This is a genomic window from Rhodococcus wratislaviensis (assembly GCF_041228765.1).
Lineage (GTDB): Bacteria > Actinomycetota > Actinomycetes > Mycobacteriales > Mycobacteriaceae > Rhodococcus_F > Rhodococcus_F wratislaviensis.
The window spans coordinates 6,445,310-6,502,980 of the sequence record NZ_CP150488.1 but is presented as its reverse complement, the minus strand read 5'-3'; the positions used below and the strand labels follow the sequence as shown (position 1 = coordinate 6,502,980).

General features: G+C 68.3%; 44 protein-coding genes (2 of these 44 running past the window's edge). 36 read left to right on the top strand and 8 right to left on the bottom strand.

The window, feature by feature from the left end:
* The 4 genes from WKC72_RS30140 to WKC72_RS30125 all read left to right on the top strand — a co-directional run.
* Positions 1-404: the final stretch of a histidine kinase gene (locus WKC72_RS30140; RefSeq protein WP_370180621.1), read on the top strand. 937 nt of this gene lie to the left of the window's left edge; the window shows 404 of its 1,341 coding nt (coding positions 938-1,341); the start codon falls outside the window, past its left edge; it ends in the stop codon at positions 402-404.
* On the top strand, positions 401-1,087 hold the full coding sequence (locus WKC72_RS30135) for a response regulator transcription factor (RefSeq protein WP_037244527.1): 687 nt from the start codon (positions 401-403) through the stop codon (positions 1,085-1,087). The genes WKC72_RS30140 and WKC72_RS30135 overlap by 4 nt, the downstream gene beginning before the upstream one ends.
* A 70-nt stretch (positions 1,088-1,157) precedes the next feature.
* Complete coding sequence (locus tag WKC72_RS30130) at positions 1,158-2,093, top strand: ATP-binding cassette domain-containing protein (protein ID WP_370180620.1); 936 nt, start codon at positions 1,158-1,160, stop codon at positions 2,091-2,093.
* Positions 2,090-3,754 carry an ABC transporter permease gene (locus tag WKC72_RS30125; protein WP_370180619.1) on the top strand — a complete coding sequence of 555 codons (1,665 nt, stop codon included), beginning with the start codon at positions 2,090-2,092 and terminating at the stop codon, positions 3,752-3,754. Before WKC72_RS30130 ends, WKC72_RS30125 begins: the two co-directional genes overlap by 4 nt.
* 25 nt (positions 3,755-3,779) lie before the next feature.
* Here WKC72_RS30125 and WKC72_RS30120 read toward each other — a convergent pair whose 3' ends face one another.
* Together WKC72_RS30120 and WKC72_RS30115 are read right to left on the bottom strand one after the other, a co-directional pair.
* On the bottom strand, positions 3,780-4,313 hold the full coding sequence (locus tag WKC72_RS30120; RefSeq protein WP_370180618.1) for a putative immunity protein: 534 nt from the start codon (positions 4,311-4,313) through the stop codon (positions 3,780-3,782).
* 42 nt (positions 4,314-4,355) lie between these two features.
* Complete coding sequence (locus tag WKC72_RS30115; protein ID WP_370180617.1) at positions 4,356-4,658, bottom strand: putative quinol monooxygenase; 303 nt, start codon at positions 4,656-4,658, stop codon at positions 4,356-4,358.
* Positions 4,659-4,753: 95 nt separating this feature from the next.
* On the opposite strand from WKC72_RS30115, the gene WKC72_RS30110 reads away from it, so the two are divergent.
* On the top strand, positions 4,754-5,248 hold the full coding sequence (locus tag WKC72_RS30110) for a DinB family protein (RefSeq protein ID WP_218027726.1): 495 nt from the start codon (positions 4,754-4,756) through the stop codon (positions 5,246-5,248).
* A gap of 19 nt (positions 5,249-5,267) precedes the next feature.
* Here WKC72_RS30110 and WKC72_RS30105 read toward each other — a convergent pair whose 3' ends face one another.
* Positions 5,268-5,723, bottom strand: a complete 456-nt coding sequence (locus WKC72_RS30105; protein WP_112302178.1) for a hypothetical protein — start codon at positions 5,721-5,723, stop codon at positions 5,268-5,270.
* A gap of 142 nt (positions 5,724-5,865) precedes the next feature.
* Between WKC72_RS30105 and WKC72_RS30100 the strand changes: the two genes are divergently transcribed.
* Entirely contained in the window at positions 5,866-6,018 is a 153-nt protein-coding gene (locus WKC72_RS30100) for a DUF6226 family protein (protein ID WP_370180616.1), read from the top strand.
* Between the two features lie 136 nt (positions 6,019-6,154).
* Complete coding sequence (locus tag WKC72_RS30095; RefSeq protein ID WP_370180615.1) at positions 6,155-7,444, top strand: DUF222 domain-containing protein; 1,290 nt, start codon at positions 6,155-6,157, stop codon at positions 7,442-7,444.
* Positions 7,445-7,449: 5 nt separating this feature from the next.
* On the opposite strand, the gene mftM is transcribed toward WKC72_RS30095, so the two are convergent.
* The gene (mftM, locus tag WKC72_RS30090) at positions 7,450-8,274 is read right to left on the bottom strand and encodes a mycofactocin oligosaccharide methyltransferase MftM (protein ID WP_112302181.1); all 825 of its coding nucleotides are present in this window, start codon (positions 8,272-8,274) and stop codon (positions 7,450-7,452) included.
* Between the two features lie 38 nt (positions 8,275-8,312).
* On the bottom strand, positions 8,313-8,936 hold the full coding sequence (gene mftR / locus WKC72_RS30085; protein WP_005239471.1) for a mycofactocin system transcriptional regulator: 624 nt from the start codon (positions 8,934-8,936) through the stop codon (positions 8,313-8,315).
* 132 nt (positions 8,937-9,068) lie between these two features.
* Between mftR and mftA the strand changes: the two genes are divergently transcribed.
* From mftA to WKC72_RS29990, 19 genes are all read left to right on the top strand, one after another.
* The gene (gene mftA / locus WKC72_RS30080; protein WP_005573048.1) at positions 9,069-9,164 is read left to right on the top strand and encodes a mycofactocin precursor MftA; all 96 of its coding nucleotides are present in this window, start codon (positions 9,069-9,071) and stop codon (positions 9,162-9,164) included.
* A gap of 2 nt (positions 9,165-9,166) precedes the next feature.
* Positions 9,167-9,469 (top strand): mycofactocin biosynthesis chaperone MftB, encoded by a 303-nt coding sequence (gene mftB / locus WKC72_RS30075; protein ID WP_112302182.1) that lies wholly within the window; start codon positions 9,167-9,169, stop codon positions 9,467-9,469.
* A gap of 35 nt (positions 9,470-9,504) precedes the next feature.
* The gene (gene mftC, locus WKC72_RS30070; RefSeq protein WP_370180614.1) at positions 9,505-10,722 is read left to right on the top strand and encodes a mycofactocin radical SAM maturase; all 1,218 of its coding nucleotides are present in this window, start codon (positions 9,505-9,507) and stop codon (positions 10,720-10,722) included.
* Between the two features lie 29 nt (positions 10,723-10,751).
* Entirely contained in the window at positions 10,752-11,933 is a 1,182-nt protein-coding gene (gene mftD, locus WKC72_RS30065) for a pre-mycofactocin synthase MftD (protein ID WP_370180613.1), read from the top strand.
* 17 nt (positions 11,934-11,950) lie between these two features.
* Positions 11,951-13,915 (top strand): mycofactocin system FadH/OYE family oxidoreductase 1, encoded by a 1,965-nt coding sequence (locus WKC72_RS30060; RefSeq protein WP_370180612.1) that lies wholly within the window; start codon positions 11,951-11,953, stop codon positions 13,913-13,915.
* A gap of 8 nt (positions 13,916-13,923) precedes the next feature.
* Positions 13,924-14,736, top strand: coding sequence for a mycofactocin-coupled SDR family oxidoreductase (locus WKC72_RS30055; RefSeq protein WP_037244558.1), 813 nt, complete (start codon positions 13,924-13,926; stop codon positions 14,734-14,736).
* Positions 14,733-16,694, top strand: coding sequence for a mycofactocin system FadH/OYE family oxidoreductase 2 (locus WKC72_RS30050; RefSeq protein WP_370180611.1), 1,962 nt, complete (start codon positions 14,733-14,735; stop codon positions 16,692-16,694). Before WKC72_RS30055 ends, WKC72_RS30050 begins: the two co-directional genes overlap by 4 nt.
* 40 nt (positions 16,695-16,734) lie before the next feature.
* Entirely contained in the window at positions 16,735-17,457 is a 723-nt protein-coding gene (gene mftE, locus WKC72_RS30045) for a mycofactocin biosynthesis peptidyl-dipeptidase MftE (protein WP_112302185.1), read from the top strand.
* 106 nt (positions 17,458-17,563) lie between these two features.
* Positions 17,564-18,964 carry a mycofactocin biosynthesis glycosyltransferase MftF gene (mftF, locus tag WKC72_RS30040; RefSeq protein ID WP_037244565.1) on the top strand — a complete coding sequence of 467 codons (1,401 nt, stop codon included), beginning with the start codon at positions 17,564-17,566 and terminating at the stop codon, positions 18,962-18,964.
* Positions 18,964-20,436 carry a mycofactocin system GMC family oxidoreductase MftG gene (gene mftG, locus WKC72_RS30035; RefSeq protein WP_370180610.1) on the top strand — a complete coding sequence of 491 codons (1,473 nt, stop codon included), beginning with the start codon at positions 18,964-18,966 and terminating at the stop codon, positions 20,434-20,436. The genes mftF and mftG overlap by 1 nt, the downstream gene beginning before the upstream one ends.
* A 66-nt stretch (positions 20,437-20,502) precedes the next feature.
* A complete protein-coding gene (locus tag WKC72_RS30030) occupies positions 20,503-21,819 on the top strand; it encodes a helix-turn-helix domain-containing protein (protein WP_112302188.1) in 1,317 nt (438 codons plus the stop codon).
* Between the two features lie 77 nt (positions 21,820-21,896).
* Positions 21,897-23,420, top strand: a complete 1,524-nt coding sequence (gene adh, locus WKC72_RS30025) for an aldehyde dehydrogenase (RefSeq protein ID WP_037244571.1) — start codon at positions 21,897-21,899, stop codon at positions 23,418-23,420.
* Complete coding sequence (locus WKC72_RS30020; RefSeq protein ID WP_370180609.1) at positions 23,420-23,962, top strand: DUF779 domain-containing protein; 543 nt, start codon at positions 23,420-23,422, stop codon at positions 23,960-23,962. The genes adh and WKC72_RS30020 overlap by 1 nt, the downstream gene beginning before the upstream one ends.
* 154 nt (positions 23,963-24,116) lie before the next feature.
* A complete protein-coding gene (eat, locus tag WKC72_RS30015) occupies positions 24,117-25,571 on the top strand; it encodes an ethanolamine permease (RefSeq protein WP_370180608.1) in 1,455 nt (484 codons plus the stop codon).
* Positions 25,568-26,980: an ethanolamine ammonia-lyase subunit EutB gene (locus WKC72_RS30010; RefSeq protein ID WP_112302191.1), complete on the top strand. Its 1,413-nt coding sequence runs from the start codon at positions 25,568-25,570 to the stop codon at positions 26,978-26,980. The genes eat and WKC72_RS30010 overlap by 4 nt, the downstream gene beginning before the upstream one ends.
* Positions 26,977-27,744, top strand: a complete 768-nt coding sequence (gene eutC / locus WKC72_RS30005) for an ethanolamine ammonia-lyase subunit EutC (RefSeq protein ID WP_037244583.1) — start codon at positions 26,977-26,979, stop codon at positions 27,742-27,744. Before WKC72_RS30010 ends, eutC begins: the two co-directional genes overlap by 4 nt.
* 78 nt (positions 27,745-27,822) lie before the next feature.
* A complete protein-coding gene (locus tag WKC72_RS30000; RefSeq protein WP_112302193.1) occupies positions 27,823-28,368 on the top strand; it encodes a hypothetical protein in 546 nt (181 codons plus the stop codon).
* Positions 28,369-28,488: 120 nt separating this feature from the next.
* Positions 28,489-29,829, top strand: coding sequence for an MFS transporter (locus WKC72_RS29995; protein WP_370180607.1), 1,341 nt, complete (start codon positions 28,489-28,491; stop codon positions 29,827-29,829).
* Between the two features lie 161 nt (positions 29,830-29,990).
* Positions 29,991-31,628: an AMP-binding protein gene (locus WKC72_RS29990; protein WP_037244592.1), complete on the top strand. Its 1,638-nt coding sequence runs from the start codon at positions 29,991-29,993 to the stop codon at positions 31,626-31,628.
* 9 nt (positions 31,629-31,637) lie between these two features.
* On the opposite strand, the gene WKC72_RS29985 is transcribed toward WKC72_RS29990, so the two are convergent.
* Both WKC72_RS29985 and WKC72_RS29980 read right to left on the bottom strand, forming a co-directional pair.
* Entirely contained in the window at positions 31,638-32,135 is a 498-nt protein-coding gene (locus WKC72_RS29985) for an ankyrin repeat domain-containing protein (protein WP_370180606.1), read from the bottom strand.
* A gap of 12 nt (positions 32,136-32,147) precedes the next feature.
* Complete coding sequence (locus WKC72_RS29980; RefSeq protein WP_037244599.1) at positions 32,148-32,732, bottom strand: heme-binding protein; 585 nt, start codon at positions 32,730-32,732, stop codon at positions 32,148-32,150.
* A 163-nt stretch (positions 32,733-32,895) separates the two neighbouring features.
* Here WKC72_RS29980 and WKC72_RS29975 point away from each other — a divergent pair, with 163 nt between their 5' ends.
* The 3 genes from WKC72_RS29975 to WKC72_RS29965 all read left to right on the top strand — a co-directional run bounded on the left by WKC72_RS29975 (position 32,896) and on the right by WKC72_RS29965 (position 35,138).
* Positions 32,896-34,098: a sensor histidine kinase gene (locus WKC72_RS29975; protein ID WP_370180605.1), complete on the top strand. Its 1,203-nt coding sequence runs from the start codon at positions 32,896-32,898 to the stop codon at positions 34,096-34,098.
* Entirely contained in the window at positions 34,095-34,721 is a 627-nt protein-coding gene (locus WKC72_RS29970) for a response regulator transcription factor (RefSeq protein WP_128639128.1), read from the top strand. The genes WKC72_RS29975 and WKC72_RS29970 overlap by 4 nt, the downstream gene beginning before the upstream one ends.
* Before the next feature lie 147 nt (positions 34,722-34,868).
* Complete coding sequence (locus tag WKC72_RS29965; RefSeq protein WP_005239513.1) at positions 34,869-35,138, top strand: GlsB/YeaQ/YmgE family stress response membrane protein; 270 nt, start codon at positions 34,869-34,871, stop codon at positions 35,136-35,138.
* A 110-nt stretch (positions 35,139-35,248) separates the two neighbouring features.
* Here the strand turns inward: WKC72_RS29965 and WKC72_RS29960 are convergent, their stop codons facing one another.
* On the bottom strand, positions 35,249-35,854 hold the full coding sequence (locus tag WKC72_RS29960) for a TetR/AcrR family transcriptional regulator (protein ID WP_128639127.1): 606 nt from the start codon (positions 35,852-35,854) through the stop codon (positions 35,249-35,251).
* A gap of 115 nt (positions 35,855-35,969) precedes the next feature.
* Between WKC72_RS29960 and WKC72_RS29955 the strand changes: the two genes are divergently transcribed.
* From WKC72_RS29955 to WKC72_RS29925, 7 genes are all read left to right on the top strand, one after another.
* Positions 35,970-37,559 carry a carboxyl transferase domain-containing protein gene (locus WKC72_RS29955; protein WP_037244611.1) on the top strand — a complete coding sequence of 530 codons (1,590 nt, stop codon included), beginning with the start codon at positions 35,970-35,972 and terminating at the stop codon, positions 37,557-37,559.
* A gap of 14 nt (positions 37,560-37,573) precedes the next feature.
* The gene (locus WKC72_RS29950; protein WP_370184588.1) at positions 37,574-39,583 is read left to right on the top strand and encodes an acetyl-CoA carboxylase biotin carboxylase subunit; all 2,010 of its coding nucleotides are present in this window, start codon (positions 37,574-37,576) and stop codon (positions 39,581-39,583) included.
* Positions 39,580-40,740 (top strand): acyl-CoA dehydrogenase family protein, encoded by a 1,161-nt coding sequence (locus tag WKC72_RS29945; RefSeq protein ID WP_005253824.1) that lies wholly within the window; start codon positions 39,580-39,582, stop codon positions 40,738-40,740. The genes WKC72_RS29950 and WKC72_RS29945 overlap by 4 nt, the downstream gene beginning before the upstream one ends.
* Entirely contained in the window at positions 40,737-41,222 is a 486-nt protein-coding gene (locus WKC72_RS29940; RefSeq protein WP_370180604.1) for a MaoC family dehydratase, read from the top strand. Before WKC72_RS29945 ends, WKC72_RS29940 begins: the two co-directional genes overlap by 4 nt.
* Positions 41,219-42,064, top strand: coding sequence for a CoA ester lyase (locus WKC72_RS29935; protein WP_370180603.1), 846 nt, complete (start codon positions 41,219-41,221; stop codon positions 42,062-42,064). The genes WKC72_RS29940 and WKC72_RS29935 overlap by 4 nt, the downstream gene beginning before the upstream one ends.
* Before the next feature lie 48 nt (positions 42,065-42,112).
* The gene (locus WKC72_RS29930) at positions 42,113-44,056 is read left to right on the top strand and encodes an acetoacetate--CoA ligase (protein WP_370180602.1); all 1,944 of its coding nucleotides are present in this window, start codon (positions 42,113-42,115) and stop codon (positions 44,054-44,056) included.
* A 1,325-nt stretch (positions 44,057-45,381) separates the two neighbouring features.
* Positions 45,382-57,671, top strand: the beginning of a protein-coding gene (locus WKC72_RS29925; RefSeq protein WP_370180601.1) for a non-ribosomal peptide synthase/polyketide synthase. It continues 21,436 nt past the right edge of the window; only the first 12,290 of its 33,726 coding nucleotides appear in the window; the start codon lies at positions 45,382-45,384; its stop codon lies off the right edge, out of view.

Below are 57,671 nucleotides of genomic sequence, written 5' to 3'. Positions count from 1 at the left end.
TCGTGCACATGCCCGACGAGCTCGCGGTCACGGTCCGCGTCGGCGGCACACCCGCTGAGCTGTCCAGTGACCGGGAACACGCGCTGCTGCGGATCGCGGGGGAGGCACTGTTCAACGCGGCTGTCCACGCCAACGCGACGCGCGCCGTCCTGAGGCTCACGTACTCGGCCGATTCCGTGTTGCTCTCCGTCGCCGACGACGGAGACGGAGATCCCAAGCGGATGCGCCTGCTGCTGCGGATGGCGGCGAACAACGACCTCGACGGGCACCACCGTGGGTTGGCGAACATGCAGGCCCGGGCAGCCGAGTTGGGCGGGACTCTCGAAGTGGCGCGGGCCAGGATCGGCGGAGTCCGGGTGGCTGCCCGGATTCCGTTACATTCCGACAGTGAGGTGGATCGATGACCATACGAACCTCGGTGCGTGACCAGACCGGGTCCGCTCGCCCCACGTCGGTGGTGAAGCTCGTGCTCGTCGACGACCACGCGATTCTCCGTCAGGGTCTGCGTTCAGTCCTCGAGCGGGAGCCGGATCTCGAGGTGGTCGGGGAGGCGTCGTCCTTGCAGGAGGCGCTGGCCGTCGTCGGTGACGTCGCGCCGGATGTCGTGCTGATGGACTTGAAGTTGTCGGCTGCCTCCGATTACGAGGGACTGGCACTGTGTGCGCAGCTGTCCGCCGCGGACGGCAAGATGGGTTTGCTCGTGCTCACGACGTTTCTCGACGAGCAACTCGTCGTCCGCGCCATCCACGCCGGCGCCCGCGGATATGTGGTCAAGGACGTCGACACCACCGAACTGGTGCGCGCCATCCGCGCCGTGTCCCGCGGCGAGAGCGCGTTCGATTCACGCAGCGCGTCGGCGGTGATCCGGTCGCTCAACGGTCAGACGACGCCGCGGGACGGGCTCACCGAGCGTGAACTCGAGGTCCTGCAACTCCTGGCCAAGGGGCTTTCGAATGCGAAAATTGGTGAGCGGCTGTTCATCTCGGCTACGACGGTGAAATTTCACGTCAGCAACATCATGCGTAAACTCGACGTCAGCCGCCGGGCGGAGGCCGTGTACGAGGCGGGCAAACTCGGTTTGATCTGACCCGGGCCCGTCGCGGCGGGGGCCGCGGAACCCGTCGTGACCACCCGTGAACCGGCGTAGCGTCCCCATCATGGCTGCGATCTCGGTGGAGAATCTCGTCAAGACGTTCGGGCCGACCCGCGCACTCGACGGCCTCGACCTCGAGGTGGGGACCGGGGAGGTGCACGGATTCCTCGGCCCCAACGGGTCCGGCAAGTCGACAACCATCCGGGTACTCCTCGGCCTGCTGCGCGCGGACTCGGGCAGTGCCACGCTGTTGGGCCGCGACCCGTGGCGCGACTCCGTGTCGCTGCACCGGCGGCTCGCCTACGTTCCGGGTGACGTGAACCTGTGGCCCAATCTCACCGGCGGCGAGGCGATCGACCTCCTCGCGGGATTGCGCGGTGGGCTCGACGAACCCCGGCGCGCGGAACTCCTCGAGCGCTTCGAACTCGATCCGACGAAGAAGGCGCGCACGTACTCGAAGGGCAACCGGCAGAAGGTTGCGTTGGTGGCCGCGTTCGCGTCGGACGTCGAACTGTATGTGCTCGACGAACCCACGTCCGGGCTGGATCCGTTGATGGAGTCGGTGTTCCAGGACTGCGTCGAGGAGATGTCCGACGCGGGGAAGACGGTCCTGCTGTCGAGTCACATCCTCGCGGAGGTCGAGGCGCTGTGCGATCGGGTGAGCATCATCCGGGAGGGCCGCACCGTGGAGACCGGCACCCTCGCGGAACTGCGTCACCTCACGCGCACGTCGATCACCGCCGATACGCAGCGGCCGGTGACCGGACTCGATGCCGTCGAGGGGGTGTACGACGTGCGAGTCGACGGCCAGCACACTCGGTGCGAGGTGGATACCAGCGCGATCGACGGGGTGCTGCGCCATCTGCTGACATTCGGGATCATGTCGCTGACATCGACGCCACCGACGCTGGAAGAGTTGTTCCTCCGGCACTACGGGGACGAACTGGCCCGAGAGGGCGAGAACCACCGGCGGGCCGAGTCCGGGACGCGGACGCGATGAGTACGGTGACGGCGCCGGCGATGGCCGGCCGCGGCCAGTACGCGGGCACCGTCCGGCTCGTGCGGCTCGCCCTGCGCCGCGACCGAATTCAACTGCCGGTGTGGCTGCTCGCTCTCGCAGCGCTGCAGGCATTCTCGGCGTCGAGCGTGCTCGGCCTGTATCCCACGGAGCCCGACCTGCGCAGTTTCGCGATGGCCACCGCGGCGTCGCCGGTCGCGCTGGCCACCAACGGTCTGGTGTCGGGGTACAGCGCCGGCGCCGTGCTCGCCTGTCAGATCGTCATGCCTCTGTCGCTGGCCGCCTGCCTGATGACCACCCTGCTGGTCGTGCGGCACACCCGCCAGAACGAGGAGACCGGCCGCGCCGAACTCGTCGAGGCCGCCGTGGTGGGCCGGAAGGCACTGCTCACCGCGGCCCTGGCGGTCGCGGTCGGTGCCAACCTCGCTCTCGGACTGCTCAACGTCGTGGTGCTGATGGCGGCGGGTCTGCCACTGGACGGGTCGGTGGCGCTCGGCGCGGCCGTCGCCGGTGCCGGTATCGCGTTCGCGGCGATCGCCGCGGTGACGGCACAGGTGACGGACAGTGCCCGCACCGCCAACGGGCTGGCCGGGGCTGCCCTGGGCGTGGCATTCCTGTTGCGTGCGGTGGGGGACATGACGGGGACGGTGACGGAGAACGGCACGCGGGTGGTGAGTGGCTGGCCGACGTGGGTATCGCCGATCGGCTGGGCCGAGCAGGTCCGACCCTACGACGACAACGCCTGGTGGGTGCTGGCGTTGCCCGCCGTGTTCGCACTCGTCGTCGGCTCGGTCGGCTTCGCCCTCACCGAGCACCGGGACGTCGGCTCGGGGCTCGTGCCGACCCGCCCGGGCCCCGCCCGCGCGTCCCGTTCGCTGCCGACGGCCGTCGGATCGGCGTGGCGGATGCAACGGACGATCCTGTTCTGGTGGGCATTCGGAATCGCCGTCCTCGCCGTGGTGTACGGCGCGATCGCAGACCAGATCGACGACTTCCTCGGCGAGGGCGAGCAGGTGGCCGACATGATGGAACAACTCGGTGGCGGCACGACGAACATGGTCGACGCCTACTTCGCCGCAATTTTCGGCATGATGGCGATCGCGGTCGCGGGCTACGCCGTGCAGGCTTTGCTGCGGATGCGCGGAGAGGAGTCGGCGGGGCGACTCGAACCCGTTCTCGCGACAGCGGTCTCGCGTCCGCGGTGGATTCTGGCGCACGTCGGCCTGGTCACGGTCGGCATCGTCGTCCTCCAGGCGCTGACCGGGGCGGCGACCGGTCTCGCATACGGTCTGGTGACCGAGGACGTGCCGGGGAAGGTCGTGAACCTCACGGGGGCCGCCCTCGTCTTCGTACCGGCGATCGGGGTGGTCGCCGCAGTGGTGGTGTTGGCGTTCGGCGGCGTCCCGGCCTGGTCGGCCGGGCTCTCCTGGGGCGCGCTCGCGGTCTGCCTGATCTTCGGATTCCTCGGATCGCTGCTCGGGCTACCACAGGCGGTCCGCGATCTGTCGCCGTTCACGCACGTCCCGCCCGTTCCCGCCGCGGAGGTGACGGCCACTCCGCTGCTCTGGCTCGCGGTGGTCGCCGTCGTCGTCGGTGCCGTCGGAGTGGTGCTGTTCCGTCGGCGAGACCTCACGAACTCGTAGCGGCACAGGGAGGCTGGGTCGACGGTCAGCGACGGAGGTCGGCGTCCAGCATGCGGATCAACTCACCGACCCGTCCACCGCCTCCCGGCGCCGCCGGAAAGCGTCCGAGCACCTCGACGACGACTGGTGTCGCACGATGTACCGCTTGCTCGACGTGTCCGGCACCGACGGTCCGATCGTCACCGGCGACGAGCTCGGCCGCCCTGGCCGCGTGAGCGCCCGCGCCCAGAATGTGTTTGACCTGGGTGGCCTTGGCCAACGGATGCAGATAGGCGGCGCCTGCCGCAGACATCGCTGCCCACGCTGCCTCGCGCGCAGCCGCAGTGTCCGTGCCCTTGGCTGCCGCGAGCGCGGCCCACGCTGTGTCGCGCAGAGATTTCCCACGCTCACCACCCCGCGCGAATTCCCACGCAGCCGTGATCGCGTCTCGGGGCCGCGAGTCGTGCGGCTGATCGGCCTCGAATATCTCGAGGACCACCTCGGCACACTCCACGGCGAATGCGGTGACCTCACGAAGTTCCTGCGTGCTCAGAACGATCTCGCTCGCTTCCCCTGCCATCGTTCCATTTTCGACCATCGAGGCGGGTGGCGTACCGCAGATTCACGCTGTGCTCTCCCCGAACAGGGTCCGCACGTCGGCGACGTCGTACTCGGCTACCGACGCCGACAGCATGTCCGCGCCCTGCTCATCGCTCGGGCCGTTGCCGCGGAAGGTTTCGACCGCCGCATGCGACTCCCAGCGCTCGAAGACGTTGATGCGGCCGGGGTCGATCAGGTCGGCGGTGATGGCGAAGTCGAGGCAGCCGACTGCACCGCGTGCCTGTTCGACGACGCCCACGCAGCCTGCGAGATAGGACTCGCGCTGCTGCGGTTCGACGGTGATGTGTCCTGCGACGATGACCATGGGTTCGCTCCTCTTCCTGGCGTAGTCGTGTCGAGCGGCTCATCCGATACAGACAGCGTGCGCGCCCGAAACTCATCGCGATTATCATGCCCACCATGGGGGCATCGGAGCCGGAGTGCGGCGGGTGGACTGTCGATCTCCGTGGCCGGTTGGACGAACTGGTCGACGGGTACCGGGCTGCTCTGCGCGGCAGTCTGGACGGTCTGGACGAGGAGCAGGCGCGTCGGCGTCTGGTGCGCTCGAAGACGACGCTGCTCGGATTGGTCAAACACGTCACCTACGTCGAGGGCGTGTGGTTCGACCAGGCGGTGACTGGTCGCTCGTACCGGGAGATCGGCATCGCGAGCACCCCGGACCGGTCGTTCACCCTCACTCGGGCCGACACCATCGCATCCGTGCTCGACGCCCACGCCGAACGCTGTGACGCATCCCGGCGGACCATGGCCGCTCTGGCGCTCGACGACACAGTCGACGGCCGGGGCGAGCGCACCGTGTGGGCGCTGTACCTGCAGGTACTGCGTGAACTCGCCCAGCACGCCGGTCACGCCGACATACTCCGCGAGCAGGTCCTCGCCGACCGCATCCCGTGATCGCTGGCGGTCGTGTGCCCTACTGGGGGCGGATCGGATTGCAGCCGACGCTGACGTAGGTGACGATCCCCTCCTGCAGTCCGCACGTGGTGAAGGCGCCCGTCGAGACGCCGACCTCCCACCACGGGGCACCGATCCCGCCGACGCACGATCCGGTCGACGGTGTGCCCGTCGGCACCCACAGGCCATCGCGGCGATAGCCCTGAATCCACGGAATGTGCGAGACACCCCCGGGTCCCGGAATCGCTCGTGGCGTCAGGCCGAAGCACTCGACGGTCCCGATGTGGACCGCAGCCATACCATCAGGCACGCCCTGCGCCGTGCAGTGCGAGGTGCCCGATGTGGGCGTGGTGCCGGTGTGACAGTCGGCCGACGGTTCGGCCTGGGCGGGTGCAGCGGCAACCGCGACCACCGCGGCGGCGAGGGCCGACGATGCGGCCGCTCCGGCGAGGAACCTGCGGATCCTGTGGGTCATCGGATACTCCTTCGGGTCCGGCGGCCCCGCTCCTGACGATCGGGCCCGTACGGTGCTTCTGTCGCTGCGGCATCGGATTTCGTTAGCTGCACTTTCGTGGCGCCGACCGTGAGCGCCGACCCAGGCGAAAGAGATCGAGGGTGTGGCGGACCCACCGGAGGACGCGTATAGGCGGGTGACGAATCCGGAGCGGTTCGCCTCGCTGATCCCGGCCGCCGAGGTCCTGATCGCCGATCTGGGACGTCGGTTCGACGTCGCCGTTGACGTCCTTCCCAGGACCGGCGCTGCCGCGTGACCCGCGCGCGGTGCGGTACCGGCAGGTGGTCGAACGCGCATCTGTTCGACGAACCTGTCGGAGCCTTCTATTGCTGTGGTCGTGTTCGATTGCTAGAATCGAACAAAGTTTCGAATGACCTTGGGGGAGGTTGGTTGTGGGGGAAGGGTTTGCAGCGGATCTGGACGAGTTGCGTGCGTTCACGGCGCGGCTGCGATGCGTCGAGGCGGGTGGGGACGCCGGGTTGGGGATCGAGTGGCTCGATGCGATCGAGGCGTTGAAGTCGGTCGGGTGTGCGGTGCAGGCGGTGATCACCGACGGCGTCGCGACGAATATTCGTGCCGATCGGAGGGCTCGAGGGTTGCCGCGGGCGGACTGGGGCCGCGGGATTGCGTCGCAGATTGCGTTGGCGCGCAGAGAGTCCCCGAATCGTGGCGATCGGCATCTCGATTTCGCGCAGGCTCTGGTGCACGAGATGCCCCACACCCTGGCCCTGTTGCGGTCGGGCCGGTTGAACGAAAGGCGCGCCACGTTGCTGGTGCGGGAGACGGCGTGCCTGTCGGCGCAGGATCGGGGAAACGTGGACCGCCGGTTGTGCTCGGACCCGGCCACTCTCGACGGGGTCGGCGACCGCGGGCTGATCGCGCAGGCGAAAGCGTTGGCGGTCGAACTCGACGCCGCGGCGGTCGTGCGCCGGCACCGCAAGGCGGTGTCGGAGCGTCGGGTCACGACGCGCCCGGCGCCGGATTCGATGGCGTATCTGAGCGTGCTGATGCCGGTCGAGCAGGCGGTGTGCCTGCAGGCCACGCTCGGCCGGGATGCGGACAGCCTGATCGCCACCGGGAACAGTGGAGGTCGCACCCGCAGTCAGCTGATGGTGGACCTGTTGTTCGAGCGCGGCACCGGAGCGTCAGTGGCGTCGGGTGTGCCGGTGGCGGTGAACCTCGTGCTCTCGGACGAGACCTTGCTGGCCGGCGGGCACGAGGCCGCGCAGTTGCAGGGGTTCGGGCCGGTGCCGGCAGGAATCGCCCGGCGACTGTTGGCGGACGCCGTCGATAGTGATATCGAGACGTCGGTGCGGCGGGTGTATTCGTGCCCGCAGTCGGGGGCGTTGACGGCGATGGAATCGCAGTCGCGCACCTTCCCGAAGAGCCTGAGGACGCTGATCGACCTGCGGGACCGGACGTGCCGCACCCCGTGGTGTGATGCGCCGATCCGGCATCACGACCACATTCGCTCACGCCGAGAATCCGGTCCCACGACGGCAGACAACGGGTCCGGGCTGTGCGAGGCCTGCAACTACGCGAAGGAAGGCGACGGATGGACCGCCCGCCCGGTACACAACCCCGGCGGCACCCATCTGCTCGACGTCGGCACCCCGACCGGGCACCACTACCGATCGGCGGCGCCGCCGCTCCCGGACCCGGCGCATCTGCGGGCATCGTGAGGTGGTCAGCAGTCGATGACGAGCCAGCCGCCGTGGTGCTCGAACACCTCGAACGGGCGTCCCGTCGATTCACCGACCTTCGTGAGCGACGGGGTGTCGAAGGTGCGGATGTGGCCGTGGCAGGCCGTTGCCTCGTCCTCGTAGGGGACGGCGACGACGACCCTGTCGCGGGCAACCCGGATGGCCTCGGATATCACTGCGGCCCCGATGTTTTCGTCGACATGTTCGAGGAGGTGGATGGCGGTGACGGTGTCGGCGCTGTCGTCGGGAACCGGCACGTGCGCGGCGTCGCACACGAGCGTGCGCAGATCGAGTCCGAGTTCCGGGGCCACGGCGTCGAGGAGGCTCATGGTGCCGGGCAGGATGTCGGTCGCCGTGACGGACCGCCCGGCGCCGGCGAGTCGGAGCGGAAGGAATCCGAAGCACGACCCGAGGTCGAGGACGGAACCGCGAACCAGTTGTTCCGCCTTCTCGTGGATCGGTGCGAAGTCGGCGGTGCCGTCCAGCAGTTCGTTCAGGGAGTTGCGGTAGTAGACGGTCCACGCCTCGAGCGCACCGTCGACGGTGGAGCGGACCAGTCCGACCATGGTCGATTCGAATTCGTCCTGACCGAAGTCGGCGTCCTCGATGGACGCGGTGACCGAGGCGACGAGTCGTTCACTCAGATCTTCGGGTGTCAGAGCGTGTGTCACCCGCAGCTGGTCGCCGTCACGGGTGAGTGTGAGCGGCCCGGCTGCGACCCGCTCGACTGTGACGTGACCATGTGACCACAGCCCCGATTCGCACGGTGCGAGAGAGTCGAACGCGGGTGTGTCGAGAGTGGAAGTCATTCGAGGCAACCTTGCCGAGAGGTGATGGCGGGAGTGGGTCAGGTTCGGGTGTCGGGCTCGCCGAGGGAACTCAGCCCATCGTAGAGCGATTGCATTCCGCTGGCGAGTAGTTCGTTCAGTTCGAGCGAATCGTCGTCGAGCCACTGCTCGTACGCCGACATCGCAACGCCGAGTAGAAGATAGCCGACTGTCCGTGGAACGTGGTCGGTCGGTGAGGTTCCGAGTCGGCTCGCGACGTACTCGGCGATGACGTTGCGCCACCCTTCGTACATCACCACCGAATATGCCTGCAGGGCGGGGACCCGGAGGATCAGCCCCATGCGTTTGCGGTGGTTGATTTCCTCGCTCGCGGGAAACGCGTTGAACTGCAGGAGTGCTGCGGTGAGTCCGTCGACGATCGGGATGTCGTCGGGTTGCGCTGCGAGTTGGGCGCGCATTTCGGCGAGGTGGGCGTCGAAGTCTCCCCACGGGATCGCGTTCTTGGACGGGAAGTAGCGGAAGAGGGTGCGCCGCGCGATGCCGGACGCCTCGGCGACTTCGTCGACGCTGGTGGCGTCGAACCCCTGTTCCGTGAACAGTTCGATCCCGACGGTACTGATCCGATCCTGCGTCGTGGACGGGCGCCGCCCTATCCGACTGGATGGTTTTCGACGACTTCTCAATTTCGTCCCCTCCCGATCTGTCATTCTGCACTCGATGCCATTACAGTGGTGAGGCGAGTCACAGGGACGGTCTCCTATGACGGGGAACATCCCTCCGGCTCGCGCCGTATCACCGAACAGTAGGAGGAAATCATGTCGGATCGCGACAACAACGTGCTGGAAAACGACTTGGTCGAGGAATCCCTGGTGGAAGAGGTCTCGATCGACGGCATGTGCGGCGTGTACTGATCATGTCCGCTCCAGCTTCTGCTTCAGTGGCCGGCGACGCCGGTATCGATCTCGATGTGGGCTGGAAGCTTCATCCGCAGGTGGCGCTGCGTCCCGAACCTTTCGGGGCGCTGCTCTACCACTTCGGGACGCGCAAGCTGTCGTTCCTGAAGAACCGCACGATCGTCGCGGTGGTCGAAGCCCTTCCCTCACACGCCGACGCCCGGTCCGCACTGCGGGCGCAGGGTATCGGGGACGACACTGCCGCGCAGTATGCGCGAGCGCTCGGCACCTTGGCCGAGTCGCACATGATCGTCCCCGCCTGACCAGCTCTCTCCACCCGTACCAGAGGACACAGCCCATGACCTCCATGCTCGAAAGGCCTTCCGCCCCGGTCGGCCGCCTCGTCGACCAGTTCGAACTCGGTCTCGACGCCCCGATCTGCCTCACCTGGGAGTTGACCTACGCGTGCAACCTGTCGTGCGTGCACTGTCTGTCCTCCTCCGGCCGGCGTGACCCGCGGGAGTTGAGCACCGAGCAGTGCAAGTCGATCATCGACGAACTGCAGCGTATGCAGGTTTTCTACGTGAACATCGGTGGCGGTGAGCCGACGGTTCGCTCGGACTTCTGGGAGCTGGTCGACTACGCGACCGCCCACCAGGTGGGGGTGAAGTTCTCCACGAACGGGGTGAAGATCGACAAGAAGGTCGCCGCCCGGCTCGCGGCCAGCGACTACGTCGACGTGCAGATTTCCCTCGACGGTGCAACGGCCGAGGTCAACGACGCCGTCCGTGGTCCGGGTTCGTTCGCGATGGCGGTGCGGGCACTCGAGAATCTCTCCGAGGCGGGTTTCAAGGACGCCAAGATCTCCGTGGTGGTCACCCGGCACAACGTGTCGCAGCTCGACGACTTCAAGGCCCTCGCCGACAAGTACGGCGCCACCCTGCGCATCACCCGGCTCCGACCGTCGGGGCGCGGCGCGGACGTGTGGGACGAACTGCATCCCACGCAGGCGCAGCAGCGTGAGCTCTACAACTGGCTGGTCGCCAACGGCGAGGGTGTGCTCACCGGCGACTCCTTCTTTCACCTGTCCGCCTACGGCGACGCGTTGCCCGGTCTGAACCTGTGCGGCGCCGGACGGGTGGTGTGCCTGATCGACCCGATCGGCGACGTCTATGCCTGCCCGTTCGCGATCCACGAACAGTTCCTCGCGGGAAACATTCTGGCGGACGGCGGTTTCCAGCAGGTGTGGCAGACGTCGGAGCTGTTCCAGGAGCTGCGGTCCCCGCAGACCGGCGGTGCGTGCAGCAAGTGCAACCACTACGACTCCTGCCGCGGCGGATGCATGGCCGCGAAGTTCTTCACCGGACTGCCGATGGACGGCCCGGACCCCGAATGCGTGATCGGCAACGGCGAACTGGCGTTGGCTGCCGCGGGGGAGATCCCGAAATCCAGTGTCGACCACTCCCGCACCGGCGAGCGCCGGACTCCGCGGGCGCCGGTTCCGTTGACGCTGATGGTGCGTCCGCCGGCCAAGATTTGTGACGAGAACCCGCTTGCGGGCATGGACCAGACGTAAGTCGTCTGCCAGGTACGAGAGGTATTGCCATGGGTAAGAATCCGTTCTTCGAGACGGTGGCGGAGGCTCAGCGTCGCGCGAAGAAGCGCCTGCCGAAGTCGGTGTATGCGGCGCTGATCGCCGGTTCCGAGCGGGGCGTGACGGTCGACGACAACATCGCGGCGTTCGCCGAGCTGGGGTTCGCGCCCCACGTCGTCGGTTTGTCCGACAAGCGTGAGCTGTCCACGACCGTGATGGGACAGCCGATTTCGCTGCCCGTCGTGATTTCCCCGACCGGTGTGCAGGCGGTGCACCCCGACGGCGAGGTCGCGGTCGCACGAGCGGCGGCGGCACGGGGAACGGCGATCGGGCTGAGCTCGTTCGCGAGCAAGTCGATCGAGGAGGTCACGGCGGCCAATCCTCAGACGTTCTTCCAGATGTACTGGGTCGGTAGCCGGGACGTGTTGATCCAGCGGATGGAACGCGCCCGTGCCGCCGGGGCGACCGGCCTGATCATCACCACCGACTGGTCGTTCTCGTACGGACGCGACTGGGGTAGCCCGGCCATCCCCGAGAAGATGGACCTCAAGGCGATGCTCCAGTTCGCCCCCGAGGGCATCACCCGTCCGAAGTGGTTGTACGAGTTCGCGAAGACCCGCAAGATCCCGGATCTGACCACCCCGAACCTGGCGCAGCCCGGTCAGGAACCGCCCACGTTCTTCGGCGCCTACGGCGAGTGGATGCAGACGCCGCTGCCGACGTGGGACGACATCGCGTGGCTGCGTGAGCAGTGGGGCGGGCCGTTCATGCTCAAGGGTGTCATGCGGGTCGACGACGCCAAGCGTGCCGTCGACGCCGGCGTCACCGCGATCTCCGTGTCGAATCACGGCGGCAACAACCTCGACGGCACCCCGGCGCCGATCCGCGCGCTGCCCGCCATCGCGGAGGCCGTCGGCGACCAGGTCGAGGTGCTTCTCGACGGTGGTATCCGCCGTGGCAGCGACGTCGTGAAGGCCGTCGCGCTCGGTGCGAGGGCGGTCATGATCGGCCGCGCGTACCTGTGGGGCCTCTCGGCGAACGGTCAGGCCGGCGTCGAGAATGTGCTCGACGTCCTCCGCGGAGGTATCGATTCGGCGCTGCTCGGGCTGGGTCACTCGTCCATCCACGACCTCACGCCGTCCGACGTCGTGATCCCGCCCGGATTCGCCCGCGTGCTCGGCGCCGACTCCTGAACCCACGAACGGCGTAGATGTCTGCGCAACTGACAGACCCGATCACCCTGGCCGGACGCTACGCCCCGTCCAGGGTGCTTCTGGGTCCGCACCCCACCAACCTCGGTGCGGGAAGAACGCTTTCACCGCGGCACGTCGCGTACTACGAGCGTCGGGCACGTGGTGGCGCGGGGGTCGTCGTCACCGAGGTGGCGTCGGTCCATGCCTCCGACTGGCCGTACGAGCGCGCTCCGCTGGCGTGCGACTGTGTCGGCGGCTGGCGGGACGTCGTCGCCGCCTGCCGTCCGCACGGCGCGCTGGTGCTGGCCGGGCTGGGGCACACCGGACTGCAGGGGTCGAGCGCGTACTCGCAGGCGGTGCTGTGGGGGCCGTCGGGAATTCCCGACGTGATCTCCCGTGAGATGCCGATGCAGATGGAGCAGGCGGAGATCGACAGTCTCGTCGAGGGCTTCCGGGCTGCGGCCGCCGCGGCCGTGTCGGCGGACGTGGACGGGGTCGAGCTCGACGCCGGACCGAGAGGGCTGCTGCGACAGTTTCATTCGGACCTCACCAATGTGCGCGACGACGAGTACGGCGCCGACCCGCTGCGCCTCACCCGGGAGGTCCTCGCTGTCGTCCGCGAAGAGTTGGGCCCCGGCCGGGTCCTGTCCCTGCGGCTGAGCTGCGACGAGGCGACGTCCTGGGCGGGGATCACGCCGTCGATCGCCGCCGGACAGGCACGGGAACTTGCCGAGGCTCTCGACCTGCTGGTGGTGGTCCAGGGCGGACCGTTGTCAGCGAACGCCTACCGCCCAGACTTCCACCGGCCACCCGCGTTCAACATCGAACTCTGCCGGAACATCCGCACGGCCGTCGCAGGCGCGGTCCCGGTCGTCCTCCAGGGCAGCGTCGTCGATCCGGCCGACGCCCGGCGGGCGCTCGACGAGGGGGTCGCCGACGTCGTCGAGATGACGCGTGCCCAGATCGCCGACCCAGACCTCGTCGTCAAGATCCGGTGCGGTGCCGTGCCGCGGCCGTGCGTCCTGTGCAATCAGACGTGCCAGGTGCTCGACCCCCGCAATCCGGTCGTCACTTGTGTCGGTAATCCGACGGCCGGGCACGAGACCGTCGATCCCGCCGAGGACATCGCCGATGTGGCCGCCGGCGCGGTGCTGGTGGTCGGCGGTGGTCCGGCCGGTCTCGAGGCGGCCCGAGTGCTGGCCCTGCGCGGTCACCGCGTCACCGTGGCGGACGCGTCGGCCCGGCCCGGCGGGATGGTGCGGGATGCCGCGGGTACACCACACCTCCAGGCACTCACCGACTGGCTCGAGGGCGAATGCCGCAGGCTCGGAGTCGAATTCCTTCTCGGTACGGCTGTGTCGGACGCCGAACTCGACGTTGCGGAACGCGCGGGGGCGACGGTGATCCTCGCGACCGGCAGCAGGCCTCGGCCGCTGCCGTTCCCGGTCGAGGGGCACGTCCGGTGCGTTGGCGCCGCAGACTTGCCGGGCGGAGGCACGCCGACGGAAGGGCCGCACGTCGTCTTCGACCCGGTCGGGGGGCCGGTCGGCGTGGCAGTCGCCGAACGGCTCGCGGCGCAGGGACGGGACGTGAGCATCGTGACCCAGGATTCCGTGGCCGGCTCGCGACTCGGAATGACCGGAGACCTCGCCGACGCCAACACCCGTCTGCAACGAGCCGGGGTGACGCGCCACCTCGACAGCCGCATCGTGTCGATCGGCGACGAAGGTATGCGGATCCGCAACCGGTACACCGCCGAAGAGTCGGTGGTGCCGTGCGCCGTGCTGATCGACTGCTCGCATCGCCTCCCCGACGACACACTCGGCTCGTCCCACAGGGATGCGGTGCGGGTCGGCGACTGCGTGGCCCCCCGCACACTGCTCGAGGCGGTCCGGGAGGGTCGCATCGAGGCGCTGGCCGTGACCGCATCCCGGCGGAACGAGTTCGACCACCATCCGTTCACCCTCGTCAACGAGAGATAGGACATTTCATGGGACAGTTCGACGACAAGGTCGCGTTCATCACCGGGGCTGCCCGTGGGCAGGGTCGGACGCACGCGGTGCGGTTGGCGCGGGAAGGTGCGGCGATCATCGCCGTGGACATCTGCGGGCCGGTGTCGGAGTACAACAGTTACGAACCGGCGACGCCGGACGACCTGGCCGAGACGGTGCGGCTCGTGGAGTCCGAGGGCGGCAAGATTCTCGCCGAGCAGGCGGACGTGCGTGACAGTGCGCAACTGAAGGCTGTCGTGGACCGGGGAGTCGAACAGTTCGGCCGGCTCGACATCGTGATCGCGAACGCCGGGATCTGCAACTGGAACCGCTTCTGGGAGATGCCCGACGAGCAGTGGGAGACGCTGATCGACGTGAACCTCACCGGCGCGTGGAAGACGCTGAAGGCTGCGATCCCGGCGCTGATCGAGGGAGGTCGCGGGGGTTCGATCATCGTGATCAGCTCCGTCGCGGGTATCAAGCCACTTCCGGGGCAGGCGAATTACGCCGCCTCCAAGTTCGGGCTCGTCGGCCTCACCCAGACCGCGGCAAAGGAGCTGGGCGAATACGACATCCGGGTCAATTCCGTTCACCCGTACGGGGTGAAGACTCCGATGGGCACCGATCCCGGCAGCCTCGTGATACTCGAGAAGCACCCGCACTATCTGTCGAGTTTCGGCACCATCCTCACCGACCACCCGCTGGCCGACACCGACGACATCACCGATGCGGTGTTGTGGCTGGCCGGTGACGGTTCGCGGAGGGTCACGGGCAGTCAGGTCGCCGTCGACATGGGTAACACCAAGGTGTGAGCGTTTCCGCGTACCGCCACCTGTTCACCCCATTGCGCCTGGGTCCGCTGACCCTGCGCAATCGGGTGGTCTTCTCTGCGCACCTCACGGGATACGCCGTCGACGGCCTGCCCACCGCGCAGCACGCCGCCTACTATGCGGCGCGCGCGAAGGGTGGTGCGGGCCTGATCATCTCCGAGGAGCACGCCACGCATCCGGGTGACTGGCCGTACGAGAAGGTGATCGCCGGCTACCGGCCGGAGGTCGTCCCGGGCTACCGGCGGATCACCGACGCGGTCCACGAGCACGGTGTCCCGATCCTGGCTCAGGTCAACCACAACGGCGGCCAGGGATCGAGCATGTACTCGCGGCGGCCGCTGTGGGCGCCGAGTGCCGTCCCCGATCCGCTGTTCCGTGAAGTCCCCAAGGCGGTCGATCAGCGGGAGATCCGGACCCTCGTCGACGGGTACGCGCGTGTGGCCGAGCATTGTGTCCGAGGCGGATTCGACGGGATCGAACTGCAGTGCTCCCATTCGTCGCTGGTGCGCAGCTTCCTCGCTCCCGCCACGAACCAGCGCACGGACCGTTACGGCGGATCGCTGGAGAACCGTGCCCGGTTCCTCCTCGAGGTCGTCGAGAAGGTGCGGGCCGCGATCGGTCCGGACCGTGTACTCGGGGTGAGGCTCGCGGGGGAGGACCTGTTCGACGGTGGAGTCCACCTCGACGAGGCCGTGGAGGTGGCCGCTCTGGTGGAGGCGGACGGCCGGGTCGACTACATCAACACGTCCATCGGGATGGCCACCGAGACGCTCCACATGATCGAGGCGTCCATGGCCGTCCCTCGCGGCTACGCGCTGTTCGTCCCGAACGCCATCCGGCGACGGGTAGGTCTTCCCGTGGTCGGTGTCGGCCGATTCTCGGATCCGCACCAGGCCGACCAGGCTCTGGACGAGGGGCACTGCGACCTGATCGGAGTGGTCCGCGGCCAGATCGCGGACCCGGACTTCGCAGCGAAGGCCCTGGCCGGCGAGGAGGCAAATATCCGAACGTGCCTGGCGTGCAATCAGGAATGCATCGGACGCATGGGGCTCGGCCGATGGCTCGGGTGCGTCGTCAACCCCCGCGCGGGCAGGGAAGCGGTCCTGCTGCCCGGACCGACCGTCCGCGGCAGGCGGGTCTTCGTGGTCGGCGGAGGGCCGGCCGGGTTGAAGGCCGCGGCGACGGCGGCGCAGCGGGGTCACGACGTGACGTTGTTCGAACGCGCGACTGTTCTCGGCGGCCAGGTGCGGACGGCCGCCGCCGTGCCGGGGCGCCGTGAGTTCCTCGACCTCGTCGTCGATCTGGAATCGGAATGCGCTCGGCGCGGTGTGGACGTGCGGACCGGCACCGACGCGACTACCGAGACGGTGGTGCAGGGACGTCCCGGCGTGGTGGTGCTCGCGACCGGGGCGCGTCCGCGCCGACCGCGCTGGGCGGGCGCGTCGGACCGGGTGGTGGACGTGCGCGACGTGTTGGAGGGTCGCACGCGTCCGGCCGGGACGGTGCTGGTAGTCGACGAACTGGGATTCCATCAGGGCACGTCCGTCGCGGAGTTCGTCGCCGACGCCGGATGTGCCGTCACGATCTGCACACCGGGGATGATCGTCGGCCAGGACCTCGGTATCACGCTGGACCTCGAGGGATGGAACCGGCGGGCGCACGGCAAGGGCATCATGCAGGTGACGGACGTGGTGCCGACCGGGTGCGAGGTCGTCGACGGCGGTCGGCTCGCGGTCACGCTCCTGCACCACCCGACCGGTGCGCCGCGGCAGCTCACCGTCGACTGGGTGGTGTCCTCGGCGCATCAGCAGCCGGAGGACGGGCTCTGGAAAGATCTGGCCGACAGCGGTATCGAGGTTCATCGCATCGGCGACGCCCTGGCTCCGCGCCGCGCGCATTCCGCCGTCATCGAGGGGGAGCGGGTCGCGCTCGCGCTCTAGTGCGAGCAGCAGCCGGTTCCGCGTCGCCTAGCATCGGAGGATGCCCCATTCCGGACACCTCGACGACGCGGTGTGGCCCGAACTCGTGTCCCGTGTGTCGACGGTCGTTGTCCCGGTCGGTTCCCTCGAGCAGCACGGACCGCACCTGCCACTCGACACCGACACCGCCATCGCGGACGCGGTATCCCGCGCGCTGCCGCACGTACTGGTGGCGCCCCCGATCGCCTATGGCGCCAGCGGCGAGCACGAGGGGTTTCCCGGGACCGTCTCGCTCGGGGCTGAGGCACTCGAGGCCGTGCTGGTCGAGTACGGCAGGTCCGCGTGCCGGTGGGCCGACCGCGTGCTTTTCGTCAACGGGCACGGCGGAAACGGGCCCGCGCTTGTCAAGGCTGTCGCCTTGCTTCGGTGCGAGGCTCGCGATGTGGCTTGGGTGCCGTGTGCGGTACCCGGGGCGGACGCCCATGCCGGGCGTACGGAAACGTCCTTGTTGCTACACCTTTCACCCGGTCGGGTGAGGTTGTCCAGGGCTGAAGCCGGTAATACGGAACCTATTGCGAGGTTGATGCCAAGACTGCGTGAAGGCGGTATGGTCGCCGTGTCGGCCAACGGCGTGCTCGGTGACCCGACGGGCGCTACGGCCGCGGAGGGGGCGCAGATCTTCGGCGTGCTCGTTCACACAGTCACCAAGGCACTGGCCCGGTGGGAACCGGGCCCCGATGGAAGGCTCCGGTGGGAACCGGGCGCCGATGGGAGGCTCCAATGACCCGCACGGGCGTCCTCGAGTTGCCGAGGGCGGATTTCCGGCATGCCGACGCGACTAATTTCCGGCATGCCCTGCCAGCGCTCTCCGATCCGCATACGATCGACTGATGCGCCAAGCTCGACTTCCCGATGGATTCGGGATCCGAATCGACCCCAAGGTACGCGCATATTCCGGAGGTCGAGTGCTGATCGGCGGTTCGCCGACTCGGATGCTGAAGCTGGCGCCCACCGCGGCGGCCATGATCGGAGACGGCTACCTCGAGGTCGTCGATCCGCAGTCCGCGGTCGTCGCACGCCGCCTCCTCGATTCGGGGGTCGCCAACCCGCGCCCCATGAGTACCCCGTCGCCCCGGGATGTCACCGTTGTCATTCCGGTGAAGAACAACGCGTCGGGGCTGCACCGGGTGCTGGCCTCGCTCCGCGGACTCGAGGTCGTCGTCGTCGACGACGGCTCCGACGTCCCGATCGTCGCCCCCGTGCTGCAGAACGGGTGCGGAGGCCACGTCACCGTGCTGCGTCACGAGACGGCCAAGGGGCCGGCCGCGGCACGGAACACCGGTCTGCGTTACGCCGCAACTCCGTTCGTGGCGTTCCTCGACTCCGACGTCCTGCCGCGCACCGGCTGGATCGAGGTCATGCTCGGCCACTTCAGCGATCCCGCGGTCGCACTCGTCGCCCCGAGGATCGTGGCGCTCGAACCCGAGGCGAGCACACTCGCGCGGTACGAGCACGCCCGCTCCTCCCTCGACCTCGGGCGCAAGGAGTCCGCGGTCCAGTCAGGCGGCCCGGTGTCGTACGTGCCGAGCGCCGCGATGATCGCCCGTCGCGAGGTGCTCGACGAGTTCGGCGGCTTCGACGAGTCCATGCACGTGGCGGAGGACGTCGACCTGTGCTGGCGACTCCAGGAGTCCGGCTGGCGACTGCGGTACGAGCCCGTGGCCCACGTCGCGCACGATCACCGTGTGACGTTCGGAAAGTGGTTCGGCCGCAAGCTGTTCTACGGCACCGGTGCGGCGCCGCTGGCGGCGAGGCATTCGGGCATGGTTCCACCGCTGTCGATGTCGCCGTGGACGTTCTTCGCGTGCATCGCCGCCGCCACGTGCACCCGACTGGGCCTGCTCGGCGCCGTCGCCACACTCGCGATGATGCTGCTGCGCCTGCGCCGCATGTTCACGGGCCTCGACCAGCCGACCCGCATCGCCGCGATCCTCGCGGCCCAGGGCTTCGCCGGCGGTGCCTGGCAGCTGGCGTCCGCACTGTGTCGCCACTACTGGCCGATCACTCTGCTGGCGGTGCTGCTCTCGAAACGGATCCGCCGTATCGCGCTTGCGATCGCCGTCGCCGAGGGCGTCGCCGACTGGGTGACCCACCGGGAGCCCGGAGGGCTGGGGCCCGTGCGGCACACGGTGTTCAAGCGGATGGACGACGTCGCGTACGGCGCCGGGCTCTGGAAGGGCGCCATCACCGCCCGTGACCTCGACGCATTGAAGCCCCGGTTGAAGTCGTAGTGGCCGATCCGATTCGCGCCGCCGACGTCGTGGTCGTCGGCGGCGGTTCGAGTGGATGCGTGGTGGCCGCCCGGCTCAGCGAGAATCCTGCGCGATCGGTCCTCCTCCTCGAGTCCGGACCCGGCTACCGGTCGGTCTCCGACTGTCCCGTGCTCGACTACCGGACGCTGCCGGTCGGTCCGGGCAGCGTGTTCGCGGAGACGTACGGCGTGGAGTTGGCGCCGAGCGTTCCCTCGGCGATGGTGCGGGGACACGTCCTCGGTGGTTCGGGCGCCGTCAACGGCGCCTACTTCGTCCGTGGGACGGAAGCGGATTTCCGGCACTGGCCCGCCTCGTGGTCGTACGAGAACGTGCTGCCCGCCTTCCGGGCACTCGAGCGTGACGCAGACTTCGACGACTCCCGGCACGGCACGACCGGGCCGATGCCCGTTCGCAGGCAGCCCGCGGAACGGCTGAGCGAGATCAGCGCGGCATTCCGCGCCGCGGCGCTCGGTGCAGGACATCCAGAGGAACCCGACAAGAACGGCGACGGCGCCGGCGGTGTCGGTCCGGTGCCTCTCAATGTCGACGGCGACCGCCGTGTCAGCACGGCAGTGGCGTACCTGCTGCCGGCGTGGGAACGGCCCAATCTGACCGTCGAAGCGAATTCCGATGTCGTCCGAATCCTGTTCTCCGGTAACGAGACCGTCGGGGTGGAGGTGGAGTCGGACGGCGTGCGGCGCACGGTCCGCACCGGTCGGGTCGTGCTGGCGGCGGGTCCCGTCGAAACCCCGGTGCTGCTGATGCTTTCGGGAATCGGTCCGGCGGAACACCTGATGGACAACGGCATTCCCGTCGTCCTCGACGCGCCCGGTGTCGGCAGCGAGTTCAGTGACCACCCCGAAGTGGCTCTGCCCTACCGTATCCGGGACTCGCTCCGCCGCGACGACACGAGTCCGGTCGTCGAAACGGTGCTGAATGTCGGCGACCTCGAGATCCGTCCGTACACGGCGCCGTTCGACGTGCTCGTCCCCGGATCCGGGCAGCCCGACCCGATCCTCGGGATCGGGCTCATGGTGACGGACAGCCGGGGCGACATCCGGCTCACGTCGGGGCACCGCCGGGACCGTCCCCGAATCGAATACCGCTACGCGCAATCCGCCGCCGACCGCCGGGCGCTGCGCGAGGGGCAGGCCATCGGATCGGAACTGCTCCGTTCACCAGAACTGGGACCGCTGCTCGAACCGCTGACCCGGGAGGTGTCCGACCGTGCGGTGCTCGCCCACCTGGGGACGTCGCTGCACATGTGCGGCAGTTGCCGGATGGGCGGACGCGACGACGCGGGCGCGGTGGTGGACGAGTGGTGCAACGTCCGCGGAATGGAAGGGCTGACCATCGCCGACACCTCGGTGTTCCCGGTGGTCCCGAGCCGTGGGCCGCACGCCACGGCGGTCATGGTCGCCGAGCGCGTCAGTACCTTCCTGCGGGAGTGACCGAGGGGACGACACAGGCCCGTGTGATGCGGGTTACAGTAGGCAGAGACGCCGTGGAGGAGTTCGATGCAAAGTCAACCGCCCACAGGGGGCAATCCGTGGGTCGCCGTGCGCCCGGGAGACGACGTCGCGATGCTGGCACGCAGGGTGTCGTCGGCGCATCAGTTGTTCGTCGAGCGTCGTGCACCCGCCGGCCGTGCCCCGGACGGTGAGGGGAATTCCGTCCGTTCCGTCATCCTCGACTCGTGGGTGCGCAGCACCAGCAAGGGAGTGAACCCGGACGGGTCGGCCCGCGCCGTCGATCTGGCGGCTGCCGATCTCGCCGCCTACCGGGCGTCGCACCCGATGTCGATCATCCGCCCGGTGGTCCGCAAACTCCTCGTCGAGGACGCCGCCGACACCGGACTGCTCGTTGCCATCACGGACGAGAAGGGCCAGCTGCTGTGGGTCGAGGGCGATTCGTCCGCCAAGGACCGCGCACTGGAGATGAACTTCGTCGAGGGCGCCGACTGGAGTGAGGACACCGTCGGCACCAACGCCCCGGGTACCGCCCTGGCGCTCGACCATTGCGTGCAGATCTTCGGTGCCGAGCATTTCAGCCGCTCGGTGCACGATTGGAGTTGTTCTGCCGCGCCCGTCCACGACCCCGCTACCGGACTGATCGTCGGGGCCATCGACATCACCGGCGGTCCGCGGGTGGCGGTGCCCGAGGTGCTCTCGTTGATCCGGGCCACCGTCGCGGCAGCCGAGGCGGAGTTGCGACTGCACCAGCTGCGTTCACCGCACCCGCTCGTCGAGACGGTACTGCGGTTGGAGGTGCTGGGATCGGGACGGCCGACTCTGATCCGTGGGGGCGAACGCATCCCGCTGTCGCAGCGGCACGCGGAGATCCTCCTGCTCCTCGCGGAGCACCCTGAAGGCCTGAGTTCCGACCGTCTCGCGGTGCTGCTCGACGAGAACGAACTCGACGCCGTCACGATTCGTGCCGAGATGTCGCGCCTGCGTAAGGTTTTCGGTCCCGTCAACCTCGGTTCGCGGCCGTATCGGCTGCTCGCCGAACTGACGTCGGACGTCCGGCAGGTCCGCGGAGCCCTGGACCGTGGCGAGCTCGCCGCCGCCCTCGACGTCTACTCGGGCCCGGTCCTTCCCGGGTCCGAGGCGCCCGGGGTCGAGGATCTTCGCGACGAGTTGCGGGCACGCGTCCAGGCGGCGCTGCTGCGGGAAGGTGATCAACGGTTGCTCGCCAAGTGGACCACATCCGTCCACGGCCGCGAGGACGTCGCCGCATGGGAGGCGTATCTGGCGGGCCTCGACCCGCGTTCGCCCCTGTATTCCCAGGTCAAGTCCAGGATCGATCTGTTCGATCAGCAGTACGCAACGTAGTTGCAACGGTACGGTCCCTAGTGTTGTGAGTCACACCCAGAAGTTCCACCGAGTTTCACGACACCAGGGAGTTATCGATGACCGTGTATGCCCGCCCGGGTTCGCCGGACGCCGTCATGTCCTTCCAATCGCGTTACGACAACTGGATCGGCGGCCAGTGGGTTGCGCCCGTCAAGGGCCAGTACTTCGAGAATCCGACACCCGTCACCGGGCAGCCGTTCTGCGAGGTCGCGCGTTCGACGTCCGAGGACATCGAACTGGCGCTCGACGCCGCACACGCTGCGGCTCCGGCCTGGGGTAAGACGTCGGTGGCCGAGCGCGCCATCATCCTGAACAAGATCGCGGACCGCATCGAGGAGAACCTCGAGTCCATCGCGCTCGCCGAGTCCTGGGACAACGGCAAGCCGATTCGCGAAACCCTGAATGCCGACATTCCGTTGGCCATCGACCACTTCCGCTACTTCGCCGGTGCGATCCGGGCGCAGGAAGGCGCACTGTCGGAGATCGACTCCGACACCGTCGCCTACCACTTCCACGAGCCGCTCGGCGTCGTCGGCCAGATCATTCCCTGGAACTTCCCGATCCTCATGGCCGTGTGGAAGCTCGCTCCCGCACTCGCCGCGGGCAACGCGGTCGTTCTCAAGCCCGCCGAGCAGACCCCGGCGTCGATCCTGCATCTCATCTCGATCATCGGCGACCTGCTGCCCGCCGGTGTGATCAACATTGTCAACGGCTTCGGCGTGGAAGCAGGCAAGCCGCTCGCCTCGAGCCCGCGGATCCGCAAGATCGCGTTCACCGGTGAGACCACCACGGGTCGGCTCATCATGCAGTACGCGTCGCAGAACCTGATCCCGGTCACCCTCGAACTCGGTGGCAAGAGCCCCAACATCTTCTTCTCCGACGTGCTCTCCTCGAACGATGACTACCAGGACAAGGCGCTCGAGGGCTTCACGATGTTCGCCCTCAACCAGGGTGAGGTGTGCACCTGCCCGTCGCGTTCTCTGATCCAGGAGGACATCTTCGACGAGTTCCTCGCGATGGCAGCCATCCGCACCAAGGCCGTCCGCCAGGGCGACCCGCTCGACACCGACACGATGATCGGCGCGCAGGCCTCGAACGATCAGCTCGAGAAGATCCTGTCGTACATCGAGATCGGTAAGGGCGAAGGCGCCAAGGTCGTCACCGGCGGTGAGCGGGCCGAACTCGGCGGCGACCTGTCCGGCGGCTACTACGTGCAGCCGACGATCTTCACCGGTCAGAACAAGATGCGGATCTTCCAGGAGGAGATCTTCGGTCCCGTCGTTTCCGTCACGTCGTTCAAGGACTACGACCAGGCCATCGAGATCGCCAACGACACGCTGTACGGCCTCGGCGCCGGCGTGTGGTCGCGGGACGGTGGCGTCGCCTACCGTGCCGGACGTGACATCCAGGCCGGCCGCGTGTGGACCAACACGTACCACCAGTACCCCGCGCACGCCGCATTCGGTGGCTACAAGCAGTCCGGCATCGGCCGCGAGAACCACCTGATGATGCTCGAGCACTACCAGCAGACGAAGAACCTGCTGGTCAGCTACGCCCAGAAGGCTCAGGGCTTCTTCTGATGGACGCAGCCCGGGCGCCTCAGCGCCTGAAGGCAACCGCCGGGGCGGTGGAGCTTCTCCGCCGCCTCGGCGGTACCCACGGGGCGCTGATGATGCATCAGTCCGGCGGGTGCTGCGACGGCTCCGCGCCGATGTGTTATCCCGACGGTGAATTCATCGTCGGCGACCGCGACGTGCTGCTCGGCGTCCTCGACCTGCGTCTCGATGTCGGGGAGACCCTGTCCACCCGGCCCGAGGGTGCCGATGCGGTACCCGTGTGGATCTCCGGTTCGCAGTTCGAGGCGTGGAAGCACACTCAGCTGGTGCTCGACGTGGTGCCCGGTCGCGGATCGGGATTCAGCCTGGAAAGTCCCGAAGGTATGCGCTTTCTCAGTCGTGCGCGTGCCTTCACCCCGGAGGAGAACACCAGCCTCGCCGCGGAGGAGGTCATCGTGGGCCAGCGGTGGGAGCAGGGCTGGAGGCCCGTGCCGTCCCCCGAACCGCAAGTGGTCGCCGAAGCCGTCGACGCATGTCCCGTGCCCGCCCGCCGCCCGGTCCCATAGCACCCAAAGCGCGGTACGCCTCGGTTTTTACGTCGTGGTCACGTTCTGCTGACACGACGAGTACACAACTCGTTCACCATTGGCCTCGGCCGTCCGATCCCGCTCCTCGAGCGGGGCGGGGCGAGGCACCATTCGGATCGACGTAGGGGACGGAATGTCACTCGTAGAACCATCCAAGAATTCCGGAACCGGTCAACATCACGATGCTGCCGATTTCCACTCGGAAGACAGCAGCTATCTGGAAAAACGCACGCTCCGTAAGGGTTCGGCGGGCTGGGTGCTGCTTGCCGGCCTCGGTGTCAGTTACGTGATCTCCGGCGACTACGCCGGATGGAACAACGGGCTGGCCGAGGGCGGATTCGGCGGTCTGCTGATCGCCGGTGTCGTCATCGCGGGCATGTACCTGGCCATGGTGCTGGGCATGGCCGAGATGTCGTCCGCACTGCCCGCCGCCGGCGGTGGCTACACGTTCGCCCGGCGTGCACTCGGACCGTGGGGCGGATTCGCCACCGGCACGGCCATTCTCATCGAATACGCGATTGCGCCTGCCGCCATCGCGACCTTCATCGGCAGCTACGTCGAGTCGCTGAACCTGTTCGGGATCACCGACGGGTGGTGGGTGTACCTGGCGGTCTACGCCATCTTCATCGGAATCCATCTGACCGGGGCCGGCGAGGCACTCAAGGCCATGTTCGTCATCACGGCGATCGCACTGGTCGGTCTCGTGATCTTCGCGGTGTCCGCGATCGGTCTGTTCGACGCGGGCAACCTCACCGACATTGCCGCGACCGACGCGGTGGGGGCCTCGAGTTTCCTGCCCTTCGGTGCATTCGGCATCTGGGCGGCCGTCCCGTTCGCCATCTGGTTCTTCCTCGCCGTCGAAGGCGTGCCGCTGGCCGCGGAGGAAGCCCGCGAGCCGGAGAAGAACGTGCCGCGCGGAATCATCATCAGCATGCTCATCCTCATCGTCACGGGGGCGGCGGTCCTGTTCCTCGCCACCGGAGCGCTCGGTGCCGAGAGCCTGTCGACGTCCGGCAATCCGCTGGTCGAGGCGCTCGGTGACGGGACCGCGGCGAAGGTCGTCAACTACATCGGACTGGCCGGCCTCGTCGCCAGCTTCTTCTCGATCATGTACGCCTACTCGCGGCAGACGTTCGCGCTGTCCCGCGCCGGTTACCTTCCCAAGAACCTGTCGATCACGAACTCGCGGAAGGCGCCCACGCTCGCCCTCATCGTGCCGGGCGTCATCGGGTTCGTGCTGTCGCTCACCGGTGAAGGCGCGATGCTGCTGAACATGGCGGTGTTCGGCGCGGCCGTCAGCTACGTGCTGATGATGGTCAGCCACATCGTCCTCCGCAGGCGCGAGCCGGAGATGAAGCGGCCGTACCGGACACCGGGCGGAATCGTCACCACGTCGTTCGCGCTCGTCATCGCGGCCGCCGCGGTGATCGCCACCTTCCTCGTCGATCCGGTCGCCGCGCTGTGGACGTTGATCGCGTTCGCGGCCTTCATGGCCTACTTCGGCCTGTACAGCCGGCATCACCTCGTTGCCAATTCGCCCGACGAGGAGTTTGCTGTTCTTGCGAAGGCAGAGGAAGAACTCGAATGACCACCTACAGTCACGGCGTCGCGGGAACCGGGTACACGTTCGACGGTCTCGTCGACCTCATGGCCAAGGCGACACCGCTCCGCAGCGGAGACGAGCTGGCCGGGTGCGCGGCGTCCTCCGACGCCGAACGCGCCGCCGCGCAGTGGGCGCTGGCCGACGTCCCGCTCGGCACGTTTCTGAACGAACTCGTCGTTCCCTACGAGGACGACGAGGTCACAAGGCTCATCATCGACTCGCACGACCGTGTCGCGTTCGGTGAGATCTCCCACCTGACGGTCGGCGGCCTGCGTGACTGGCTGCTGGACGTCGCTGCGCGGGACGGCGCGGCCGAGACATTCCGCCGCGTCGCCCCCGGGCTGACACCGGAGATGGTCGCGGCGGTCAGCAAGATCATGCGCAACCAGGACCTCATCGCGGTGGCGCGGGCCGTCACCGTGACCGCGGCGTTCCGGACGACGCTCGGCGTACCGGGGCACCTGGGAACCCGGCTGCAACCCAACCATCCCACCGACGATCCGCGCGGCATCGCGGCCGCCACGCTCGACGGCCTGCTGCTCGGCTGCGGTGACGCCGTCATCGGAATCAACCCGGCCACCGATTCGCCGCACGCCACCGCGGAACTGCTCCACCTGCTCGACGACATCCGTCAGCGCTTCGACATCCCGGCGCAGTCGTGCGTGCTGTCGCACGTGACCACCACGATGGGCCTGATCGAGGAAGGCGTTCCCGTCGACCTCGTGTTCCAGTCCATCGCCGGAACGCAGGGAGCCAATTCCAGTTTCGGGGTTGATATTTCGCTGCTCCGTGAGGCCAACGCGGCCGGCCGGTCCCTGAAACGCGGCACCGTCGGCAACAACGTCATGTACCTCGAAACCGGTCAGGGATCGGCGCTCAGTGCGGGCGCCCACCTCGGCGCGGGTGGCAGGCCCGTCGACCAGCAGACCCTCGAGACCAGGGCGTACGCGGTGGCCCGCGATCTCGAACCGCTGCTGATCAACACGGTGGTCGGGTTCATCGGACCGGAGTACCTGTACGACGGCAAGCAGATCATCAGGGCCGGGCTCGAGGATCACTTCTGCGGAAAGCTCCTGGGCCTGCCGATGGGTGTCGACGTCTGCTACACCAATCACGCCGAGGCCGACCAGGACGACATGGACACGCTGCTCACCCTGCTCGGGGTGGCAGGCGCGGCCTTCGTCATCGCGGTACCCGGCGCGGACGACGTCATGCTCGGGTACCAGAGTCTGTCGTTCCACGACGCGCTGTACGCGCGCCAAGTCCTCGGACTCAGGCCGGCGCCGGAATTCGAGGACTGGATGCGCCGCCTCGGGATGGTCGACGACGCGGGACGGGTCCTGCCGGTCGACGCCGCGGCGTCGCCGCTGCGGGCGCTGACGGTGGCACGATGAGCGATCCTGTCGTTCAAGACTTCTGGGCGGAACTGCGGGCCACGACGCAGGCGCGTATCGGTCTCGGCCGCACCGGTGACGCCCTGCCCACGCAGCGCGTCCTCGAGTTCCGCTCGGCACACGCCGCCGCACGTGACGCCGTCCACCAGCCGCTCGACGCGGAGGCGCTGGCCGCGCAGGTCGAGGCCGTGGGCCTGGGCAGGCCCGTGGTCGTCACGAGTCAGGCATCGGACCGCAGCGAGTACCTGCGCCGGCCCGACCTGGGCCGCACACCGGCAGACCTGTCCGCGGTTCCCGCGGGAACCGCGGAGGTGGGGTTCGTCCTCGCCGACGGATTGTCGCCCAGGGCGCTCACCGATCACGGGGTGCCCCTGCTGTCCGCGCTGGTCGACGAGTTCGCCGGGACGTACTCGCTGGCGCCGCCGGTGATCGCGACCCAGGCCAGGGTGGCGCTCGGCGATCACATCGCGCAGGCACTGGGCGTGCAGACGCTCGTCCTGCTGATCGGGGAGCGGCCGGGATTGTCGGTGGCCGACAGTGTCGGCGTCTATCTCACGCACCTCCCGCGTCCCGGACGCACCGACGCCGACCGGAACTGCGTGTCCAACATCCACCCACCCGAGGGCCTCGGCTACGAACTCGCAGCCCGCGTCGTGGCGGGTCTCGTGTCCGGCGCGAGGAAACTGGGCCGTTCCGGAGTGGAGTTGAAGGACACGTCCCGTGCGGATGCGCTCGCAGCCCCCTCGGAGATCCTCGAACTGTAGTCGTGTTATCTAAAGGGCGGCAGGTCCGACCGGGCCTGCGGAGAACCGCCCTGGACGGGGTGTGACGAGGAGAGATCTATGGCCTTCGCTGGCAATGTGGACGAGTTGGCCCTGCTGCAGGCGGTCCGGTTGAAAGAGCAGGTCAGCGCGGCTGTTCTGGCCGAGCATCTCGGTGTGAGCGCCGCGTCCGCGCAGGCCGCCTACGACGCGCTGCTGACCCAGGGCAAGGCGCAGGAAGTCTCGGACGGCCGGGTCGGGCTCACCGAGGCCGGACTGTCGGAGCTCGAGGACCAGCTCGACGCCGAGCGGGTGTCCATCGACGAGGACTCCATCGCGGAGGTGTACGAGAGCTTCGTGCCGTTCCACGAGGAGTTCGTCGGATTGATCGATTCTGCCGACGCCGATCAGCTGGCCGACCTGGACCGCCGTGCGTCGGTCGTGTTCGACGACCTGTCGGCGTTCGTGCCCCGGTTGTCCCGCTACCAGGACCTGTTCGCCGACGCCCTCGCGAAAGTGGCTGCGGGGGAGACGAAGTGGATCTCGGAACCTGTGATCGACTCGTACGCCACCGTGTGGACCGAGCTCCGCAAGGAGCTGCTCGGCGCGTCCGGCACCGCCGAGTGACGTGACACCCGTCACCACCCCCCCATTCGGGGGTGGTGACGCAGTGAGCCGGATCACTACTTTTCCTCTCATCCGGGATACGCCCACCAGGGTGTTCCCCACGGACCACGGAGGAATCGAGTGACCACAGTCTCCAACTCGGGTGCGGGCGCCCCCCACGCCCCCACACCGGTGCGCCAGGGCGGTACCAGCGTCCGCAAGGTGGCCATCGCCAGTGGCATCGGCACGACCATCGAGTTCTACGACTTCTTCATCTACGGCACTGCCGCAGCCCTGGTGTTCCCCACGGTGTTCTTTCCCGCCCTCGGCTCCACCGCCGGCACCGTCGCCTCCTTCGCGACCTTCGCGGTCGCGTTCGTCGCCAGGCCCGTGGGTGCCATGCTGTTCGGCCACTACGGTGATCGGATCGGACGTAAGAAGACTCTGATCTCCACGCTCATCCTGATGGGTGTCTCGACGTTCCTGATCGGCCTGCTGCCCGGTGCCGCGACGATCGGGGTCGCGGCACCGATCCTGCTGGTGCTGCTGCGTTTCGGTCAGGGATTCGCCGTCGGTGGCGAATGGGCAGGCGCCACGCTGCTGACGGCGGAGTACGCACCCCCGGGCAAGCGCGGCCTCTACGCGATGTTCCCGCAACTCGGCCCCGCCGTGGCTTTCATCCTCTCCAGCGCCACGTTCCTCGTCACCGGCACCCTCCTCGGCGACACCAACGAGGTCTTCCTCGAATACGGGTGGCGGATTCCCTTCCTGTTCAGTGCCGTCCTGGTCGGAATCGGCCTCTACATGCGCCTGGCGATCGAGGAGACGCCGGTATTCCGCGCGGCCCAGCAGGCCGACCGCGCCGACGCCGCCCCGCGGACCCTCCCGCTGATGGACGCCTGGCGGTACCAGACCAAGGAGATCCTCCTCTCGGCCGGCGCGCTCGCCACCCTGTTCGCGTTCTTCTACATGGGCACAGCGTTTCTCACCAGCTACGGCACCAAGACCCTCGGGTTCAGCCGCCCGTTCGTGCTGACGGTCGGGATCGCCTCGGCCGTGGTCTTCGGATTCACGATCGTCGTCTCCGCGCTGTACTCGGACCGGATCGGGCGTCGACGGGTCATCATGATCTCCTGCGGACTGGCCGTCGTGTGGGCGCTCGCGCTCTTCCCGCTGCTCGACACCGGTTCACCCGTCGCGTTCACGATCGGCGTGATGGTCACACTCGCGATCTTCGGAATCGCTTACGGGCCCTGCGGCGCTCTGCTTCCGGAAATGTTCCAGACGCGCTACCGCTACACCGGCGCCGGTCTCGGCTACAACCTCGCCGGCGTGCTCGGCGGCGCCGTGCCGCCGTTGATCGCCGCACCCCTGGCGTCCGCGTACGGCAGCGTCGCGATCGGCGTGATGCTTGCCGTCCTCGGCGTGTTCAGCCTGCTGTGCACGAAGGCCCTGGTGGAAACGAAAGACGACGCACTCTGACAGGGCCGGCGAGGGGTGTCCGGACTTCGCACAGATACCGGCGCCCCTCGCCGTGCAGTATGCCCTGGATCACATCAACCAAGAGTAAGTTCGACCGCGGAAGGGCCTTCGGGTCCGCCCGTCCCGTAGGTGCCCGAACGGGCTCCTGGAGAGGAAGAGTGATGACAACCCCGCTTCCCAGCTACACCAACGGCGTGTGGGACGCCCCGATGCTCGGTGACACCATCGGAGACAACTTCGACCGGACCGTGGCTGCCCACGCCGATCGTGACGCCCTGGTCGACCGGCCCTCGGGGCGGCGGTGGACGTATGCCGAGCTGAGGCGGGACGTCGACGCCGTGGCGGCAGGGTTGCTGAAGCGGGGTATCGGGAAGGGCGACCGGGTGGGGATCTGGGCGCCGAACTGCCCGGAGTGGACGCTGATCCAGTTCGCGACGGCCAAGATCGGCGCCGTGCTCGTCAACATCAACCCCGCCTATCGTGCGCACGAGTTGAAGTACGTGCTCGATCAGGCCGGTATCCGTCTGCTGGTGTCGGCGCCCGAGTTCAAGTCGTCCGACTATGCGGCCATGATCGAGGAGGTTCGGCCGCAGTGCCCGGACCTCGAGATGGTGGTGCTCCTCGGCAGTGCCGAGTGGAGTCGGCTGGCGTCGGACGGCATGGCCGCACACGCTGCCGATCCGGCTCGGCTGCCGGCCGCGCAGGCGGCCCTGTCCTCGGACGACCCGATCAATATCCAATACACTTCGGGGACAACCGGATTCCCCAAGGGTGCGACGCTCAGTCACCACAACATCCTGAACAACGGGTACTTCGTCGGCGAGCTGTGCCACTACACGGAGAACGACCGCGTCTGCATCCCGGTGCCGTTCTACCACTGCTTCGGGATGGTGATGGGCAACCTGGCGTGCACGAGTCACGGCGCGACGATGGTCATTCCGGGGCCGTCCTTCGATCCGAAAGCGACGCTGCAGGCCGTTGAGGCGGAGAAGTGCACGTCGTTGTACGGGGTGCCGACGATGTTCATCGCCGAACTCGCCGAACCGGACTTCGCCTCGTTCGACCTGTCGAGCCTGCGGACCGGGATTATGGCCGGATCGCCCTGCCCGGTGGAGGTGATGAAGCAGGTCATCGAACAGATGGGGATGGCCGAGGTTTCCATCTGTTACGGCATGACCGAGACGTCGCCGGTGTCGTTGCAGACCCGGTCGGACGACACGATCGATCAGCGCGTGTCGACGGTCGGCCGCGTCGGTCCGCATCTCGAAATCAAGATCGTCGATCCGGCAACGGGGTTGACCGTTCCGCGGGGCACGCCGGGCGAACTGTGCACCCGGGGGTACTCGGTGATGCTCGGGTACTGGAACAACCCGGAGAAGACCGCGGAAGCGATCGATGCCGGCCGGTGGATGCACACCGGCGATATCGGTGTGATGGATTCCGACGGCTACGTCGCGATCACCGGTCGGATCAAGGACATGGTCATCCGCGGGGGCGAGAACGTCTATCCCCGCGAGATCGAGGAGTTCCTGTACACGCATCCGGACATCCTCGACGCCCAGGTCATCGGGGTGCCGGACGCGAAGTACGGGGAGGAACTGATGGTGTGGGTACGGATGAAGGACGGTGCCGAACCCCTGGACGCGGCGAAGGTGCGCGAATTCTGCACCGGCAAGCTCGCCCACTACAAGATCCCGAAGTACGTGCATGTCGTCGACGAGTTCCCGATGACGGTGACGGGCAAGGTGCGCAAGGTCGAGATGCGCGAGCAGTCCCTCGACCTGATCGGGCGCACCTGACCCGCCTCGTCACCTGGTCCGCAGCAACGTCGCCACGGCGACCTGCCCGCGCCGCTCGGCATGCTGCAGGGCCGTCCGGCCGTCCGCGTCTTCGATGGACCGATCGGCGCCCGCGTCGAGCAGCAGGCGGACGACGTCCTGATACCGGTCGGATCCGTCGCCGTAGACCACGGCCTCGAGCAGGGCAGTCCAGCCCGGCTCGTTGACGTGGTCTACCGGCACACCCGCCTCGATCAGCATCCGCACGGTGTCGACGTGGCCGTGCTCGGCTGCCGGGATCAGCGCGGTTCCGCCGAACCGGTTGGTGCTGGTGACGTCGGCGCCCCGGTCGAGGGTGAGCGCGAGAATCTCGTTCAATCCCTCCGCGCCTGCGTACAGGAACGCCGAGTCCTCGCGGGCGTTCTTCGCGTTGACATCTGCTCCGGCGTCGATCAGTGCCCGCGCGGCGGCGACGTCGTCACGGGCGACGGCGTCGAACAGCGCGCGTTCCAGTTCGGGCGTCGACACGGGGGCGGCTCTTCAACCCAGCGACCCGGCGATCGCGTCGAGACCGGCGGCCGCGCAGGCCTGATCCCGCATTCCGTCGGGGGCGCCACCCACGCCGATACCCGCGATCGACCCGCCGGCCGACTTCACACTCACCCCTCCGGCGAGGAACAACGTGCCGGGAAGGTCGGCGACCGTCGCGCCGTCACCCTTGGCCCGTTCGCTCAGATCGCTGGTGTTCGCGCCGAACGCGGCAGCGGTGTACGCCTTCTGGCGGGCCGCCTCCACGGTGTGCTGAGCGGCATTGTCCCCGCGCAACATGGCCTGCACGTTGCCGGCGCGATCGACCACCGACACGGTGACGAAGCCGAGCCCGTCGGCCTGGCACTTCGCGAGCGCCGCCTGCGCGGCGGCCTGCGCAGTGCCGATACCGAGACGGTTCTGGCCGACCACGCCGTCAGCACCGTCGATCGGGGCGGGCGCGGCGGCGGTCGCGACCGGAGTGGACGTCGGACTCGCCTCGTCGGTCGCGGACGTGCCGCACGCCGAGGTGGCGACGATCGCGGCGAGCGGGACGGCGATCGCCAGAATGCGGGGCAGGCGGTGGAAGGTGCGCATCGGAAGGCCTTTCGGGAAGCGACGAGCTGACCTGACCAGCCTGGCCCGGCGGTGCCGGTGACCGCATCGGGCCGACGGCGCTCCCGAACTCATCCGTCCGGCCCCGGCAGATCATCCGAACGGTGGATCCGCGACCCACGGCGGATCCGTAGGATCACTCGACGTGACGACACCCGTGGACGCAGCGGACAGGTCGGGCGGCGCGGGTCTGCGCGGCCCGCTCGCTACCGCCATACATGTGTCGTTCTACGTCCTCCTCGCGACGTCGACGACGCGGTACCTGACGTACCACGGAGTGAGCGGGCAGTTCGTCGTGGTGGTCGCGTTGATTGCCGCGCTCGCCGCGCTGTACACGTTCACCGCCGTGGTCGCACGGCGGGAAGGCGCGTGGGAACCGTGGGTGTGGCCGGTCCTGACGACGTGGGCGGTGCTCGTCTGGCTCGCGCCGAGTTTCGCCTGGTGCGCGTTTCCCATGTTCTTCCTGTGCACGAGGGCGTACCCGAGCCGGATCGCGTACCCGGTCGTCGGGGTTCTCGCCGTCCTCACGTCGCTGGCGTTCTTCACCTTCTCCGGGCGCAGCGAGTGGGCCGTGCTGGTGGGACCGCTGTGCACCGGAGCGCTGATCGTCATGGCGTACAGCCAGATCGAGCGGGACGGCCGGGAGCGGGTGCGGCTGCTCCGCCAGGTGGCGGAGACCCGGTCCCGGCTCGCGGAGACCGAGCGGGAGGCGGGGGTGCTCGCCGAACGCGAACGACTGGCCCGTGAGATCCACGACACCGTGACGCAGGGACTGACCAGCAGCCTGCTTCGGCTCGAGGCGGCCGAGCAGATCTGGGCGCAGGCAGATCCGCGGACGGAGGCACGGGCACGCGAGGATGTCCGGGTGGCGACCGGGACGTTGCGCGAGAACCTGGCGGAAACACGCAGTCTCGTGCACCATCTCGCGGCGCCCAACCTGGAATCCCAGCCGATCGATGCGGCACTGCTCGCCGCCGCGCGTACCCACCACCCGCGGGCAGAGCTCCGGATCGTGGGTACTCCGATCACGATTCCGGCGGAGGTGACGCACGCGCTGCTGCGGATCACCCAGAGCGCGGTGTCCAACATCGCCCGGCACGCCCACGCCGAGACCGTGGGTGTCACGTTGACGTACCTACCGGACGCCGTCGCCCTCGACATCTTCGACGACGGCACCGGTTTCGACCCTGCGCCCGCCGGATCTCCCTCGGCGCGCGGCGGATACGGCCTGCGCGCGATGCGCAGTCGCGTCGAGCAACTGGGCGGCACGTTCACCGTCGAGAGCACACCGGGCGAGGGCACCGTGGTGGCCGCCCAGATACCGTGCGCGAGAGGAACCGCGGCATGACGACCGTGACCGTGCTGCTGGTCGACGACCACGTGGTCGTTCGCGCCGGACTGCGAGCGCTTCTCGACTCGCAGCCGGACATCGAGGTGATCGCCGAGGCGGGCACGGGGGAGGACGCCGTCGCCGCCGTGAGCACATACCGGCCGCAACTCGTGACGATGGATCTCGCCCTCGGAGCAGGCATCGACGGGGTGGAGGCCATTCGCCGCATCCGGCAGGTCGATCGGGACCTTCCGGTGCTGGTGTTCACGACGTACGACACGGACGCCGACGTGGTGCGCGCCATCGATGCCGGTGCCATCGGATACCTCCTGAAGGATTCGACACCCCCGGAGATCTTCGCCGCCGTGCGCGGCGCGGCCGCCGGCCAGAGTGTGCTGTCGCCGCCCGTCGCGTCGCGACTACTGCAGCAGATGCAGCGCCCCGAGGAGGCCCTCACGCCGCGGGAGGCCGAACTGCTGACCCTGCTGGCCAAGGGCATGACCAACAAACAGCTCGGCAAAGCCCTGTTCATCAGCGAGGCGACCGTGAAGACCCATCTCGCCCACATCTACGCGAAGCTCGGTGTCGACACCCGGGCCGCAGCGGTGTCCGTGGCCCTGCGGCGGCAGGGCATTCGCTGAACCGAGGGGTGCACAGCGGTACGCCGCGTGAACCTTTTGGCAACGATTTGCCGAAGCCCTGTCGAACGGGTGTCCAGGTGGTTATGTTCGAAATGAGCGGTGACCTTCCGCTCGCACCATGAATTGCGTGTTGAGAGGACAAGGGCCATGGTCGGCAACATCATCGGCACCATCATCTTCGGTGCGGTCATCGGCGTTCTGGCGCGTCTCGTGATTCCGGGAAAGCAGGCGATGGGGTGGGTCATCACCGTCGTCCTCGGCATCATCGGTGCGCTGATCGGGTACTGGGTGTGGGAGGGGCTCCTCGACAAGGGGGACACCGGCGGGATCGACTGGATCCGGTGGATCATCAGCATCGCCGTAGCGGCCGTGCTGACCCTCGGATACACCTCGATGACGAGCAAGAACAGGGTGTAGACGCCGCATCGCACCGCCACGAGAAGGGTCCCGTCCGGTCGTCCGGGCGGGGCCTTTTTGCGGCTTCGCCGCCCGTGAGTACTTGTCAACCGCCCGCGGTTGACGAGTACTCACGGGCGCAGGCAGAGAAGCGTCATGTCGCGCAGCACTTTCCGGGTTCGCGAGGGGGTGGTGGGATCGGCGCTGTGCGGGGTCGAGTTGATGAGCCCGAACGTGGCGTGCGCCTTGGTGCGGGCATCCGTCTCGTCCAGTGACGTGTCCACCTGCAGCAGTATCTTCACCCAGATCTCGACGTAGCGCCGCTGCGTCTGCCGGACCTCCCGGCGGGCCTCGGCGGGCAGGCTCTCCAGATCCCGGTCCTGGATGCGAATGAGGTCGGGTTCGCCGAGCGCGAAGTCCAGATGGAAGTCGATGAGACCCTCCAGCGCCGCGTCCGGGGTGGGGGCCTCCGCGACGACGAGTGACCCGCCCTCCAGCAGTCGCGTGCTGATCCCGACGAGCAGTTCGACGAGGACGGCGTCCTTGTTGGGGAAGTGCCGGTACACGGCGGGGCCGCTGATTCCTGCTGCGGAACCGAGGTCCTCGAGGCGGACGCCGAGGAAGCCCCGTTCGGCGATGAGGCGGGCGGCGGCGTCGAGCAGCTGGCGGCGACGATCCGCCTTCATCTGCTCCCGGCGCGTGATCGGCGCTTCGGTGCCGTCGACGTCTGTGGTCATCGCCTTGCTCTTTCTCGGATGTGGTCTGGACAACTCAGTTAATCACAGTTATCTTAGTTTCAGTTATCGAGTATTAACTCACTCGGCACGGGCGTCAAGACGAGAAGGCGGCAGGATGGCACTGAGCGGAACCACTGCACGGGAGGGCTACCGGGCAGAGCACACGAAACTGGTGGACGAGCTGAAGTCGAGGCTGGCCGTGGCCTCGCTCGGCGGCAGCGAGAAGTCGCGCGAGCGGCACGTCAGCCGAGGCAAGCTCCTGCCACGCGATCGAGTGGACACCCTGCTCGACCCCGGAAGCCCGTTCCTCGAGATCTCCCCGCTCGCGGCGAACGGACTGTACGACGACGAAAGCCCCGGAGCGGGTGTCATCGCCGGCATCGGCCGGGTGTCCGGCCGGGAATGCGTGATCGTCGCCAACGACGCGACCGTCAAGGGCGGCACCTACTACCCGATGACGGTGAAGAAGCACCTGCGAGCGCAGGAGATCGCGCTGCAGAACCAGCTGCCCTGCATCTACCTCGTCGACTCCGGCGGCGCGTTCCTGCCAAGGCAGGACGAGGTGTTCCCGGACCGGGAGCACTTCGGCCGCATCTTCTACAACCAGGCCACGATGAGCGCGCAGGGCATCCCGCAGATCGCGGCGGTCCTCGGCTCCTGCACCGCAGGCGGCGCCTACGTGCCCGCGATGAGCGACGAGGCCGTCATCGTCCGCAACCAGGGCACCATCTTCCTGGGCGGCCCGCCGCTGGTGAAGGCAGCCACCGGTGAGGTCGTGACGGCGGAGGAACTCGGCGGCGGCGACCTGCACTCGAAGGTCTCCGGTGTCACCGACCACCTCGCGGAAGACGACCAGGACGCGCTGCGGATCGTGCGGAACATCGTCGCGACCCTCGGCCCGCGCGCCGAGCGTCCGTGGGACGTGATCAGCGCCGTCCCCGCGTCGGCGCCGCAGACCGACCTCTACGACGTGGTCCCCACCGACCCGCGCACCCCGTACGACGTCCACGAGGTCATCGACCGCATCGTGGATGGCGCCGAGTTCCAGGAGTTCAAGGCGGAGTACGGCAAGACCCTGGTCACCGGTTTCGCGCACATCGAGGGCCACCCGGTCGGCATCGTCGCCAACAACGGCGTGCTGTTCGCCGAGTCCGCGATGAAGGGCGCGCACTTCATCGAACTGTGCGACAAGCGCAAGATTCCGCTTCTGTTCCTGCAGAACATCGCCGGCTTCATGGTCGGTCGCGACTACGAGGCGGGCGGCATCGCCAAGCACGGCGCCAAGATGGTGACCGCGGTGGCGTGCGCCCGGGTCCCCAAGCTGACCGTCGTGATCGGCGGCTCCTACGGTGCGGGCAACTACTCGATGTGCGGGCGGGCGTACTCGCCGCGGTTCCTGTGGATGTGGCCGAACGCCCGGATCTCCGTGATGGGCGGCGAGCAGGCGGCGTCGGTGCTCTCGACGGTGCGCAGCGAGCAACTCGACAGTGCGGGCAACCCGTGGTCGGCCGAGGACGAAGAGGCGTTCAAGGCGCCGATCCGCGAGCAGTACGAGGCGCAGGGCAATCCGTACTACTCGACGGCCAGGCTGTGGGACGACGGCATCATCGACCCCGCCGATACCAGAACTGTTCTCGGACTGGCGCTCTCGGTGTGTGCGAACGCACCGGTCGAACCGGTCTCCTACGGCGTTTTCCGGATGTGAGTGGAATGACTGAAATGACTCGGATAGATACCGTTCTGGTAGCCAACCGCGGCGAGATCGCGGTGCGCGTGATCCGCACCCTGCGGGCCATGGGAATCCGGTCCGTCGCCGTGTTCAGCGAGGCGGATCGGGACGCGCGGCACGTCCGTGAGGCCGACACCGCGGTGCTGCTCGGTCCGGCCGCGGCGCGGGAGAGTTACCTCGTCATCGAGAAGGTGATCGCGGCGGCGCAGGCCACCGGCGCGCAGGCCATCCATCCCGGTTACGGGTTCCTGTCGGAGAACTCGAAGTTCGCCGGGGCCTGTGCGGACGCGGGGATCGCGTTCCTCGGCCCGTCCGCTCACGCCATCGAGGTGATGGGCGACAAGATCACCGCCAAGAACGCGGTGGCGAAATTCGACGTGCCCGTCGTACCCGGCATCGCCCGTCCCGGACTGTCCGACGACGAACTGATCGCGGCCGCCGAGGACATCGGATACCCGGTCCTGGTCAAGCCGTCGGCAGGTGGCGGCGGCAAGGGCATGCGACTGGTCGAGGAGCCGGGCGCACTCGCCGAGGCACTGCGCAGCGCGCGCCGTGAGGCGGCGTCGGCGTTCGGCGACGACACGCTCTTCCTCGAGCGATTCGTGTTGCGGCCCCGGCACATCGAGGTGCAGATCCTCGCGGACGGGCACGGGAACGTCGTCCACCTCGGTGAGCGTGAATGCAGTCTGCAGCGTCGCCACCAGAAGGTCATCGAGGAAGCGCCGTCGCCGCTGCTGGACGAGGCGACACGCGCCCGGATCGGCGAGGCCGCCTGCAACACGGCACGCAGCGTCGACTACTCGGGAGCGGGAACGGTCGAGTTCATCGTCTCCGCCGACAAGCCCGACGAGTTCTTCTTCATGGAGATGAACACCCGGCTGCAGGTCGAGCACCCGGTCACCGAACTCGTGACGGGCCTGGACCTCGTCGAATGGCAGGTGCGAGTGGCCGCCGGTGAGCCTCTCGGCTTCACCCAGGACGACATCACCCTCACCGGTCACGCCATCGAAGCCCGCGTCTACGCCGAGGACCCGAGTCGCGGATTCCTCCCCACCGGCGGACTCGTGGCCGACGTGGTCGAACCCGCCGGCCCCGGTGTCCGCGTCGACTCCGGGCTGCAGCCCGGCACGGTCGTCGGCAGCGATTACGACCCGATGCTGGCGAAGGTCATCGCCCACGCCGACGACCGCGCCGGCGCGCTGCGGAAACTGGACCGGGCGCTGGCCGGCACCGGTGTGCTGGGAGTGGTCACCAACATCGAGTTCGCGCGCTTCCTGCTCGCCGATCGCGACGTGGTGGCCGGCAACCTCGACACCGGTCTGCTCGACCGACGGCTCGAGGACTTCGTCGCGGCGGAGGCCACCGATGCCGCCCTGATCGCCGCTGCTGCTTTCCGCTGGTTGCAGCGTTGGCCCGAGCGGGCACAGGCCGATCCGTGGGACGTTCCCAGCGGCTGGCGGGTCGGGGTTCCCGCGCCCACCAGCATCCGGTTGTCCTCTGCCACCCGCACCGACCACGTGCGGATCACCGGCAGCCCGGCCGAGGCCACCGCACAGGTCGAGGACGGCGACACCCTGTCCCTGACCGCGGCGCTCGACGGCACCACCCTCTCCGTGGTGATCGACGGCAGGCGCGAAACCTACCGCGTCGCCCAGACCGACGGGCACATCTGGCTCGCCGGTTCCGACGGCACGACGATGCTGCGTGAGGTCCGTGAACTCAGTGTCCGCACCGGCGACGTCCACGCCGGCGAGGCCGAGATCACCAGCCCCATGCCCGGATCCGTCATCGCCGTCGGCGCCGAGGCAGGTGCCCACGTCACCGCAGGTCAGACACTCGTCGTGGTCGAGGCGATGAAGATGGAGCACTCGCTCACCGCCCCCGTCGACGGCGTCGTCGACATCCTCGTCGCACCCGGTGACCAGGTGATGGTCGACCAGCTGCTCGCACGAGTCACCCCGCACACCGACACCACCGACACGAAAGAAGACGCGTCATGACCGAATTCCTTGCCACCGGCCAGCTTCCCGACGAGTACCAGCAGTTGGCGAAGACCGTCGCCGACTTCGCCAAGAATGTGGTGGCACCGGTCGCGGCGGAACACGACGCCAACCACACGTTCCCGTACGAGGTGGTGTCGGGGATGGCCGACATGGGCCTGTTCGGTCTGCCGTTCCCCGAGGAGTACGGCGGAATGGGTGGCGACTACTTCGCCCTGTGCCTGGCGCTCGAAGAACTGGGCAAGGTCGACCAGAGTGTCGCGATCACCCTGGAAGCAGGCGTGTCGCTGGGCGCGATGCCGATCTACCGGTTCGGCAACGAGGAGCAGAAGCAGGAGTGGCTGCCGCAGCTGACGAGCGGCAAGAGCCTGGCCGCGTTCGGGCTCACCGAGCCGGGTGCCGGAAGCGATGCCGGCGGGACGAAGACCACCGCGAAGTTCGACAGCGGTGAATGGATCATCAACGGCAACAAGCAGTTCATCACCAACTCCGGCACCGACATCACCAAGCTCGTCACGGTCACCGCGGTGACCGGTACGAAGGACGGCAAGAAGGAGATCTCCACCATCCTCGTGCCGACGTCGACGCCGGGCTTCACCGCCGAGCCGGCGTACAACAAGGTCGGCTGGAACGCCTCCGACACCCACCCCCTCACGTTCTCGGACGTGCGCGTTCCCGAGGAGAATCTGCTCGGCGAGCGTGGCCGCGGGTACGCGAACTTCCTGCGGATCCTCGACGAGGGCCGCATCGCCATCGCCGCGCTCAGCGTCGGCGCCGCCCAGGGATGCGTCGACGAGTCGGTCAAGTACGCCAAGGAACGTGAGGCGTTCGGACGGCCCATCGGACACAACCAGGCCATCGCGTTCAAGATCGCCCGCATGGAGGCGCGCGCCCACACCGCCCGCACCGCGTACTACGACGCCGCCGCCCGGATGCTGTCCGGCAAGCCGTTCAAGAAGCAGGCCGCCATCGCCAAGCTCGTCGCCTCCGAGGCCGCGATGGACAACGCCCGGGACGCCACCCAGATCCACGGCGGCTACGGATTCATGAACGAGTACACCGTGGCCCGGCACTACCGTGACAGCAAGATCCTGGAGATCGGCGAGGGCACCACCGAGGTGCAGCTGATGCTGATCGCGCGGGAGGCCGGCCTGTGACCGCCACGGCCGAACCGAAGCGAATCGTTCAGCGGGGCCTGTGGTTCGAGGAATTCGAACTGGGGGCGGTGTACGAGCACCGTCCCGGCCGGACCGTCACCGAGGCCGACAACGTCCTCTTCACGACGCAGACGATGAACACCCAGGCCCTGCACCTGGACGCCGCGTACAGCGAGAACACCCAGTTCGGTGAGCGCCTCGTCAACTCGATGTTCACCCTCTCGACGCTGGTCGGGTTGTCGGTGGCACAACTGACGCAGGGGACCATCGTCGCGAACCTGGGGTTCTCGGAGATCAGCTTCCCGAAGCCGCTGTTCCACGGCGACACGCTCTACGCGGAGACGAAGATCGCGGACAAGCGCGAATCGAAGAGCAGGCCCGGCGAGGGCATCGTCACTCTCGAGCACACCGGCCGCAACCAGAACGGCGACGTGGTGGCGATCGCGGTCCGCAAGACCCTCGTCCAGAAGAAGCCGTCATGAGCTGGGAACTGCCCGGGCCCGCCTGGCTGTTCTGCCCGGCCGACCGGCCCGAACGGTATGCGAAAGCGGCGGCGGCGGCCGACGTCGTGATCCTCGACCTCGAGGACGGGGTGGCACCCGCGGACAAGGAAGCGGCGCGAGTCGCCCTGATCGACACCCCGTTGGATCCGGATCGCACGGTGGTGCGGGTCAATCCGGTCGGAACCGAGGACCACGAGCGCGACCTTCTGGCACTCGACGGCACCCGTTATACGAGGCTGATGCTGGCCAAGTGCGAGTCCGCCGGCCAGGTGCTGTCGCTGGCGCCGCGTGAGGTGATCGCCCTCGTCGAGTCGCCGCTCGGTGCGCTCGCGGTGAGCGAGATCGCGCTGGCGGCGAGCACGATCGGCGTGATGTGGGGCGCCGAAGATCTCGTGGCGGCGATGGGCGGCAACTCCAGTCGCCGCGGGGACGGCAGCTACCGTGACGTCGCCACTCACGTGCGGTCGTCGACACTGCTGGCCGCCAAGGCGTACCAGCGGCTTGCCCTGGATTCCGTCTATCTCGACATCAAGGACCTCGACGGGCTGCGCGCCGAGGCAGTCGACGCCGTCGCTGTCGGATTCGACATCAAGGTCGGCATCCATCCCAGCCAGATCGCGGTGATCCGGAAGGCGTACGCACCGTCGGACGAGGACGTCGACTGGGCGACGCGGGTTCTCGCCGCCGTCGCCGACGAGCGAGGAGTCTTCGCGTTCGAGGGAAAGATGGTGGACGCGCCGGTTCTGCGTCACGCCGAGGCGATCCTGCGCCGCTCCCAGGTCGAGTCGAAGGGGACAAGCACGTCCGAGTCGCCGCGGTAGGCGGCGAAAGAGCGCGGAACGGCCGCGCGCTCGGGGAAGATGGTGCCCATGACTGCCGATCCGCAATGGGTGCCCACCGAATCCGACGTGCGCGACGCGGTCGTCACCGATTTCGCCCGGTTCGTCGCCCGTCGTCACAGCGTCCGGGTCGACGACTACCGGGCGCTGTGGCGCTGGTCGGTCGCCGACCCGGCGGCGTTCTGGCAGGACGTGTGGGACTACTTCGAGATCCGGTCCGCCACCGATCCCGGACCGGCCCTCGCGGACGACGCGATGCCGGGTGCCGTCTGGTTCCCCGGGGCGACCCTCAACTACGTCGACCACGTCTTCCGGAACGCCCGCCCCGGCACACCGGCGATCCTGTACGCAGGTGAGGGCGCCACCGACATCTCCGTCGGGTGGGACGAGTTGCGGTCCGCGGTGGCGGGCCTCGCCGCGACTCTCCGCGAGCACGGAGTCGGGGTCGGTGACCGGGTCGTCGGCTACCTCCCCAACATTCCCGAGGCCGTCGTCGCGTTCCTCGCCACGGCGTCGCTCGGCGCCGTGTGGGCCGCGTGCGGACAGGACTACTCCGCGCCGGCCGCGCTTGATCGCCTGGGTCAATTGGAACCGAAAGCGCTGATCACCGCGGACGGCTACCGGTTCGGGGGCAAGGAACACGATCGGCTCGCGGCGGCGGCCGAGCTGCGCGGCGGATTGCCGTCGCTGGCCCTGACGGTAGTCGTGCCGCATCTCGATCCGGACGCCGCCGCCGACGGCACCCTCACCTGGGCGGAGGCCACCGCCCGGGACGACGCACTCGAGTCCGTCGCCGTCCCGTTCGACCACCCGTTGTGGGTGGTGTTCTCCTCGGGAACCACGGGCCTGCCGAAGGGCATCGTGCACGGTCACGGCGGCGTTCTCCTCGAACACGTGAAGTCGCTCGCGCTCCAACTCGACATCGGACGCGACGACACCCTCTTCTGGTACACCAGTCCCAGTTGGATGATGTGGAACTTCCAGACGGCGGGACTGCTGGTGGGGGCCACCATCGTCTGTTACGACGGAAGCCCGTCCTTTCCTACGCCGGATGCGTTGTGGGCCTTGGTGTCACGTCTGGGCGTGACCGTGGCCGGCACCAGTCCCGGCTATGTTCTCGCGTGCGACAAGGCGGGGGTGGTCCCCGTGCGAGAGCACGACCTGAGCGCGCTCCGCGCGGTGGGGGTGACCGGGTCCACGCTGCCGGCGGCATCGTCACTGTGGTTGTCCGAGAACGTCGGTCGCCGAGTTCCCGTCGTGTCGATCACCGGTGGGACCGACGTGGTGTCGGCGTTCGTCGGGGGAGCGCGGAGTGTGCCGGTCTGGCCGGGGGAGCTGTCCGCCCCGTGCCTGGGTGTCGCCGTCGACGCGTTCGACGAGTCGGGTCGGTCGGTGCGAGGGGAGGTCGGTGAACTGGTCGTGACGGCGCCGATGCCGTCCATGCCGGTGTCGTTCTGGAACGATCCCGACGGAAAGCGTTACCGTGAAGCGTATTTCGATGTGTTTCCCGGAGTGTGGCGGCACGGCGACTGGATCACGATCACCGACCGCGGGACCGTCCTGATGCACGGCAGATCTGATTCCACATTGAACCGCAACGGAATTCGGATGGGTAGCGCCGACATCTACCAGGTGGTGGAAAAGCTTCCGGAGGTTGCCGAGGCGCTTGTCGTCGGTGTCGACCTGGCGGACGGCGGATACTGGATGCCGCTGTTCGTGGTCCTGTCGGAGGGGGCGGAACTCGACGACGCGCTGAAGCAGCGTATCCGCGGAGCGATACGTGAGCAGGCCTCTCCGCGGCACGTGCCCGACGACATCATCGAGGCGCCGGGGATTCCGCACACCCGGACCGGCAAGAAACTCGAGGTGCCGCTCAAGCGCATTTTCCAGGGTGCGGACGCGGGGCGCACGGTGGACCGCAGCGCCGTCGACGACCCCGCCCTGCTCGACTGGTTCGCGCGGCACGGACGCTGAGCGGCGCGTCTGTCGACGTCAGTGCCGTTGGGCGCCAACGGTTAGGTTAGTCTTACTTTGGTTACTCCCTGGTAGCGCCGTGGAGTTCGACGTTCCCATGTCGGCGAATGTGAGAAATCTCCCGTCGGCCTCCGATCGGCCGCGCCGCCGCGATCGCGACTAATCGGACATCGAGAGTGCCACGCCCCGGGAGGGCGTTCCAGATGTTGGGATGCGGCCCGGGGGTCGTCGGTTCACGTCCCTTCGCCGGGGACGCGTGTCTGCGTCCTCGTGGCAGGTCAGCGGGCGATCTTCCGGAGCCTGGGAGCTCACTTGAACGTCCAAGTTTTCGTTCGACGGGGATGCGCGATTGACCTGGTCGGTTATTCCCGATGTGCAACTGCGGGTGCTCGCCGTTTTGAGACCTGCGCGGGGCTTTGGTAGACACGGTGGTTGGCAAAAACTGCGGTCACGGGGGGCAGTGAGTGTTCAATGCCGCGGCCGATCAGCAGATCGGTTGCACCGTGCACGAATAACAGTCGGGAGGCGGAACATGAAACTGGATACGACAGTTGTACACCTAGCGAAATTCCGACTCTCGGTACGGTATCCGCATTCTGGTTGTACACAGTGCCCGGAATGTGGTTCGGCCTGTTGAATATGTGCGCGTCGAAGATCGAATTCAGGCCTGGTTCTGGAAGTATCGAGGGTTGGGTACGTCACACCGGCGCCGGTAACGGCAGTGGATCCGACACCGATGTAATTCCCGGCGCTACCGCAGAACCGTACGAACCGAAATTGTCACCACCGAGCGAGAGGAGGCCGAAGCAATGATCGCGACGATGTTTCGCTCCTCCACCAGCGCCGTAGACTCGGCTCTCGACTCGGGGGATGACGAGCACCGATTGGGTGGCCGCTTGTTGGATCGATGAGAGAACGGAGCCACGTATGAACCCGCTCACCGCAGATAGTTCGGGATGTAAGGGCCTTGGAGTGTTCAGCGTCGTAGGCAATCGGGTTTCGGACGATCGTCTGACATCGACTCCGAGTGTGGTGGAACTCTTCGATCAGCGCAGGGCGTCCCATGCCCGGCACGTCCCCGCTCCGCGAGATGCTTCGAACCGGCTAGGCCTGTTCATGTGATGGCGTTCATCGGAAGACCGGCCCACGACGCAGTCCGTGGGACCGAGAGCTACGAACCACCAAAGACACAGGCGGCAGTCGCCACGCGTTCGAGAACGGAGTAACCCTTGGGGTCGGGACAAGCAGCGGGTAGTAGCGGTGCTCCGGAAGGGGCGTTTCCGCTGTCGGCTGCGCAGCGAGGCATCTGGTTCGCGCAACACGCGATGGGCGACGTTCCTCTCACCATCGCCCAGTACATCGAGCTTCGCGGTGACATCGACCTCGACCTGCTGACCGAGGCCACGGTCCGTACCGGCCGGGAGTTCGGCTCCGGCTTCCTCCGCCTCGTCGAGATCGAGGGGATGCCCTACCAGTACGTCGACAAGTCCCTTGACGACGCCATCACCTACGTCGACCTCCGCGCCGAGGACGATTCCGTCGACGCCGCCGAGAAGTGGATGCGGGCCAACTACAGCGCGCCCGTCGACCTCCTCGAGGACCGCCTCGTCGTGGTCTACCTGCTGCACGTCGGGGAAAATCACTACTTCTGGTTCTGCCGCATCCATCACATCGCGCTCGACGGTTTCGGCGCGATGGCGCTGATCGCACGCATCGCCGAGATCTACACCGCGCTGGTCGAGGGCACCGAGCCGCCCGCGTGCCGCGCCGAGGACCTGGTCCGGATCGTCGAGGACGAGCAGCGGTACCGGAACTCCGAGCGGTTCGCGAAGGATCGCGAATACTGGGCCGAACGCACCGCGCACCTGCCCGAGGCCCCGAGCCTGGCCGGTCGTGCGGCCATGGTGGGCAAGTTCGCGCGGCTTTCCTCCGAGGCCCTGCCCGAGTCCACCGCCACCCTTCTCGACGAGGCCCTCGGCGGCAGCAACGCCAGTTCCGCGCCCATCGTGGTGGCCGCATTCGCCGCGTACCTGGCCCACATGACCGACCGGACGGACGTCGTCCTCAGCCTCCCGGTCTCGGCGCGCACCACCGCCACGTTGCGCCGCTCCGGCGGAATGGTGTCGAACATCGTTCCGCTCCGACTGCAGATCACCCCGGAGATGACCGTCCCCGAACTGGTCAAGAGCGTCCAGATCGAGCTGACCGGTGCCCTGCGTCGCCAGCGGTACCGGCACGAGGACATCCGCCGGGACGCCGGAGCGCCCCAGGGCCAGCGTGGCTTCTTCGGTCCGTCGATCAACATCATGATGTTCCACAGCGAGATCAAGCTGGGGACGGTCACCGGACACCAGAACGTCCTCACCACCGGACCGGTCGAAGATCTCTCGCTGAACATCTACCAGGGTGTGGCGGGCAGCAAGATCCACATCGACTTCGAGGCCAATCCCAACCTGTACTCGGCGGACGAGCTGGACCGTCACCACAGCCGCTTCTTCGACTTCTTCGAGCGCTTCCTCGGCGCCGGCGACGACGCGTCGGTGTCGGACCTCGCCGCGATGAGCGACGAGGAACGCGGACAGGTCGTGACCGGGTGGAACGGCGACGTCGTGTCGCCGCCGACGGGGACCGTCGTCGACCTGTTCGACGCCCAGGTCGGGCGCACGCCCGACGCGACGGCGCTCGTCTTCGACGGCGAGGAGCTCACGTACGCCGAGTTCGACGCGCGGGTGAACCGTCTCGCCCGGACGCTGATCGGCAGGGGAGTGGGTCCCGAGGCGAAGGTCGCGCTCGCGATCCGCCGCTCGCTCGACTCCATGGTTGCGATGTACGCCGTCGTCAAGGCAGGCGGCGCGTACGTGCCCCTCGACCCCGACCACCCCGCCGAGCGCACGGCGTACGTGCTCGAGAGCGCCCGCCCGCTGTGCATCCTCACGGTCGCGCGGGACGGCCTCGTCTTCCCTGCCGATCAGGACGTCCTGGAGATCGACGCCCTCGATCTGAGCGGCGTGCCGGCGGACCCGATCCGCGACGACGAGAGGGCCGCGGACCTGCGGCCGGCGAACCCGGCCTACGTCATCTACACGTCCGGGTCCACCGGACGTCCGAAGGGCGTGGCCGTGAGCCACGCTTCCGTCCTCAACCAGGTCACGTGGATCGCGGCGCGCTACGGGCTCGGCGCGGACGATGTCGTGCTGCAGAAGACGCCGACGACGTTCGACGTGTCGGTGTGGGAACTGTTCGCCGCACTCGCCTCCGGGTCGCGTCTGGTGATCGCCGCGCCCGAGGGGCATCGCGATCCCGCCTACCTCGCCGACGTGATCGCACGCGAGAAGGTCACGGCGACGTCGTTCGTCCCGTCGATGCTGTCGGTGTTCGTCGCCGAGGCCGACCGCGAGCAGCTCGCCAGCCTGCGCGTCGTTCTCGTTGCGGGAGAGGCATTTCCGCCCGCAGTCGCCGCAGCGTTCCGCGCGAAGTCGGACGCCGGGTTGCACAACCTGTACGGCCCCACCGAGTTCACCGTGCACGCCACCGCAGGCGAAGTGGATCGGGAGACCCACCACACGATCCCGATCGGCACCCCGGTGTGGAACACCGAGGCGTACGTGCTCGACGGCCACCTCCGGCCCGCTCCCATCGGATCCGCGGGAGAGCTCTATCTCGCGGGCGCTCAGGTCGCGCGCGGCTACGAGGGCCGGCCGGAGCTCACGGCGGAACGCTTCGTGGCCAATCCATTCGGTGCCGCGGGAACCCGCCTGTACCGTACCGGCGACCTCGTCAAGTGGCGCGTCGACGGCAGCATCGAGTACCTCGGTCGCACCGACTTCCAGGTGAAGGTGCGCGGCCTGCGCATCGAACTGGGCGAGATCGAGGCCGCGATGTCCTCGTATCCCCATGTGGCGCAGTCCGTTGCGGTCGTCCACGACAGCTCCCTGGGGCAGCGGCTCGTCGGTTACGTCGTCCCCGAAACCGATTCGGCGGTGGACGTCGAGGATCTCACGGTCCACGTCGGCCGCGCGGTGCCCTCGTACATGGTTCCCGACGCCGTCGTGGTGATCGCCGAGATGCCGGTCGGCGCGAGCGGCAAGCTCGACCGGAAAGCCCTGCCCGAACCCACGTTCGCGGCGGAATCCAGTGAGTACGTGGCCCCTCGCAGCACCATGGAGGAGTCGATCGCAGGACTGTTCGCCGAGGTTCTCGGCCTGCCGCGGGTCAGTGTCGGCGACTCGTTCTTCGCGCTCGGTGGCGACAGCATCGTCTCGATCCAGCTGGTGTCCCGCGCGAAGGAAGCCGGTGTCCTGTTCACGGCCCGCGACGTCTTCGAGCGCAAGACCGTGGCCTCGCTCGCCGAGGTCGCGAAGTCGGCATCCGACTCGGCGACGGTGCACGTCCTCGAGGAGCTGCCGGGCGCCGGTATCGGCACGATGCCGCTGACACCCGTCGTGCACTGGATGACGGAGCTGGGCGGCGACTTCCACCGCTTCTCCCAGTCCATTCTCCTGGCCCTGCCGCCGAAGGTGGAGCGCGACCGCCTGGTGCGCACGCTGACGGCCGTCGTCGATCGCCACGACGCTCTGCGTTCGTCGTTGCGCCGCACCGACTCTCCGGCCGGATGGTCGCTGGAGGTCGCACCGATCGGCTCCGTCGACGTCGACCGGCTCGTCGACCGCGTCGAGTTCAGCGAGGGACCCGGCACCGACTCGTTCGAGGCGCTGGCCGCGCACGCCCTCGAGCGCACAGTGGACACGTTGGACCCGGCGACCGGCAGCGTGGTGCGTTTCGTCTGGTTCGCGCCCGCAGAGGACTCCGCAGATCTCGCACCGCGGGACGGCGAGGACGGCGACAGCGGAGAGGTCGAGCGCACCCCGCAGTCGGGACGACTGCTCGTCGTGATCCACCACCTCGCCGTGGACGGTGTGTCCTGGCGAGTGCTGGTGCCCGACTTCGCATCCGCGTGGGCGCAGATCGCCGCCGGGGCAGACCCGCTGCTCCCGGCGGTCGGCACCTCTGTGCGCCGCTGGGCGCACGGACTCGCAGACAACGCCCGGAGTGCCCGCCGCGTCGCCGAACTCGACTACTGGCGCACCACCCTCGACGGTGAGGACCCGCTGATCGGTTCGCGGGCCCTCGACGGCCGCGACACGGTCTCGACCACCGGCCGGGTCCGGCTGGAGGTCCCGGCCGACGTCACCGACGGTCTGCTGACCGACGTGCCCCGCGCCTTCCACGGCGGCGTCAACGACGGTCTCCTCACCGCCCTCGCCCTCGCCGTCGCGGCGTGGCGCGCCGAACGCGGCGTCACCGAGTCCTCGACCCTCGTGCACCTCGAAGGTCACGGCCGCGAGGAGACGGTGCTGCCCGGCGCCGATCTCGCCCGTACCGTCGGCTGGTTCACCAGCATGTTCCCGGTCCGGTTGTCGGCGCCCGGCGTCGACGTGCGCGATGCCCTCGCCGGTGGTGCGGCCGCAGGTCAGGCCGTCAAGTCGGTGAAGGAACAGCTCGCACGGGTACCCGAGCACGGCATCGGCTACGGAATGCTCCGATACCTCAACGCCGAGACCCGCGCGGTTCTCGCGGCGTTGCCGAGCCCGCAGATCAGTTTCAACTATCTCGGTCGCGTGTCGGTCGGCGAGATCCCCGACGCGTTCCGGGCTGCGGGCTGGGTGCCCGACACCGACACGATGGAGCTGACCGGTACCCGCAACAGCGAGATGCCGGTGCACTTCGCCCTCGACATCAACGCGATGATCGTGGATGTCGAAGGAGAACAGCGACTTTCGGCCACCGTCGACTTTCCCCACGGCGTTCTCACCGACTCCGAGGTCGGCGAGCTCACCGGTCTGTGGACGCGTGCGCTCGAAGGTCTCGTCGAGCACACGAAGCGGCCCGGGGCCGGTGGCCGGACGCCGTCGGACCTCGACCTCGTGTCCCTGAGTCAGAGCCGGATCGACACGCTCGAGAGCGACTATCCGGCGCTCGCCGACGTCTGGTCGCTGGCCCCGCTGCAGGTGGGCTTGCTGTTCCACGCGTCGCTGGCCGATACCGCCACCGACGTGTACACCACCCAGCTCGTCATGGATCTGGGCGGATCCGTGGACACCGGCCGTCTCCGCCGTGCCGCGGAGTCGCTCGTCGCGAGGCACCCCAACCTGCGCACCGCGTTCGTCGCGGGCGACGACGGCACCGGCATGCAGGTGGTCGTCGACCGGGTGGAGGTGCCGTGGACGCAGGTCGACCTCTCGGCCGCGTCCGAGTCCGACCGTGAGGCGGAACTCGATGCGCTGATGCTCGCGAACCGGACCGACCGGTTCGATATGACCGCACCGCCTCTCGTGCGATTCCTGCTGGTCGAGACGGGCGAGGACCGCTACCGGTTCGCCGTCACCAACCACCACATCCTCCTCGACGGCTGGTCTCTGCCGATCCTCATCCAGGATCTGCTGACCCTGTACGCGGTGGACGGCGACGCGCTGGCACTGCCGCAGCCGCGTCCGTACCGCAGCTACCTCGAGTGGCTGTCCGCGCAGGACCCGCAGGTGCCCGTGGCCGCATGGACGAAGGCCCTGGGCGGTATCGAGGAGCCCACCCTCCTCGCACCCGCGCACGCGGAGACCGCCCCGACGCTCACCCCCGGTGAGCTCGTGATCGATCTGCCGGACGACCTGCTCGCCGACATGACCGCGCGCTCGCGCGAACTCGGCGTCACCATGAACACTCTCGTCCAGGCTGCGTGGGGAATCGTGCTGGGCAGGCTGACCGGGCGGGACGACGTGGTGTTCGGCACCACCGTCTCGGGCCGTCCGCCGCAGGTGCCGGGCATCGAGTCCATGCTCGGGCTCTTCATCAACACCCTGCCGGTGCGGGTCCGCGTCCGGTCCGGCGACGCCGTCCGCACCCTGCTCGACCGCATCCAGCACGAGCAGACCGAGTTGCTCGATCACCATCACGTCGGGCTCACCGACATCCAGCAGGGACTCGGCCTCGGCGCGCTGTTCGACACGCTGATGGTCTACGAGTCCTACCCGCTCGACCGTGAGGCTCTCACGAAGAGCAGCGACATCGAGGGCCTCCGCGTTCTCGACGTGACATCCAACGACGCCACGCACTACCCGCTGGCGATCGTCGCGATGACGGACCCGCGGCTGCACCTGACGGCCAAGTTCCTTCCCGAGATCTTCGAGGCCGCCGAGGTCGAGGAGATCATGGTGCGGGTCGTCCGCGTGCTCGGCGCGCTGTCCGGGGACGTCGACACACTCGTCGCGGACATCGACATCCTCGCCCCCGGCGAGCGGGCCTCCCTGCTGGCGGCGCACGGCACCGACGCCGCCGCACCGCTGTCGCTGCCGGAGATCCTCGCCGCGACCGCGGCGGGGAACGGCGAGCGCATCGCTCTCGTCGCGGACGGCGAATCGCTCACCTACGCGGAACTCGACGCGCGCTCGAACCGGCTCGCCCGCGTGCTCGTCGACCGCGGTGTGGGACCGGAAACGTCCGTGGCGCTCGGGATGACGCGTTCGCTGCACTCGGTGATCGCAACGTGGGCGGTGGCCAAGGCCGGCGGCGCCTTCGTGCCCGTCGACCCCCGCTACCCGTCCGAGCGCATTGCACACATGGTTGCCGACTCCGGCGCGATCCTCGGCCTGACCGTGGCCGCCCAGCGGGACACCCTTCCCTCGGACGTCGATTGGCTCGCCCTGGACTCGTCCGAATGCGACGCGCTCTGCACCCCGAAGTCGGCGGCGCCGGTCACGGATTCCGAGCGGACCGCGTCGGTACAGCTCGAGCACCCGGCGTACATGATCTACACGTCCGGCACCACCGGCCTGCCCAAGGGCGTCGTCGTCACCCACACCGGTCTGGCCAACTTCTCCGCCGAGCAGCGCACCCACTACGGGGTGAGCCCGTCGGCGCGGACCCTGCACTTCGCGTCCCCGAGCTTCGACGCGTCCGTCCTCGAACTGCTGCTCGCCTTCGGCTGCGGCGCGACGATGGTCGTTGCCCCGGCAGACCTGTACGGCGGTGAGGAACTCCGAAACTTCCTCGCGGACAACGAGGTCACCCACGCCTTCGTCACTCCCGCCGCGCTCGCGTCGGTGGAGCCGGCCGGACTCGACCGGCTCGAGGTCGTCGTCGTCGGCGGCGAGGCGTGCCCGCCGGAACTGGTGGAACGCTGGGCGCCGGGTCGTCGGATGTACAACGGGTACGGGCCCACCGAGGCCACCGTCATGAGCAACGTCAGCAACCAGCTGGTGCCCGGGAGCCGGATCGAGATCGGCGGTCCCGTCTGCGGGGTCACCGTCTACGTTCTCGACGAACTGCTGCGCCCGGTACCCGTCGGCGTGGCGGGAGAGTTGTACATCGCAGGCCCCGGTCTCGCACGCGGCTACCACGACCGTCTCGGCCTCACCGCCGAACGATTCGTGGCGAACCCGTTCGGCGAGAACGGCAGCCGGATGTACCGCACGGGCGACATCGTCCGATTCGTCGTCGACCACGGGCACCGCGCCGGTTACGGCGTCGAGTACGTGGGCCGCAGCGACTTCCAGGTGAAGGTCCGCGGTTTCCGGATCGAACTCGGCGAGATCGACGCCGCGCTGGCCAAGCACCCGGATCTCGAATTCGCGGCCACCCTCGGCACGTCGATGCCGTCGGGTTCCACCGCCCTCGTGTCGTATGTCCTGCCGACCGCGGGCGCCGCGGTGGACGTCGCCGAGGTGACCCACTTCGTCGGCGACACGCTTCCAGCGCACATGGTGCCGAGCGCGGTCGTCGTCCTCGACGAGATCCCGCTCACCACCGCAGGCAAGCTCGACCGGAGGGCTCTGCCCGAGCCCGACTTCGACGCCCTGCAGGCCGAGATGGTCGAGCCGCGCACGCCCACCGAGGAGCTGGTCGCCGGTGTCCTCGCCGACGTACTCGGGCTCGCGAAGATCAGCGTCGCCGAGTCGTTCTTCGACCTCGGCGGCAACTCGCTGGTGGCGACGAAGGCGGTCGCCCGGCTCAACGCCGCCGCAGGCACCCGTCTGGGTGTGCGCGAGTTGTTCGAGGCGCCGACCGTGGAGCGGCTCGCGGTCAAGGTTGCCGAGCAGGCAGGCACCGGCTCCGGCCGGCCGGTCCTCCTCGCGCGGCCGCGCCCCGAGCGCGTTCCGCTGTCGATGGCTCAGCAGAGCATGTGGCTGATGAACCGGTTCGACACGGCGTCCTCGGCGTACAACATCCCGCTCGCCGTGCGACTGTCCGGTTCGCTCGACATCGACGCGATGTCGTCGGCCGTGTCGGATGTGCTCGCGCGGCACGAGTCTCTGCGGACCGTGTTCCCCGACTCCGGCGACGGCCCGTACCAGCAGGTCGTCGACACCGAGCAGGTTCCCGTCGACCTGACGCCCGTCCCGGTGACCGAAGCCGAACTCCACACGGCCCTCACCGAATTCGCCACCGAGGGATTCGACGTCACGGTCGCGCCCCCGCTGCGTATCCGGCTGTTCGCGACGAGCGAGAGCGAGTTCCTGCTCGTCCTCGTCGTGCACCACATCTGCGCCGACGGCGCGTCGATGTCGCCGCTCGCGCGGGACGTCATGGTCGCGTACAGCGCGCGCACCGCCGGCGCGGCTCCGCTGTGGCAGCCGCTGCCGGTGCAGTACCCCGACTTCGCGCTATGGCAGCGCGAGGTCCTCGGTGACCCCGCCGACACCCAGTCGCTCGCGGGCAAGCAGATCGCGCACTGGGCCGACACCCTCGCCGGGGCACCCGAGCTCATCGACCTTCCACTGGACCACGCACGCCCGGCCAGGCAGTCGATGCGGGGCGATTCGATCGACTTCGCGATCACCCCCGAGCTGCGGCGCGGCCTCGAAGCGGTCGGCAAGGAACGCGGCGCCTCGCTCTTCATGGTGACGCACGCCGCATTGACGACGCTGCTGTCGCGGCTGAGCACCAGCGACGACATCACCGTCGGCACCCCGCACGCCGCCCGCAGCGATCAGGCGCTCGACGACCTGGTGGGCATGTTCGTCAACACCCTGGTCCTGCGCACCCACGTGCGGCCGGGGGATTCGTTCGCCGAACTCGTCGAACGGGTCCGCGAAGGCGATCTGGCGGCGTTCGGCAATTCCGACGTGCCGTTCGAGAAGATCGTGGAAGCACTGCGGATCCGGCGCTCGGCGGCGTACTCGCCGCTGTTCCAGGTGATGCTGTCGTTCCAGAACAACCGGATGGACGCGCTCGAACTGCCCGGTCTGACCGTGCGCGTGATCGAGGACATGGCGCAGGGCGCCAAGTACGACCTCACGTTGACGATCACCGAGAAAGCCGACGCGTCGGGTGAACCGGCAGGCCTCGGCGGCAGGTTCACGTTCGCCACCGACCTGTTCGAGCGGAGCACCGCGGAACGGATCTCCGAGCGGTTCGTGCGGATCCTCGAGGCCGTCGTCACCGATCCCGGTGTCGCTGTAGGCGACATCGACATTCTCACCGAACACGAGAGAGCAAAGTTGAGCCAAGCCCGACCTGCCCGCACGATGACAGTTCGCGAGCTGCCGCAGCTTCTCGCTGCAGCGGTGGAGGTCGATCCCGACGCCGTCGCCGTCGCCCACGACGGCATGCAGGTGACGTACCGCGAGTTCGACGAGCGGCTCCGCTTGATGTCCGCGCCGCTGTCGGAGCGCGGGATGGGTCCGGACGCGATCGTCTCCGTCGTGCTGTCCGGTCTGGTTCCCACGATCATGATGGCCCCGCCGTCCGAGGACGGGAAGGACGGCTTCGGCACGATCCTCGACCAGGTCATCGCGGACGCGCACGCCCTCGTCGGTGACATCGAGATCGCCGCGCCCGCACCGGAAATCGTTGCGACGCCGGAGGCGGAGGTCGCCGAAACGTCGGGATGGCCGCTGGAACTCTTCGTCACGCGCTGGCAGGAGTGGGTCGAGCGCGACCCGGAGGCCCGCGCCGTCGTGGCGGGCGGCGTCGAGACCAGCCGCGGCGAACTGAACCGCCGGGCCAACCAGCTCGCACGCGAACTGCTGTCCCGTGGTGTCCGCCCCGACGACGTCGTCGCACTCCTCACCCCCCGTTCGGTCGAATGGGTGATCGGGATGCTCGCCACCTGGAAGGTCGGCGCCGCGTACTCCCCGTTCGACCAGAAGTGGGGAATGGAGCGGATCACGGGCCTCGTCGAGGACAGCGGCACGCGGACCGTGGTGGCCACCCGGTCCTGGAGCGGGCTCACCGAGGCACCCACCGGGAACGCGGCCCTCGACGACCCGATCGTGCTCGACGACCCCGAGACGGTGCGCCACCTCGAATCGCTGGACGACACCGACTTCCCGCACGACCCGTGGTCGGACGAGCACGCCGGCAAGCGCCTGGGGCACGTCATCTCGACGTCGGGCTCGACCGGGCGGCCCAAGCCCACGATGGTGCCGATGCTGGGCCTGTCCAACAACTATCAGTCGTACCAGTGCGACCTCCGGGTGAAGGACGGCACCGGACTGCTGATCGCGAACTCCCCGCTGTTCGACCAGACCCAGAAGAACATCTGGGTGGGTCTCGCGTACGGCGGTGTGCTCCACCTCGCCGACGACGGCTTCGATCCGGGACCGATTCTCCGCATGATCGGCACGGGCGAAGTCCAGATCACGAACCTGGCACCCAGTGCGTTCGAGGTCCTCACCGAACTCGATACCGACGGCGTCCTGCCCAATCTGAAGGTCGTCCTCCTCGGCGGTGAGATGCTGCGGCCGGCCGCCTGCACGGCACTGATCGGCACCGATTCGCGCCTCCTCAACAACTACGGCCCGACCGAGGCATCGGTCACCTGCTCCTCGTACGAACTGGACCTCTCCACCGCGGACGCCGAGTCGTGGCCGGTCCCGTTCGGCGCCGCGTTCCGCGGTGTCCGGTACCACGTGCTCGACGGCCGGATGCGCCCCGTGCCGCCGGGAGTGACCGGCGACCTCTACATCGGCGGCCAGGTCCTGGCCCGTGGATACGGCAACATGTTCGGCACCACCGCGTCACGATTCGTGGCGAACCCGTTCGAGGGGCCCGGCGCCCGCATGTACCGGACCGGTGACCTCGTCCGCGAGCGTGCCGACGGCGGACTCGTGTTCGTGGGACGCAGCGACTTCCAGGTGAAGATCCGCGGTCTCCGGATCGAACTCGGCGAGATCGAATCCGCACTCAACGCGACCGACGCGGTGCAGAAGTCGGTGGTGGTCGTCCACGACAGCGAGCAGGGCCCCCGGCTCGTCGCATACGTCACCGCAACCGCAGGCGCCGAACTCGACGTCGATGCGACGCTCGACGCACTACGGCACGTGCTGCCCTCGCACATGATCCCGGACACGGTGATGGTGCTCGACGAGATGCCGCTCAACGCGAATCTCAAAGTCGACCGCAAGGCCCTCCCGGACCCGGTCTTCGCCACGAGCACGGTCGAGTTCGTCGCACCGCGCACCCCGCTCGAGGAGGTCGTCGCCGGCATCTTCGGTGACGTGATCTCCGCGACGCGGGTGAGTGTCGACGAGTCGTTCTTCGACCTGGGCGGCAACTCGCTCAGCGCCACCCGCGTCGCTGCCCGCGTCACGTCCGCGACCGGCACCGAGGTCGGGATCCGTGATCTGTTCGACGCCCCGACCGTTGCCACCCTCGCGAAACTCGTCGAGGACCGGGCCCACAACGGCTCCACCCGGCCGGCACTCGTCGCGGGCGAGCGCCCCCGCGAGTTGCCGCTGTCGCTCGCGCAGCAGCGGATGTGGTTCCTCAACCGTTTCGATCCGTCGTCGCCGGCGTACAACGTTCCGCTCACCGTGCGACTGCGCGGCGAACTGGACGCCGCCGCCCTGGCTGCGGCGCTCTCCGACGTCGTCGCGCGGCACGAGGTGCTGCGGACCGTGTTCCCGGACTCCGATTCCGGTGCGCACCAGGTGATCCTGCCCGCCGTCGACATCGACCTCGCTCTCGAGCCGGTCGACGTCCGGGAGGAGGACCTGCGGGACCGGATGTTCGAGTTCGGTTCCACCGGCTTCGACGTCACCGACACGATCCCGGTCCGGGCCCGCCTGTTCCGGCTCGGCGCGACCGACCACGTGCTGGTGCTGGTCATGCACCACATCGCGTCCGACGGCGCGTCCACGCTGCCGCTGGCCCGCGACGTCATGACGGCCTATGCGTCCCATCTGGACGGAACGCAGCCCGCGTGGCCGGCGCTGCCCGTCCAGTACGCGGACTACGCGCTGTGGCAGCGGGACGTGCTCGGTTCCGAGGACGACCCCGATTCCCTGGCCGCCGCGCAGATCGACTTCTGGTCGAAGACCCTGGCGGGTGTGCCCGACGTCCTGGCCCTCCCCACCGACCGGCCCCGCCCGACGGTGCGGTCGATGGCCGGTGCCTCCGTCGGCTTCTCCGTCGACGAGGACATCCACCGTCGTCTCGGTGAGGTCGCCCGCGCACACAACGTGTCACTGTTCATGGTGCTGCACGCGTCGCTGTCCCTGCTGCTGGCGCGGCTCAGTTCGAGCACCGACATCGCCATCGGCACAGCTGTGGCCGGGCGCGGTGACGAGGCGCTCGAGAACCTCGTCGGCATGTTCGTCAACACGCTCGTGCTGCGGACCGA

Bases quoted from the DNA above. Each gene is read 5' to 3' on its own strand.
- WKC72_RS30135 (WP_037244527.1), top strand. From the start codon at position 401: ATGACCATACGAACCTCGGTGCGTGACCAGACCGGGTCCGCTCGCCCC.
- WKC72_RS30130 (WP_370180620.1), top strand. From the start codon at position 1,158: ATGGCTGCGATCTCGGTGGAGAATCTCGTCAAGACGTTCGGGCCGACC.
- WKC72_RS30125 (WP_370180619.1), top strand. From the start codon at position 2,090: ATGAGTACGGTGACGGCGCCGGCGATGGCCGGCCGCGGCCAGTACGCG.
- WKC72_RS30120 (WP_370180618.1), bottom strand. From the start codon at position 4,313: ATGGCAGGGGAAGCGAGCGAGATCGTTCTGAGCACGCAGGAACTTCGT.
- WKC72_RS30115 (WP_370180617.1), bottom strand. From the start codon at position 4,658: ATGGTCATCGTCGCAGGACACATCACCGTCGAACCGCAGCAGCGCGAG.
- WKC72_RS30110 (WP_218027726.1), top strand. From the start codon at position 4,754: ATGGGGGCATCGGAGCCGGAGTGCGGCGGGTGGACTGTCGATCTCCGT.
- WKC72_RS30105 (WP_112302178.1), bottom strand. From the start codon at position 5,723: ATGACCCACAGGATCCGCAGGTTCCTCGCCGGAGCGGCCGCATCGTCG.
- mftM (WP_112302181.1), bottom strand. From the start codon at position 8,274: ATGACTTCCACTCTCGACACACCCGCGTTCGACTCTCTCGCACCGTGC.
- mftA (WP_005573048.1), top strand. From the start codon at position 9,069: ATGTCGGATCGCGACAACAACGTGCTGGAAAACGACTTGGTCGAGGAA.
- mftB (WP_112302182.1), top strand. From the start codon at position 9,167: ATGTCCGCTCCAGCTTCTGCTTCAGTGGCCGGCGACGCCGGTATCGAT.
- mftC (WP_370180614.1), top strand. From the start codon at position 9,505: ATGACCTCCATGCTCGAAAGGCCTTCCGCCCCGGTCGGCCGCCTCGTC.
- mftD (WP_370180613.1), top strand. From the start codon at position 10,752: ATGGGTAAGAATCCGTTCTTCGAGACGGTGGCGGAGGCTCAGCGTCGC.
- WKC72_RS30060 (WP_370180612.1), top strand. From the start codon at position 11,951: ATGTCTGCGCAACTGACAGACCCGATCACCCTGGCCGGACGCTACGCC.
- WKC72_RS30055 (WP_037244558.1), top strand. From the start codon at position 13,924: ATGGGACAGTTCGACGACAAGGTCGCGTTCATCACCGGGGCTGCCCGT.
- mftE (WP_112302185.1), top strand. From the start codon at position 16,735: ATGCCCCATTCCGGACACCTCGACGACGCGGTGTGGCCCGAACTCGTG.
- mftF (WP_037244565.1), top strand. From the start codon at position 17,564: ATGCGCCAAGCTCGACTTCCCGATGGATTCGGGATCCGAATCGACCCC.
- WKC72_RS30030 (WP_112302188.1), top strand. From the start codon at position 20,503: ATGCAAAGTCAACCGCCCACAGGGGGCAATCCGTGGGTCGCCGTGCGC.
- adh (WP_037244571.1), top strand. From the start codon at position 21,897: ATGACCGTGTATGCCCGCCCGGGTTCGCCGGACGCCGTCATGTCCTTC.
- WKC72_RS30020 (WP_370180609.1), top strand. From the start codon at position 23,420: ATGGACGCAGCCCGGGCGCCTCAGCGCCTGAAGGCAACCGCCGGGGCG.
- eat (WP_370180608.1), top strand. From the start codon at position 24,117: ATGTCACTCGTAGAACCATCCAAGAATTCCGGAACCGGTCAACATCAC.
- WKC72_RS30010 (WP_112302191.1), top strand. From the start codon at position 25,568: ATGACCACCTACAGTCACGGCGTCGCGGGAACCGGGTACACGTTCGAC.
- eutC (WP_037244583.1), top strand. From the start codon at position 26,977: ATGAGCGATCCTGTCGTTCAAGACTTCTGGGCGGAACTGCGGGCCACG.
- WKC72_RS30000 (WP_112302193.1), top strand. From the start codon at position 27,823: ATGGCCTTCGCTGGCAATGTGGACGAGTTGGCCCTGCTGCAGGCGGTC.
- WKC72_RS29990 (WP_037244592.1), top strand. From the start codon at position 29,991: ATGACAACCCCGCTTCCCAGCTACACCAACGGCGTGTGGGACGCCCCG.
- WKC72_RS29980 (WP_037244599.1), bottom strand. From the start codon at position 32,732: ATGCGCACCTTCCACCGCCTGCCCCGCATTCTGGCGATCGCCGTCCCG.
- WKC72_RS29970 (WP_128639128.1), top strand. From the start codon at position 34,095: ATGACGACCGTGACCGTGCTGCTGGTCGACGACCACGTGGTCGTTCGC.
- WKC72_RS29965 (WP_005239513.1), top strand. From the start codon at position 34,869: ATGGTCGGCAACATCATCGGCACCATCATCTTCGGTGCGGTCATCGGC.
- WKC72_RS29960 (WP_128639127.1), bottom strand. From the start codon at position 35,854: ATGACCACAGACGTCGACGGCACCGAAGCGCCGATCACGCGCCGGGAG.
- WKC72_RS29955 (WP_037244611.1), top strand. From the start codon at position 35,970: ATGGCACTGAGCGGAACCACTGCACGGGAGGGCTACCGGGCAGAGCAC.
- WKC72_RS29950 (WP_370184588.1), top strand. From the start codon at position 37,574: ATGACTCGGATAGATACCGTTCTGGTAGCCAACCGCGGCGAGATCGCG.
- WKC72_RS29945 (WP_005253824.1), top strand. From the start codon at position 39,580: ATGACCGAATTCCTTGCCACCGGCCAGCTTCCCGACGAGTACCAGCAG.
- WKC72_RS29935 (WP_370180603.1), top strand. From the start codon at position 41,219: ATGAGCTGGGAACTGCCCGGGCCCGCCTGGCTGTTCTGCCCGGCCGAC.
- WKC72_RS29930 (WP_370180602.1), top strand. From the start codon at position 42,113: ATGACTGCCGATCCGCAATGGGTGCCCACCGAATCCGACGTGCGCGAC.